At 70.8% G+C, this 55,151-nt stretch carries 52 protein-coding genes and 1 tRNA gene (1 of these 53 running past the window's edge); 29 read left to right on the top strand and 24 right to left on the bottom strand.

The window, feature by feature from the left end:
- Positions 1-3,193, bottom strand: the 5' portion of a protein-coding gene (gene smc, locus JMV16_RS04700) for a chromosome segregation protein SMC (protein ID WP_201493026.1). The gene continues 332 nt to the left of window position 1, outside the view; only the first 3,193 of its 3,525 coding nucleotides appear in the window; it begins with the start codon at positions 3,191-3,193; its stop codon lies off the left edge, out of view.
- Between the two features lie 148 nt (positions 3,194-3,341).
- Here smc and queF point away from each other — a divergent pair, with 148 nt between their 5' ends.
- Together queF and JMV16_RS04690 are read left to right on the top strand one after the other, a co-directional pair.
- Positions 3,342-3,803 carry a preQ(1) synthase gene (gene queF, locus JMV16_RS04695; protein ID WP_201493025.1) on the top strand — a complete coding sequence of 154 codons (462 nt, stop codon included), beginning with the start codon at positions 3,342-3,344 and terminating at the stop codon, positions 3,801-3,803.
- An 11-nt stretch (positions 3,804-3,814) separates the two neighbouring features.
- Entirely contained in the window at positions 3,815-4,237 is a 423-nt protein-coding gene (locus tag JMV16_RS04690) for an SET domain-containing protein (protein ID WP_201493024.1), read from the top strand.
- 28 nt (positions 4,238-4,265) lie between these two features.
- Here JMV16_RS04690 and JMV16_RS04685 read toward each other — a convergent pair whose 3' ends face one another.
- Together JMV16_RS04685 and JMV16_RS04680 are read right to left on the bottom strand one after the other, a co-directional pair.
- Positions 4,266-5,396 carry a two-component system response regulator gene (locus tag JMV16_RS04685; RefSeq protein WP_201493023.1) on the bottom strand — a complete coding sequence of 377 codons (1,131 nt, stop codon included), beginning with the start codon at positions 5,394-5,396 and terminating at the stop codon, positions 4,266-4,268.
- Between the two features lie 144 nt (positions 5,397-5,540).
- Positions 5,541-6,221 (bottom strand): PEP-CTERM sorting domain-containing protein, encoded by a 681-nt coding sequence (locus tag JMV16_RS04680; RefSeq protein ID WP_201493022.1) that lies wholly within the window; start codon positions 6,219-6,221, stop codon positions 5,541-5,543.
- A 172-nt stretch (positions 6,222-6,393) separates the two neighbouring features.
- Between JMV16_RS04680 and dapC the strand changes: the two genes are divergently transcribed.
- From dapC to JMV16_RS04640, 8 genes are all read left to right on the top strand, one after another.
- On the top strand, positions 6,394-7,605 hold the full coding sequence (dapC, locus tag JMV16_RS04675) for a succinyldiaminopimelate transaminase (RefSeq protein ID WP_201493021.1): 1,212 nt from the start codon (positions 6,394-6,396) through the stop codon (positions 7,603-7,605).
- Positions 7,602-8,423, top strand: a complete 822-nt coding sequence (gene dapD / locus JMV16_RS04670) for a 2,3,4,5-tetrahydropyridine-2,6-dicarboxylate N-succinyltransferase (protein WP_201493020.1) — start codon at positions 7,602-7,604, stop codon at positions 8,421-8,423. Before dapC ends, dapD begins: the two co-directional genes overlap by 4 nt.
- 21 nt (positions 8,424-8,444) lie before the next feature.
- Positions 8,445-9,641, top strand: coding sequence for a PilT/PilU family type 4a pilus ATPase (locus JMV16_RS04665; RefSeq protein WP_201493019.1), 1,197 nt, complete (start codon positions 8,445-8,447; stop codon positions 9,639-9,641).
- Positions 9,638-10,783 (top strand): succinyl-diaminopimelate desuccinylase, encoded by a 1,146-nt coding sequence (dapE, locus tag JMV16_RS04660; RefSeq protein ID WP_201493018.1) that lies wholly within the window; start codon positions 9,638-9,640, stop codon positions 10,781-10,783. The genes JMV16_RS04665 and dapE overlap by 4 nt, the downstream gene beginning before the upstream one ends.
- Positions 10,780-11,640: a 50S ribosomal protein L3 N(5)-glutamine methyltransferase gene (gene prmB / locus JMV16_RS04655; RefSeq protein WP_201493017.1), complete on the top strand. Its 861-nt coding sequence runs from the start codon at positions 10,780-10,782 to the stop codon at positions 11,638-11,640. The genes dapE and prmB overlap by 4 nt, the downstream gene beginning before the upstream one ends.
- Positions 11,637-13,616, top strand: coding sequence for an ABC-F family ATP-binding cassette domain-containing protein (locus JMV16_RS04650; protein ID WP_201493016.1), 1,980 nt, complete (start codon positions 11,637-11,639; stop codon positions 13,614-13,616). The genes prmB and JMV16_RS04650 overlap by 4 nt, the downstream gene beginning before the upstream one ends.
- Before the next feature lie 49 nt (positions 13,617-13,665).
- Positions 13,666-14,100, top strand: a complete 435-nt coding sequence (locus JMV16_RS04645) for an organic hydroperoxide resistance protein (RefSeq protein ID WP_201493015.1) — start codon at positions 13,666-13,668, stop codon at positions 14,098-14,100.
- 149 nt (positions 14,101-14,249) lie between these two features.
- Positions 14,250-15,767 (top strand): choice-of-anchor I family protein, encoded by a 1,518-nt coding sequence (locus JMV16_RS04640; protein WP_201493014.1) that lies wholly within the window; start codon positions 14,250-14,252, stop codon positions 15,765-15,767.
- 10 nt (positions 15,768-15,777) lie between these two features.
- On the opposite strand, the gene JMV16_RS04635 is transcribed toward JMV16_RS04640, so the two are convergent.
- Positions 15,778-16,728, bottom strand: coding sequence for an asparaginase (locus JMV16_RS04635; protein ID WP_201493013.1), 951 nt, complete (start codon positions 16,726-16,728; stop codon positions 15,778-15,780).
- 88 nt (positions 16,729-16,816) lie between these two features.
- Here JMV16_RS04635 and lexA point away from each other — a divergent pair, with 88 nt between their 5' ends.
- The 3 genes from lexA to JMV16_RS04620 all read left to right on the top strand — a co-directional run bounded on the left by lexA (position 16,817) and on the right by JMV16_RS04620 (position 18,410).
- Positions 16,817-17,506 carry a transcriptional repressor LexA gene (gene lexA, locus JMV16_RS04630; RefSeq protein WP_201493012.1) on the top strand — a complete coding sequence of 230 codons (690 nt, stop codon included), beginning with the start codon at positions 16,817-16,819 and terminating at the stop codon, positions 17,504-17,506.
- A 5-nt stretch (positions 17,507-17,511) separates the two neighbouring features.
- Positions 17,512-17,853 carry a helix-hairpin-helix domain-containing protein gene (locus tag JMV16_RS04625; RefSeq protein ID WP_201493011.1) on the top strand — a complete coding sequence of 114 codons (342 nt, stop codon included), beginning with the start codon at positions 17,512-17,514 and terminating at the stop codon, positions 17,851-17,853.
- Positions 17,854-17,999: 146 nt separating this feature from the next.
- On the top strand, positions 18,000-18,410 hold the full coding sequence (locus tag JMV16_RS04620) for a hypothetical protein (RefSeq protein WP_201493010.1): 411 nt from the start codon (positions 18,000-18,002) through the stop codon (positions 18,408-18,410).
- A gap of 23 nt (positions 18,411-18,433) precedes the next feature.
- Here JMV16_RS04620 and JMV16_RS04615 read toward each other — a convergent pair whose 3' ends face one another.
- A complete protein-coding gene (locus tag JMV16_RS04615; RefSeq protein ID WP_201493009.1) occupies positions 18,434-19,414 on the bottom strand; it encodes a helix-turn-helix transcriptional regulator in 981 nt (326 codons plus the stop codon).
- Between the two features lie 76 nt (positions 19,415-19,490).
- On the opposite strand from JMV16_RS04615, the gene JMV16_RS04610 reads away from it, so the two are divergent.
- From JMV16_RS04610 to JMV16_RS04600, 3 genes are read left to right on the top strand one after another with little or no spacing between them, the layout of a single operon-like run.
- Positions 19,491-20,345: a hypothetical protein gene (locus tag JMV16_RS04610; RefSeq protein ID WP_201493008.1), complete on the top strand. Its 855-nt coding sequence runs from the start codon at positions 19,491-19,493 to the stop codon at positions 20,343-20,345.
- Positions 20,346-20,371: 26 nt separating this feature from the next.
- On the top strand, positions 20,372-22,204 hold the full coding sequence (locus JMV16_RS04605; RefSeq protein WP_201493007.1) for a sensor histidine kinase: 1,833 nt from the start codon (positions 20,372-20,374) through the stop codon (positions 22,202-22,204).
- 13 nt (positions 22,205-22,217) lie between these two features.
- A complete protein-coding gene (locus tag JMV16_RS04600; protein ID WP_201493006.1) occupies positions 22,218-23,357 on the top strand; it encodes a response regulator in 1,140 nt (379 codons plus the stop codon).
- A gap of 46 nt (positions 23,358-23,403) precedes the next feature.
- On the opposite strand, the gene JMV16_RS04595 is transcribed toward JMV16_RS04600, so the two are convergent.
- From JMV16_RS04595 to JMV16_RS04575, 5 genes are read right to left on the bottom strand one after another with little or no spacing between them, the layout of a single operon-like run.
- Positions 23,404-25,050 carry a MutS-related protein gene (locus JMV16_RS04595; protein ID WP_201493005.1) on the bottom strand — a complete coding sequence of 549 codons (1,647 nt, stop codon included), beginning with the start codon at positions 25,048-25,050 and terminating at the stop codon, positions 23,404-23,406.
- 9 nt (positions 25,051-25,059) lie between these two features.
- Entirely contained in the window at positions 25,060-26,922 is a 1,863-nt protein-coding gene (locus JMV16_RS04590; protein WP_236580363.1) for a TRAP transporter large permease subunit, read from the bottom strand.
- A gap of 2 nt (positions 26,923-26,924) precedes the next feature.
- Complete coding sequence (locus tag JMV16_RS04585; protein WP_201493003.1) at positions 26,925-27,938, bottom strand: TRAP transporter substrate-binding protein; 1,014 nt, start codon at positions 27,936-27,938, stop codon at positions 26,925-26,927.
- Between the two features lie 53 nt (positions 27,939-27,991).
- A complete protein-coding gene (locus JMV16_RS04580) occupies positions 27,992-29,584 on the bottom strand; it encodes an acyl-CoA synthetase (protein ID WP_201493002.1) in 1,593 nt (530 codons plus the stop codon).
- Positions 29,581-30,753 carry an acetyl-CoA acetyltransferase gene (locus JMV16_RS04575; RefSeq protein ID WP_201493001.1) on the bottom strand — a complete coding sequence of 391 codons (1,173 nt, stop codon included), beginning with the start codon at positions 30,751-30,753 and terminating at the stop codon, positions 29,581-29,583. The genes JMV16_RS04580 and JMV16_RS04575 overlap by 4 nt, the downstream gene beginning before the upstream one ends.
- A gap of 176 nt (positions 30,754-30,929) precedes the next feature.
- On the opposite strand from JMV16_RS04575, the gene JMV16_RS04570 reads away from it, so the two are divergent.
- Positions 30,930-31,736: an IclR family transcriptional regulator gene (locus JMV16_RS04570; protein WP_201493000.1), complete on the top strand. Its 807-nt coding sequence runs from the start codon at positions 30,930-30,932 to the stop codon at positions 31,734-31,736.
- An 87-nt stretch (positions 31,737-31,823) separates the two neighbouring features.
- Entirely contained in the window at positions 31,824-32,618 is a 795-nt protein-coding gene (locus JMV16_RS04565) for an SDR family NAD(P)-dependent oxidoreductase (protein ID WP_201492999.1), read from the top strand.
- 90 nt (positions 32,619-32,708) lie between these two features.
- On the opposite strand, the gene JMV16_RS04560 is transcribed toward JMV16_RS04565, so the two are convergent.
- Positions 32,709-33,590, bottom strand: coding sequence for an SDR family oxidoreductase (locus tag JMV16_RS04560; protein ID WP_201492998.1), 882 nt, complete (start codon positions 33,588-33,590; stop codon positions 32,709-32,711).
- Between the two features lie 81 nt (positions 33,591-33,671).
- On the opposite strand from JMV16_RS04560, the gene JMV16_RS04555 reads away from it, so the two are divergent.
- The 3 genes from JMV16_RS04555 to JMV16_RS04545 all read left to right on the top strand — a co-directional run bounded on the left by JMV16_RS04555 (position 33,672) and on the right by JMV16_RS04545 (position 36,056).
- On the top strand, positions 33,672-34,085 hold the full coding sequence (locus tag JMV16_RS04555) for a winged helix-turn-helix transcriptional regulator (protein WP_201492997.1): 414 nt from the start codon (positions 33,672-33,674) through the stop codon (positions 34,083-34,085).
- 74 nt (positions 34,086-34,159) lie between these two features.
- A complete protein-coding gene (locus JMV16_RS04550; protein ID WP_201492996.1) occupies positions 34,160-35,350 on the top strand; it encodes an NnrS family protein in 1,191 nt (396 codons plus the stop codon).
- An 88-nt stretch (positions 35,351-35,438) separates the two neighbouring features.
- Positions 35,439-36,056 (top strand): YdeI/OmpD-associated family protein, encoded by a 618-nt coding sequence (locus JMV16_RS04545; RefSeq protein WP_201492995.1) that lies wholly within the window; start codon positions 35,439-35,441, stop codon positions 36,054-36,056.
- On the opposite strand, the gene JMV16_RS04540 is transcribed toward JMV16_RS04545, so the two are convergent.
- From JMV16_RS04540 to JMV16_RS04505, 8 genes are all read right to left on the bottom strand, one after another.
- The gene (locus JMV16_RS04540) at positions 36,026-37,417 is read right to left on the bottom strand and encodes a leucyl aminopeptidase family protein (RefSeq protein WP_201492994.1); all 1,392 of its coding nucleotides are present in this window, start codon (positions 37,415-37,417) and stop codon (positions 36,026-36,028) included. The genes JMV16_RS04545 and JMV16_RS04540 overlap by 31 nt on opposite strands.
- A gap of 90 nt (positions 37,418-37,507) precedes the next feature.
- Positions 37,508-38,221 (bottom strand): ABC transporter ATP-binding protein, encoded by a 714-nt coding sequence (locus JMV16_RS04535; RefSeq protein ID WP_201492993.1) that lies wholly within the window; start codon positions 38,219-38,221, stop codon positions 37,508-37,510.
- Complete coding sequence (locus JMV16_RS04530; RefSeq protein WP_201492992.1) at positions 38,214-38,978, bottom strand: ABC transporter ATP-binding protein; 765 nt, start codon at positions 38,976-38,978, stop codon at positions 38,214-38,216. Before JMV16_RS04530 ends, JMV16_RS04535 begins: the two co-directional genes overlap by 8 nt.
- Positions 38,975-39,961 (bottom strand): branched-chain amino acid ABC transporter permease, encoded by a 987-nt coding sequence (locus JMV16_RS04525; protein WP_201492991.1) that lies wholly within the window; start codon positions 39,959-39,961, stop codon positions 38,975-38,977. The genes JMV16_RS04530 and JMV16_RS04525 overlap by 4 nt, the downstream gene beginning before the upstream one ends.
- Positions 39,958-40,830: a branched-chain amino acid ABC transporter permease gene (locus JMV16_RS04520; RefSeq protein WP_201492990.1), complete on the bottom strand. Its 873-nt coding sequence runs from the start codon at positions 40,828-40,830 to the stop codon at positions 39,958-39,960. The genes JMV16_RS04525 and JMV16_RS04520 overlap by 4 nt, the downstream gene beginning before the upstream one ends.
- A 100-nt stretch (positions 40,831-40,930) precedes the next feature.
- Positions 40,931-42,103, bottom strand: coding sequence for an ABC transporter substrate-binding protein (locus tag JMV16_RS04515; RefSeq protein ID WP_201492989.1), 1,173 nt, complete (start codon positions 42,101-42,103; stop codon positions 40,931-40,933).
- Between the two features lie 92 nt (positions 42,104-42,195).
- Positions 42,196-42,963, bottom strand: a complete 768-nt coding sequence (locus tag JMV16_RS04510; RefSeq protein WP_201492988.1) for a SapC family protein — start codon at positions 42,961-42,963, stop codon at positions 42,196-42,198.
- Positions 42,960-44,261: a hemolysin family protein gene (locus tag JMV16_RS04505; protein WP_201492987.1), complete on the bottom strand. Its 1,302-nt coding sequence runs from the start codon at positions 44,259-44,261 to the stop codon at positions 42,960-42,962. Before JMV16_RS04505 ends, JMV16_RS04510 begins: the two co-directional genes overlap by 4 nt.
- A gap of 63 nt (positions 44,262-44,324) precedes the next feature.
- Between JMV16_RS04505 and JMV16_RS04500 the strand changes: the two genes are divergently transcribed.
- The 3 genes from JMV16_RS04500 (at position 44,325) to JMV16_RS04490 (ending at position 47,013) form a co-directional block, all read left to right on the top strand.
- The gene (locus JMV16_RS04500; protein ID WP_201492986.1) at positions 44,325-45,149 is read left to right on the top strand and encodes a symmetrical bis(5'-nucleosyl)-tetraphosphatase; all 825 of its coding nucleotides are present in this window, start codon (positions 44,325-44,327) and stop codon (positions 45,147-45,149) included.
- Between the two features lie 61 nt (positions 45,150-45,210).
- A tRNA-Ser gene (locus JMV16_RS04495) sits at positions 45,211-45,298 on the top strand.
- Between the two features lie 104 nt (positions 45,299-45,402).
- On the top strand, positions 45,403-47,013 hold the full coding sequence (locus JMV16_RS04490) for a methyl-accepting chemotaxis protein (RefSeq protein ID WP_201492985.1): 1,611 nt from the start codon (positions 45,403-45,405) through the stop codon (positions 47,011-47,013).
- A 50-nt stretch (positions 47,014-47,063) separates the two neighbouring features.
- On the opposite strand, the gene ygiD is transcribed toward JMV16_RS04490, so the two are convergent.
- The 3 genes from ygiD to JMV16_RS04475 all read right to left on the bottom strand — a co-directional run bounded on the left by ygiD (position 47,064) and on the right by JMV16_RS04475 (position 49,225).
- On the bottom strand, positions 47,064-47,957 hold the full coding sequence (gene ygiD / locus JMV16_RS04485) for a 4,5-DOPA dioxygenase extradiol (RefSeq protein ID WP_201492984.1): 894 nt from the start codon (positions 47,955-47,957) through the stop codon (positions 47,064-47,066).
- A 5-nt stretch (positions 47,958-47,962) separates the two neighbouring features.
- Positions 47,963-48,436, bottom strand: coding sequence for a GNAT family N-acetyltransferase (locus JMV16_RS04480; RefSeq protein ID WP_201492983.1), 474 nt, complete (start codon positions 48,434-48,436; stop codon positions 47,963-47,965).
- 246 nt (positions 48,437-48,682) lie between these two features.
- The gene (locus JMV16_RS04475) at positions 48,683-49,225 is read right to left on the bottom strand and encodes a phasin family protein (protein ID WP_201492982.1); all 543 of its coding nucleotides are present in this window, start codon (positions 49,223-49,225) and stop codon (positions 48,683-48,685) included.
- 227 nt (positions 49,226-49,452) lie between these two features.
- Between JMV16_RS04475 and JMV16_RS04470 the strand changes: the two genes are divergently transcribed.
- From JMV16_RS04470 to JMV16_RS04455, 4 genes are all read left to right on the top strand, one after another.
- Positions 49,453-50,055 carry a TetR/AcrR family transcriptional regulator gene (locus JMV16_RS04470; RefSeq protein WP_201492981.1) on the top strand — a complete coding sequence of 201 codons (603 nt, stop codon included), beginning with the start codon at positions 49,453-49,455 and terminating at the stop codon, positions 50,053-50,055.
- Positions 50,055-50,747 carry a DUF2306 domain-containing protein gene (locus JMV16_RS04465; RefSeq protein ID WP_201492980.1) on the top strand — a complete coding sequence of 231 codons (693 nt, stop codon included), beginning with the start codon at positions 50,055-50,057 and terminating at the stop codon, positions 50,745-50,747. Before JMV16_RS04470 ends, JMV16_RS04465 begins: the two co-directional genes overlap by 1 nt.
- A gap of 65 nt (positions 50,748-50,812) precedes the next feature.
- On the top strand, positions 50,813-51,403 hold the full coding sequence (locus JMV16_RS04460) for a DUF5655 domain-containing protein (RefSeq protein ID WP_201492979.1): 591 nt from the start codon (positions 50,813-50,815) through the stop codon (positions 51,401-51,403).
- Positions 51,403-52,287, top strand: a complete 885-nt coding sequence (locus tag JMV16_RS04455; protein ID WP_201492978.1) for a spermidine synthase — start codon at positions 51,403-51,405, stop codon at positions 52,285-52,287. The genes JMV16_RS04460 and JMV16_RS04455 overlap by 1 nt, the downstream gene beginning before the upstream one ends.
- A 39-nt stretch (positions 52,288-52,326) precedes the next feature.
- Here the strand turns inward: JMV16_RS04455 and JMV16_RS04450 are convergent, their stop codons facing one another.
- Complete coding sequence (locus JMV16_RS04450; protein WP_201492977.1) at positions 52,327-53,355, bottom strand: hypothetical protein; 1,029 nt, start codon at positions 53,353-53,355, stop codon at positions 52,327-52,329.
- Positions 53,356-53,379: 24 nt separating this feature from the next.
- Positions 53,380-54,396: a hypothetical protein gene (locus JMV16_RS04445; RefSeq protein ID WP_201492976.1), complete on the bottom strand. Its 1,017-nt coding sequence runs from the start codon at positions 54,394-54,396 to the stop codon at positions 53,380-53,382.
- 208 nt (positions 54,397-54,604) lie between these two features.
- Here JMV16_RS04445 and JMV16_RS04440 point away from each other — a divergent pair.
- On the top strand, positions 54,605-55,151 hold a 547-nt coding region (locus tag JMV16_RS04440; protein WP_310737070.1), incomplete at its 3' end, for a BTAD domain-containing putative transcriptional regulator.

Genomic DNA, 55,151 nt, shown 5'->3' with positions numbered 1-55,151 from the left:
GTGGCTGGGCCAGCACCTGCACGCCGGCATCCAGGATCTCGGCGCCGGTCATCACCAGGCGCGCATTGCCGCCGCCGAAGAGGCTGGGGAACATGCGGCCGAAGTGCTCGTTGACCTGGTTGAAGGTGGAGGCCAGCAGGTCGCGCGTCTCGAGGTCGATCTTGTGGATCGCGTCCTCCAGCGTCTTGATGGCCTCGTCGAGGTCGGCGTTCTGAGCATCGAGAAAGGTCTTGCGCTCGCGCGATGCAGCCAGCTCGTCCAAGGCCGCCAGGTTGACGGCGCCGAGTGCGGCAATCTCTTTCTGGATGCGGTCGATCTCGGTCTGCAGGCCCCAGAGCTTGACGCCGCCTTCCGTGATGGCGCGGCCCAGCGCGTCGAGGTTGACCTCGGCCGCCGTGAGCTGCTCCAGGTACTGCGCGCCACCCAGCTGCGCCGCCTGCAGCTCGAGCTGGAGCTTGCCGATCTGCTCGCGCAGCGGCTCCAGGCTGCGCTCGAAACCCAGGCGCTGCTCGTCGGCGCGCTTGAGCTGGGCACTGAGGTCGTCATAACGGCTGCGCGCCAGGCCCAGGGCCTGCTCGCGCTCGAGCTTGAGCGCCAGCGCCGCCTGCAGGCCCGAGCCGGCCGCGGCATCGTCGAAGCTGCCCAGCTCCAGTTCCAGCTGCTGGCCGGCCTGCACATTGGCAGACACCTGGGCCGCCGCGGTTTCGATGCTGCGCTGCAGCTCGTCGCGCCGCGCCGCCAGCGCACGCGCCTGGAAGCGCGCCTCCTGGGCCTGACGCTCCAGCCCGCGCTGCTGCTCGCGCGCATCGGCCAGCGCGCGCTCGGCGGCAATCACCGCATCGTCAAGCTCGGCGTGGCGCTCTTGCGCGGTGCCGAGCTCGATGTCGAGCTCCTCGAAGCGGCCCTCGCCGGTGGCGCGGCGCTCGGCCAGCGTCTCGAGCTGGGCGTCGATCTCGGCCAGCTCGCCGGCCAGCTGCTCGCGCCGCGAGCTGGCAGCCTCGGCCTGCTGGCTCAGGCGCAGGAACTCGACATGCAGGCCATGGGCGCGGTTCTGCGCCTCGCCGGCCTCGCGCCGCGCCTGCTGCAGGCGCCCGCTGGCCTCGGTGTAGGCCGCCTCCAGGCGCACCGAGGCGCTGCGCGCCTCGTCGGCGATGAGGGCCAGGGCGCGCTGCTGGCGCGCCAGGCTTTCGATCTCCTGGGCCCGCGCCAGCATGCCGGCCTGCTCGGAATCGGGGGCGTAGAAGGCCACCGCGTGCTGGCTCACGGCATGGCCTTCGCGGGTCATGATGACCTCGCCCTGGGTCAGGCGGGCACGCTGGGCCAGGGCCTCGTCGATGGAGGCGGCTGTATAGACGCCTTCCAGCCAGTCGCCCAGCAAGGCCTGCAGGCCGGCATCGCCCAGTTGCAGCCGATCGGCCAGGCGCGGCAGGGTCTGGTGGGTGTGGGGGATGGCGCCTACTGCCAATGTCTGCAGGGCGTAGAAGGCCAGGCGGGCCGGCGGCGCATCAGCCGCGAAGGCGCGCACGGTGTCCAGCCGCCCCACGGCCAGCGCATTGAGGCGTTCGCGCAGCGCGGCTTCCAGCGCCGTCTCCCAGCCCGCTTCGATGTGGACCTGCTTCCACAGCCCGGCCAGGCCGGCGAGGCCGTGGCGTTCGAGCCAGGGCTTGAGCTTGCCCTCGGTCTGCACCTTGTCCTGCAGGGCACGCAGGGCATCGAGCCGCGCCGCGGTGTCGGCCAGGCGGCCCGACTCAAGGTTGACGGCCTCCTGCGCGGCACGGCGCTGCTCGTCCAGCGCCGGCACCTGCTCGCCCAGCTCGTGCAGGCGGGCATCGGCCATCTCGCGCGCCTCGGCAGCCTCGGCCTCCTGGGCGCGCATCTGCTCCAGGCGGTCGAGGTCGGGCGCCTGCAGGCCCTGGCGTTCACCGGCCAGGCGGCCGCGGCGGGCATCGAGCTGGCGCGCCTGCTCGTCAACGCTGCGGCTCTCGGCCGCCAGCACCTGGATCTGCTGCTGCACCTGGGCCACGGCGCCGCGCTGCTGGTTGGCCGTGGCCTGGGCCGCGCGCACCGCGTCTTCCTGGGCCGGCAGCTCGAGCGACTGTTCCTCGGCCTGGGCCGCCAGCAGCTCGGCCTGCTCGTCGGCGGCGACGATCTGCGCCGCCGTGTCTTCCAGCTCGGCCCCCGCTGACTCCTGGCGCTCGGCCCATTGCGTGTTCTGCGCCTGCAGCTCGGCCAGCCGGGCCTGGGCGCGCTTGCGGCCTTCAACGACGTAGCGGATGCGCTCCTCGAGCCGGCTCACCTCCAGCGCCGCCTCGCCCAAGGCGCCCTGCCTGGCATGCAGCTCGTCGTTGGCGGCGTAATGGGCCTGGCGCACGGTTTCCAGCTCGGCCTCGACATGGCGCAGCTCGGCCAGGCGCGCTTCCAGCGCGTTGGTGGCGGCGGCGGCGGCGGCCGCCACGCGCTGCTCTTCGCTGGCGGCGTCGCGGTGCTTCAAGAACCACAGCTGGTGCAGCTTGAGCGTGCCCTGCTCCTGCAGGCCGCGGTAGTGCTGGGCCACCTCGGCTTGCTTCTCGAGCTTGTCGAGGTTGGCATTCAGCTCGCGCAGGATGTCGTCGACGCGGGTCAGGTTCTCGCGCGTGTCCTTGAGCCGGTTCTCGGTCTCGCGGCGGCGCTCCTTGTACTTGCTGACGCCGGCGGCTTCTTCGAGGAACAGGCGCAGTTCCTCGGGGCGGCTTTCGATGATGCGGCTGATCGTGCCCTGGCCGATGATGGCGTAGGCGCGCGGCCCCAGGCCGGTGCCGAGGAAGACGTCCTGCACGTCGCGGCGGCGCACCGGCTGGTTGTTGATGAAGTAGCTGCTCGTGCCGTCGCGCGTGAGCACGCGCTTGACGGCGATCTCGGCAAAGCTGTTCCACTGCCCGCCGGCGCGCGCCAGCGTGTTGTCGAAGACGAGTTCCACGCTGGCGCGGCTGGCCGGCTTGCGCTGGCCGCTGCCATTGAAGATCACGTCCTGCATGCTCTCGCCGCGCAGCTCGCTGGCCTTGCTTTCACCCAGCACCCAGCGCACCGCATCCATGATGTTGCTCTTGCCGCAACCATTGGGCCCGACCACACCGACGCGCTGGCCTGGCATCTGGAAGGTGGTGGGCTCGGCGAAGGACTTGAAGCCCGAGAGCTTGATCTGGGTGAGGCGCATGGCCCTGTGCTGCGGCACCGCCGGTGCCCGCGCACTGCCGCGGACAGCCGATTCAAGTGCTTGATTTGAATGAAAAAATGCGCTCTTGTCGGGAGCGCACGGCGGCCTGGATGATAGCATCGCGACCCCCTCGAAACCTGCACCCGCCATGGCCCGCGCCCCGTCCACGAAACCGCCCGCAGCCGCCCCTCGGCAACGCCAGGCTCCCGCCACCCCGCCGAGCACACCCAGCCGCGAACTGCAGGTCTTCGACAACCCGGCACCCGAGCGCGACTACGTCATCCGCTTCGACGTGCCCGAGTTCACCTGCCTGTGCCCGCTCACCGGCCAGCCCGATTTCGCGCACTTCACGATCGAGATCGTGGCCGACCGCCTCTGCGTCGAGCTCAAGAGCCTGAAGATGTACTTCTGGAGCTACCGCAACGAGGGCGCCTTCCACGAGAAAGTGACCAACACCATCCTGAGCGACCTGGTCCAGGCCATCAAGCCGCGCTTCCTGCGCATCCACGCCGACTGGTATGTGCGCGGCGGCATCCGCACCTATGTCACGGCCGAGCACCGCAAGCGCGGCTGGAAGCCGGCCTTCAAGGTCGAGCTGCCGAGCGCCTGAGCAGCCGGGTGATGGAGACCGCGCGCCCCGCCTACCAGAAGTTCGCGGTTGCCGTGCGCGCCAGCGCCATCGACGGCCAGGGCGCCTTCGCGGCCGAGGCCATACCGCAGCGGCTGAAGATCGGCGAGATCCGCGGCGAGAGCATCAGCGTGGCCGAGGCGCGCATCCGCGCCACGCGCAGCGAACGCATCATGATCGTCGAGCTGTCCGACCGCCGCGCCATCGACTTCAGCAAGAGCGCCGACCCCATGCGCTACACCAACCACAGTTGCCGCCCCAATGCGCGGCTGTGCATACGCCAGGGCCGGGTCGAGTTCTACGCGCTGCGCGCTATTCCCGAGGGCGAGGAGATCACGGTCGACTACGGCGAGACCCACCACGAGGGCCGCCTGGCCTGCCGCTGCGGCGCGCCGGGCTGTCGCGGGGCGCTGTAGTGACCGCGGGCTGGCGGCTCCGGCCTGTTCAGACCTGGGCCAGCTTCGCGTAGAGCGACTTGCGATGCAGGTCGGCGCCGCTGTCGGCAAAGGCCATGGCGATGGACTTGATGTTGTCCTGCGCACCCAGGAAGGCATCGACGACGTCGGGGTCGAAGTGCCGGCCGCGGCTGGCCTGGATGATGAGCACCGCCTGCTCGTGGCTCATGGCTTCCTTGTGCACGCGCCGGCTGATGAGCGCGTCGTAGACGTCGGCCACGGCCATGATGCGGCCCGAAATCGGAATGGCATCGCCGGCCACCCCCAGCGGGTAGCCCGTGCCGTCCCACTTCTCCTGGTGCGAGTAGGCGATCTCCTTGGCCAGGCTGAGGAAGTCCACGTGCACGCCCAGCGCGTTCTCGGCATTGGCGATGGCGTCGCGCCCCAGCGTGGTGTGGGTCTTCATGATCTCGAACTCCTCGCCGCTGAGCTTGCCGGGCTTGAGCAGGATGCGGTCCGGGATGCCGGCCTTGCCGATGTCGTGCAGCGCCGCGGCGCGGTACAAGAGCTCGATGTGCCTGGGCGTCAGCGTGGCGGAGAAGCGGGGGTGGGTACACAGCTTCCAGGCCAGCATCTTGACGTAGCGCTGGGTGCGGAGGATGTGGTTGCTGGTTTCGGCGTCACGCGTTTCGGCCAGCGAGGCCATGACCAGCGTGGTCACATCCTGCACCGCCAGCACCTGGGCCGTGCGGCGGGCCACCTCCTGCTCCAGAAAGGCGGCCTTGTCACGCAGGAAGTCGGCCCCCTGCTTGAGCCGCAGCTGGGCCTGCACGCGGGCGCGCAGGATGGGCGCGCTGATGGGCTTGGTGATGTAGTCCACCGCCCCCAGCGAGAACCCCAGTTCCTCGTCGGCGGTATCGGACTTTCCGGTGAGAAAGATGACCGGGATGCCGCAGGTGGCCGGATCGGCCTTGAGCCTGCGGCAGACCTCATGGCCGTCCAGGCCGGGCATCATCACGTCCAGCAGGATCAGGTCGGGCCGCGGCGTGGCGCCGGCGATCTCCAGCCCCTGCTTGCCATTGCTGGCCGTGCGCAACAGGCATTGATCGTGCAGCAGCTCCTGCACCACGTCGAGATTGATGGGCGTGTCGTCCACCACCAGCACCGTGGGCCTGTCCATGACCGGCCCGTCGTTCGGGCCCGTCGCTTTGTCGCTGTCCAATCCCGTCGCCTCCGCCGCCTTGCGTCCCTCTGCGATAAGAACTTATCGGCCGGGAAGGCCCTGACTTGACGGGCGGCCACGCTGGCCAGCGTGGCCGCAAGCTCAGCGTCGGCCGCGCGTGCGTGCCACCAGCGCCGCTACGCCCAGGCCGGCCAGCACCAGGGAGCTGGGCTCGGGCACCGGGCTGGCCACGGCCGCCGTCACCACCACGTTGTCCACGTAGTTGAAGAGGCTGGCGTGGGTGCGGAATCCGCGCGTGACCTGGATGCGCAGTACATGGCTGCCGGCGGCAAGGCTGGTGACGGCGCCGAGCGTGTCACGCCGCACTTCGCCGCTGGCGATGTTGCCCGCCGCCGCGGCGTCGAAGCTGTCGAGCACCACGCCGTCGACCAGCAATTCGAACAGTGCCGCGCTGTTGCTGAAACTGCCTGTGTATTGCGTGGCCACGTCGGCCGAGATCTGCAGATTGCCGCCGCTGGCCGTGAAGCTCTGCGACAGGCCGCCACCGCCGAAGGGGCCGAAGAAGTCGGCAACCGTCTGCCCGCCCACCAGGGTGGCGGCGTTGCTGGTACCGCTGCCGGCCGTGTCGAACGGCGACACCGAAGCGATGAGATCGCCGTTGACCGTCGTGTAGGTGCTCCAGCCCGACAGCGTGCCATCGGCGAAGTCGCCGTTGTTCACCAGGTTCGGATCGGCCTGCGCGGCCAGGCTGCAAGAGGCAGCGACGAGCGCGACGGCGGCGCGCATGCACCTGGCGCCAGGGCGCCGAATGGACTTGTTCATGACTTCTCCCTTCTTATAAGTCGATGACGGGCCCGCGACCCGGCCGCGACACTGTATGCGAGGCCTGTGGCATCCAGGCCACGGGGGCGGGTCCATTCGGCACGGCCCGTCGGCGACAGGGCAGGCACCGCAGGCGAAGCCTGCAGCGGGCGCTCCCGGATAATCCCCCGCCATGAACCCGCGCCTCGCCCTGCTCCATCCCTACCCCTTCGAGCGCTGGCGCGAGCTGACGCGCGGCATCACGCCCAACCCGGCGCTGGCCCCTATCAGCCTGGGCATCGGCGAGCCGCGGCACGCCACGCCGCGGCTGATCGAAGAAGCGCTGATGCAGGCGCTGCCGGCGCTGGCCAGCTACCCGGCGACGCTGGGCGAGCCGGCGCTGCGCGAGGCCATGGCCGGCTGGGTGCAGCGCCGCTATGGCGTGGCGCTGGATGCGGCGACGCAGTTGCTGCCGGTGAACGGCTCGCGCGAGGCGCTGTTCGCACTGGCGCAGACGGTGCTGGACCCGGCCGAGGCCGAGGCCCTGGTGGTCTGCCCCAACCCGTTCTACCAAATCTACGAAGGCGCGGCCCTGCTGGGCGGCGCGCGCACGCACTTCGTGGCCAGCGACCCGGCGCGCAACTTCGCCGCCGATTGGACTTCCGTGCCCGAGGCCGTGTGGGCGCGCACGCGGCTTCTCTACGTGTGCTCGCCGGGCAATCCCACCGGCGCGGTGATGCCGCTGGCCGAATGGCAGACGCTGTTCGCGCTGAGCGACCGCCACGGCTTCGTGATCGCCAGCGACGAGTGCTACTCCGAGATCTACTTCCGCGACGAGGCACCGCTGGGCAGCCTCCAGGCCGCCAAGGCTCTGGGTCGCGACGATTTCAAGAATTTGATCGCGCTCACCAGCCTGTCCAAGCGCAGCAGCGTGCCTGGGCTGCGCTCGGGCTTCGCCGCCGGCGACCGCGCGCTGATCAAGGCCTTTCTGCTCTACCGCACCTACCATGGCAGCGCGATGAGCGGCCTGGTGCAGCGCGCCAGCATCGCGGCCTGGAACGACGAGGCCCATGTGGTGGCCAACCGCGCGCTCTACCGCGCCAAGTTCGCGGCGGTGATGCCGGTGCTCGAAAGCGTGCTCGATGTGAAGCTGCCCGACGCCGCCTTCTACCTCTGGGCCGGCATCCCTGGCGGCGACGAGATCGCTTACGCCCGCGGCCTGCTCGCTCAATACAATGTGGCGGTTCTGCCGGGCAGCCTGCTGGCGCGAGCGGTTTCCGACGCAGCGCCGGGCCGGCCCGCCAACCCGGGCCAGGGCCGCATCCGCATGGCCCTGGTGGCCCCCGTGGCCGACTGCCTCGAAGCGGCCCGCCGCATCGCCTCCTACACCGAAAGCCTCCGATGAGCAGCCAACTCCAATCCGTCATCGACCTCGCCTGGGAAAGCCGCGCCGAGATCTCGGCCCTCAATGCGCCCGAGGTGCGCGAAGCGGTCGAGCACGTCATCAAGGATCTCAACGCCGGCCGTCTGCGCGTGGCCGAACGCCGCGGCGTGGGCGACTGGGTCGTCAACCAGTGGCTCAAGAAGGCGGTGCTGCTGAGCTTCCGCCTCAACGACAACAAGGTCATGCGCGCCGGCGAGCTGGGCTTCTACGACAAGGTGCCGACCAAGTTCGCCCACCTCGACGAAGAGCAGATGCGGGCCTCTGGCGTGCGCGTGGTGCCGCCGGCCGTGGCACGCCGCGGCAGCTTTCTGTCCAGGAACGTGGTGCTGATGCCCAGCTACGTCAACATCGGCGCCTACGTCGACGAGGGCACGATGGTCGACACTTGGGCCACCGTGGGCTCTTGCGCGCAGATCGGCAAGAACGTCCACCTCTCGGGCGGCGTCGGCATCGGCGGCGTGCTCGAGCCGCTGCAGGCCAACCCGACCATCATCGAGGACAACTGCTTCATCGGCGCGCGCAGCGAGGTCGTCGAAGGCGTCATCGTCGAGGAGAACTCGGTCATCAGCATGGGCGTCTACATCGGCCAGAGCACCAAGATCTACGACCGCGCCACCGACACCGTGAGCTATGGCCGCATCCCCGCCGGCAGCGTGGTGGTGAGCGGCAATCTGCCCAGCGCCGACGGCAAGTACAGCCTCTACTGCGCGGTGATCGTCAAGAAGGTCGACGCGCAGACGCGCGCCAAGACCTCGATCAACGATCTCTTGCGCGCCTGATCTAACAGCCTGGGAGCGGGAATGGCGAACAACCTCGAGCGCGTGCTGCGCCTGATGGCGGAGAAGAACGCGTCCGACGTCTACATGTCGGCCAACACGCCCATCCTCATCAAGATCAACGGGCAGATCCTGCAGCTCTCCGACCAGTTGCTCACCGTCAACCAGACGCGCCAGCTGCTGTCGGAGATGCTGGTGCCCCAGCAGCTGGAAGAGCTCGACGACACCGGCGAGCTGAACGTTGGCATCAGCATCCCGCGTGTCGGCAGCTTCCGGCTCTCGGCCTTCAAGCAGCGCGGCTCCATCGCGGCCGTATTCCGCTGCATCCCCTTCACCATCCCCTCGCTCGAAGCCCTGGGCGTGCCCGCCATGCTGGCGCAGCTGGTGACCGAGAAGCGCGGCCTGATCCTGATGGTGGGCGCCACCGGCACCGGCAAGACCACCACGCTGGCCTCGATGCTGGAGTGGCGCAACCAGCAGATGACGGGCCACATCCTCACCATCGAGGATCCGATCGAGTTCCTCTTCAACAACAAGAAGAGCATCGTCAACCAGCGCGAGGTCGGCCGCGACACGCAGAGCCTGCAAACGGCGCTGAAGAACGCGCTGCGCCAGGCGCCCGACTGCATCATGATCGGCGAGATCCGCGACCGCGAGACCATGAGCGCGGCCATCTCCTACTCGCTGTCGGGCCACGTCGTGCTGGCCACGATGCACGCCAACAACAGCTACCACGCGCTGGGCCGCATCCTCTCGTTCTACGCGCCCGAGGCGCGGCCGACGCTGCTGTCCGACCTCTCCAGCGGCCTGCGCGCCATCGTCTCGCAACGCCTGCTGCGCTCCAATGCCGGCGGCCGGGTGCCGGCCGTCGAGGTGCTGCTCAACACCAAGCTGGTGTCGGAGCTGATCGAGAAGGGCGACCTCGGCGCCGTCAAGGAGGCGGTCGAGAAATCGCTGGCCGAGGGCTCGCAGACCTTCGAGCACGACATCGCCCGCCTCATCAACGAAGGCGTGGTCTCGCGCGATGAAGGCATGGCCTATGCCGACTCGCCCACCAACCTGCTGTGGCGCCTGCAGAACGAGCAGGCCGCGGTCTCGCGCGTCACGCCCAAGAAGGACGAGCCCGAGGCCGCCACCTTCACCGAATTCAGCTTCGACGTGCGGCCCGAAGAATCGCTGCGTGGCAGCTCCGAGCCCGCGCCCTGGGGCGTGCGCCGATGAACGAGGCGCTGCGCCTGGCCGAGGCGCTGATCGCCTGCCGCTCGGTGACGCCGGCCGACGACGGCTGCTGCGAGCTGCTGGCGGCGCAACTGCTGCCAGCCGGCTTTGTCTGCGAGCGGCTGGACGCCGGGCCCGCGGGCGGCATCGTCAGCAACCTCTGGGCCGTACACGACAGCGGCCGCCCCGGCCCCACCCTGCTGCTGGCCGGCCACACCGACGTCGTGCCCAGCGGCCCGGCCGCGCAATGGGCCAGCGAGCCTTTCGTGCCCAGCCACCGCGAAGGCCGCCTCTACGGCCGCGGCGCGGTCGACATGAAGACCGCGGTGGCGGCGATGACGGTGGCCGCAGCGCGCTTTGTGCGCGAGCGCCCGCAGCACGGCGGCCGCGTCGCCCTGCTCTTCACCAGCGACGAGGAAGGCCCATCGCTGCACGGCACGCTGCACGCGGTGCAGGTGCTGAAGGCGCGCGGCGAGCGGCTGGATCTGTGCATCGTGGGCGAGCCGACCTCGGTGGAGCGCGTCGGCGACATGGTCAAGAACGGCAGGCGCGGCTCGCTGTCGGCCCGCCTCACGGTCAAGGGCGTGCAGGGCCACATCGCCTACCCGCAGCTGGCGCGCAACCCCATCCACGGCTTCGCGCCGGCGCTGGCCGAACTGGCGGCCACGCGCTGGGACGAGGGCAATGCCTATTTCCCGCCCACCAGCTGGCAGGTCAGCAACCTGCACGCCGGCACCGGCGCCGGCAACATGATCCCGGGCGAGCTGGTGGCCGATTTCAACTTCCGCTTCAGTACCGAATCGACGCCGGCCGCGCTGCAGGCGCGCGTGCTGGAGGTGCTGAACCGCCACGGCCTCGAGTTCGAGATCGCCTGGACGCTGGGCGGCGAACCCTTTCTCACGCCACCGGGCACGCTGCACGCGGCGCTGGCGGCGGCCATCCAGGCCGAGTTCGGCATCGAGCCGGTGCTCAGCACCACCGGCGGCACGTCTGATGGCCGCTTCATCGCCCGCATCTGCCCCCAGGTGATGGAGTTCGGCGTGCTCAATGCCAGCGCGCACAAGATTGACGAATGGGTGGAGGTCGCCAGCATCGCGCCGCTCGCCAACGTCTACCGCCGCACGCTGGAAGCGCTGCTGCCGTGACGCTGATCGAGCTGATAGCGCACAGCAGCGAACGCCTCGAGAGCGCCGGCGTCTGCTGCGCCCAGGGCACGACCCATGCCTTTGACGAGGCCGCCTGGCTGGTGCTGTGGCGCCTGGGCCTGCCGCTGGACAGCCTGGACGAGCACGCCGAACGTGCCGTGGCGCCGGCCGATCTGCAGGCCGCGCACGATCTCGTCACCCAGCGCATCGCATCGCGGCGCCCGGCGGCCTACCTCACCGGCGAGGCCTGGCTGCAGGGCGTGCCTTTCTTCGTGGACGAGCGCGTCATCATCCCGCGTTCGCTGATCGCCGAGCCGCTGGCCGAGGGCGTGCTCGACGCCTGGCTGCCGGACGAACCCAAGACCGTGCTCGACCTCTGCACCGGCGGCGCCAGCCTGGCCGTGCTGGCGGCGCTGGCCTGGCCCGAGGCCCGGGTGCTGGCCACCGACCTCTCGGCCGACGCGCTGGCGGTGGCGCGCCTCAATGTCGAGCGCCACGGCCTGGCCGAGCGCATCACACTGGCCCAGGGCGACGGCCTGACCGCGGCACCGGGCCGTTTTGACCTCATCCTGTGCAACCCACCCTACGTCAACGCGGCCTCGATGGCGGCGCTGCCGCCCGAGTTCCGCGCCGAGCCAGCGCTGGCCCTTGATGGCGGCGCCGATGGCATGGTCTTCGTGCGCGGACTGCTGGCCGAGGCCGGCCACCATCTCAACGCCGGCGGCGTGCTGGTGCTCGAGATCGGCCACGAGCGCAAACATTTCGACGCCGCCTTTCCCGGCCTGCCCGTGGTCGGGCTGCCCACCAGCGCCGGCGACGAACAGGTGCTGCTCCTAGAAGCAGCCCAACTCAAATGATCACCATTCGAAACATCACGCTGCGACGCGGCGTCAAAGTCGTGCTGCAGGACGCCGGCGTCGTGCTGCAGCCCGGCGAAAAGGTCGGCCTCATCGGCCGCAATGGCGCCGGCAAGTCCAGCCTCTTCTCGCTGCTGGCAGGGCGGCTGCACGCCGACGCCGGCGATGTCGAGATCCCGCCGCGCTGGCGCCTGGGCGAGGTCGCGCAGGACATGCCCGACAGCGAGGACGGCGCCACCGACTTCGTGCTGCAGGGCGACATCCCGCTGCAGGCGGCGCAGGCCGAGCTGGCCGCGGCCGAAGCCGCCGACGACGGCGACGCGATCGCCCACGCCCACCTGGCGCTGGACGAGGCCGGCGCCTTCGACGCCCGCTCGCGTGCCGAGGCCCTGCTGCTGGGCCTGGGCTTTCGCAGCGAGCAGCTGCACGCCGCGGTCAACAGCTTCTCGGGCGGCTGGCGCATGCGGCTGCAGCTGGCGCGGGCGCTGATGTGCCCGGCCGAGCTGCTGCTGCTGGACGAGCCTACCAACCACCTCGACCTCGACGCCCTGGTCTGGCTCGAGGCCTGGCTCAAGCGCTACGACGGCCTGATGATCGTCATCAGCCATGACCGCGAATTCCTCGACGCGGTGACGCGCGTCATCGTCCACCTGGACGAAGGCCAGCTGGTGCGCTACACCGGCAACTACACGGCCTTCGAGGAGATGCGCGCCGAACGCCTGATGCAGGCCCAGGCGGCATTTTCCAAGCAGCAGGACCGCATCGCCCACCTGCAGCGCTTCATCGACCGCTTCAAGGCCAAGGCCAGCAAGGCCAAGCAGGCGCAGAGCCGCGTCAAGGCGCTGGCGCGCATGGAGCGCCTGGCACCGGCCATGACGGCCAGCGACTTCAGCTTCGAGTTCCGCGAACCGGCCAGCCTGCCCAACCCCATGCTGAGCTTCGACACGCTGGCCTGCGGCTATGGCAAGCGCGCCATCGTCAGCAACTTCAGCCGCTCGGTGCTGGCCGGCCAGCGCATCGGCATCCTGGGCGCCAACGGCCAGGGCAAGTCGACCCTGGTCAAGACCATCGCCGGCGACCTGCCCTTGATCTCGGGCACGACGACCCAGGGCAAGGGCCTGGTGATCGGCTATTTCGCCCAGCAGGAACTGGACGTGCTGCAACTCGACGACGGCGCGCTGATGCACATGGTGCGGCTGGCGCGCGATGTCGGCCCGGCCGCACGCGAGCAGCAGCTGCGCGATTTTCTGGGCCAGTTCCGCTTCACCGGCGACATGGTCACGCAGGCCGTGGGCAGCCTCTCGGGCGGCGAGAAGGCGCGCCTGGTGCTGGCCATGCTGGTGTGGCAGCGGCCCAACCTGCTGCTGCTGGACGAGCCGACCAACCACCTCGACCTCACCACGCGCGAGGCGCTGTCCATCGCGCTCAACGAGTTCGAGGGCACGGTGATGCTGGTCAGCCACGACCGCGCCCTGCTGCGCGAGACCTGCGACGAGTTCTGGCTGGTGGCGCGGGGCCGCGTCGAGCCCTTCGACGGCGACCTCGACGACTACCAGAAGTGGCTGCTCGAGGTTTCGCGCGCCGCCGCCCGCGGCCAGCCCATGCCCGAGCCGCCGCGTGCGCCGGTGGTGGACAGCGTGAAGGACAAGCCTGCGGCCGCCGCCGTGCCGCGCCCGAGCGCGCCGCCGCCGGCCGCCACGCGCGACGAACGCAAGAACGCCAAGCAGGCGCGCGCCAAGCAATCGGAGGCGACGCGCCCGCTGCGCACCGAGCTGCAGCGCATCGACGAGCGCCTGGGCCGTCTGGCCAACGAAAAGCAGGTGCTGGAGCAGCAGCTGGCGCAACCCAACACCAGCAGCGAGGCCTACGCCGAGCTGGGCCGCAACCTGGCGCATGCGGCGGCCGAGACGGCCATGCTCGAGGAACGCTGGCTGGAACTGCAGTCGGAACTGGAAGCCCTGCAAGCCGGCGGGTGAGGGGCCGCGCCCAATAATTGCGGCCCCTCCACCCCGCAGAAAGCGCGCCATGGCCATAGACAAAGCCCTTTACACAGCCCAAGCCAAGTCCACCGGCGGCCGCGCCGGCAGCACCGAATCGTCGGACGGCCGCCTCAAGCTGCAGCTGTCGACGCCCAAGGAACTGGGTGGCGACAGCGGCCCCGGCACCAACCCCGAGCAGCTGTTCGCGGCCGGCTATTCGGCCTGCTTCATCGGGGCGATCAAGGCGGTGGCCGGGCGCCAGGGGCTCAAGCTGCCGGGCGAGGTGTCGATCCAGGCCAGCGTCGCCATCGGTCCGATGACGGCCAAGGAAGGCGCCTTCAACATCGCCGCCACGCTGCAGGTCAGCGTGCCCGGCATGGAGCGCGCCGCCCTCGAGGCCCTGGTGGCCGCCGCCCACGAGGTCTGCCCCTACAGCAATGCCACGCGTGGCAATGTCGACGTGGTGCTGAGCGTGGCCTGAGGGCGGCGCAGGCCCGGCGGCCGTCGAGCCCCCCGCGTTCGCGGGGTGGACTGGCACTCGTTGACGGCCGCAGGTCACGGAAGGGTCACGCAGGCCGCCTAGGCTGCGCGGGCCTTTCACCCACACCTCGCGCGCCGCGCCTGCATCCCATGAAAACTCGCATCACGGCGGTCTGCGCCGCCGTCATAGGCGCCTGCGCCGCCCCGCTCACGGCCGCCGCGGCGCCGCTGGACAACATCGCATTCCAGTGGACCCACAGCCACGCTGGCGTGGCGACGGGCTTCCTGTCCGAGATCGTCAGCTTCGACAGCCTGAGCCAGACGCTGTGGGTGGCCGGCGTCAAGGGCGTCGACGTGCTCGATGCCCGCAGCGGCGCCTCGCTGGGCTTCATCGACACCACGGCCCTGGGCTCGATCAACAGCGTGGCCATCCACGGCGGCATCGCGGCCTTTGCCATCGAGTCGACCGTCCGCACCCAGCCGGGCGTGGTCACGCTCTACGACACGCGCACGCGCACGCTGCTGGCAGGCACCCACACCATCAGCGTCGGCGCCCTGCCCGACATGCTGACCTTCACCCCCGACGGTTCCAAGCTGCTGGTGGCCAACGAGGCCACGCCCTCGGTCTACGGCACGCTCACCTCGCAGGCCGGCAGCTTTCCGCGCAGCTACGGCGCGGCCGCCGTCGACCCGGCGGGCAGCATGAGCATCATCGACATGGGCACGCGCAGCGTCAGCGCCACCGCCACCTTTGCCGGCGCGCCCGAGTCCGGCAGCCACATCCGCAAAAACACCGGCATGGACTACGAGCCGGAATACATCGCCGTCAATGCCGCGGGCACCAAGGCCTTCGTGACGCTGCAGGAAGCCAATGCCGTGGGCATCGTCAACCTGCAGACCGGCACCACCGAGGCGGTGGTCGGCCTGGGCGTGAAGGACTTCAGCGCCCCTGGCAACCGCATCGACCCGCTCAACAACGCCACCAACAGCCTGCAGTCGGTGAACGTCAAGGGCCTCTACATGCCCGACGGCATCGCCGCTTTCCAGGCCGGCGGCCAGACCTTCATCGCGATGGCCAACGAGGGCGACTTCCGCGAGGACGACGGCGAGCGCGTGGCCGCCGGCAGCGCCGGTCTCGGCGCTACCGCCCCGCTGCAGAACCTGCGCGTCTCGGCCACCGATTCCTCGGCCGGCAACCTCTATGCCGCCGGCGCGCGGTCATTCTCGATCCGCGACGAGAACGGCAACCTGGTCTACGACAGCGGCGAGATCCTCGACCGCGAGGCCATGGCGCTGGGCATCTACGACGATGCGCGCAGCCGCGACAAGGGCGTCGAGCCCGAGGGCATCGAGGTGGTGCAGCTTGGCGGCCGAACCTTTGCCTTCGTCGGCCTGGAGCGCACGACCTCGTCCGCGGTGGCGATCTTCGACGTCAGCGACCCGGCCAATACCAGCTTCGTGCGCATGCTGAGGACCACGGGCGACATCTCGCCCGAGGGCCTGAAGGCCTACACGCTGGACGGCGGCGTTTACCTGGCCTACAGCAACGAGGTCTCCAACACCACCACCGTCTACCAGCTGTCGCCGGTACCGGAACCCGGCAGCTGGGCGCTGATGATGGGCGGCCTGCTGGGCCTGGGCGCACTGGCGCGGCGCCAGCGCCGCTGAGGCAGGCGGATCAGGCCGGCGGGGCCGCGGCGAGCAGATCCAGCATCAGCTCCACCCGCGCCTGCGCCGGCGTGAGCGGCCCGTAGCTCGGCAGCGCGCCGGCCGGCGTGCCGACCACGCCGCCCTGCAGGCAGCGCGAGGCGCGCACCACGCGCACCCCGGCACCCTGTGCGCGCGCCGCAGCCGCCAGCAGCGTGTGGTGAACACTGCCATTGCCGGTGCCGGCGATCACGAGGCCGGCGGCGCCGGCCGCCACCAGGGCATCCAGCGTGGCGGCGCGGGCACCGGCATGGCTGGTGACGATCTCCACCACCGGCCAGGCCGATACCGGCCCCGCCGACGGGTCGGCGGCGTGCAGCGGTGCCGCGGGCCAGGGGCGGAAGCTGCGCAGCACGCCGTCCTCCATCAAGGCCAGGGGCCCGGCGTCACCGGCACTGAAGGCCTCGACGCGGTAGCCGTGGAGCTTGCGCAGATCGACTGCGCCCAGCACCTGCCCGCCCAGCATGGCCACCACGCCGCGGGCGCCCGGGTAGCGGGCCAGCGCCACCGCATCGAGCAGGTTCTGCGGCCCGTCGGCCGAGGGCGCGCTGGCCGGGCGCATGGCCGCCGTCAGCACCACCGGCTTGGGCGCGGCCAGCGTGCGGTGCAGGAAATAGGCCGTCTCCTCCAGCGTGTCGGTGCCGTGGGTCACCACCACGCCGGCCACCTCGGGCCGCGCCAGCTGCCGCGCTACCGCCTCGCGCAGCGCCTGCCAGGTGGCGTGGTCCATGTCGCAGCTGTCCAGCCGCGCCAGCGTCTGCGCCTCCAGCGCCTGGCCCTGCAGGGCCGGCACGGCAGCGACGAGCTGATCGACGCCCAGCACGCCGGCCTGGTAGCCGACATGGCGCTCGGGCTGGGCCGAGGTGCCGGCGATGGTGCCGCCGGTGCCGACGATGACGACGAGCGCAGGCCTGCTTTGCATTTGCACGCTTTCTGGATGAAAATACAGTTACTGGATAAACCGCCAGATCGGATCGCCGATCATTCGGTCGACACCCACCGGAATCGCCATGGACGAAAGCCCCAAGCTCACCGCGCGCCAGCAGCAGATCCTCGACCTGGTGCAAAGCGCCATCGAGCGCACCGGCGCCCCGCCCACGCGGGCCGAGATCGCCGCCGAACTGGGCTTCAAGTCGCCCAACGCGGCCGAAGAGCATCTGCAGGCGCTGGCACGCAAGGGCGTCATCGAGCTGGTGGGCGGCACCTCACGCGGCATCCGGCTCAAGTCTGACACACTGCGCGCGCTCAACGAGGCGCGGCTGGCACCCTGGGGCCAGCAGTACATGCTGCCCCTGCCCCACATCGCGCAGCTCACCCTGCCCCTGGTCGGGCGCGTTGCCGCCGGCAGCCCCATCCTGGCGCAGGAGCACGTCGACCAGACCTACCTGATGGAAGCCGCGATGTTCGCGCGCCGGCCCGACTACCTGCTCAAGGTGCGCGGCATGAGCATGCGCGACGCCGGCATCCTCGACGGCGACCTGCTCGCCGTGCAAAAGGCCAAGGACGCCAAGAACGGCCAGATCGTCGTTGCGCGGCTGGGCGACGACGTCACCGTCAAGCGCCTGCGCCGCACCAGCCGGGCCATCGAGCTGATTCCCGAGAACCCCGATTTCGAGACCATCGTCGTGCCCTTCGATGCCGCCGACTTCGAACTTGAAGGCATCGCCGTGGGCCTGATCCGCAACACCATGCTGATGTAACCGCCATGCCCATCCTGCCCCCCGTCCGTGGCGGCGTCCACCCGCCCAAGGCGCTGCCGCCGCGCAAGGCGCGCAGCGCCGATGAGTGCCTGCAGCTCGAGCAGCTGCCCAACATCGGCCCCTCCATCGCCGCCGACCTGCGCCTGATCGGCGTGCAGCACCCGCAGCAGCTGGCCGACAGCGACGCGCTGCAGCTCTACCACGCGCTGTGCCGCCACACCGGCAAACGACAAGACCCCTGCGTGCTCGACACCTTCATGGCCGCTACCGATTTCATGCGCGGCGCCGAGCCCCGCCCCTGGTGGGCCTACACCGCGCAGCGCAAGCAGCAGTACGGCACGGTCTAGCGCGGCCCGGGGCCCGGAGCCCTTGCCGCAGCGGTGGTGTCGGGTTTTCGATTTGGCGGCCTGCGGCACCGCTGATCAGCCGACCAGGGCCGCTCGCGGCGCGTGAGCATGGGTCTTCCAAACCCCGGTCACGCCTGGCAGCCATCATGGGCCTCTTCCTGCACCACGCCTCCTTCTGGGGGCGCACGGCTGTACTCAACATCACCACCCGCATCGACACCCTGCAACTGCTGGACCCGCCCGGCTCGCGCTGGCAGCGCCTGCGCCACTGGCTGCATACACCGGCCAGCGCTGACGCCGCCCCGGCGCCCGCCGGCGTGGCTGCGGTGCGCGAGGAATTCATCGCCGCGCTGGCCGATATCGCCGGCGACGAGGTTGACGCGCTGCGCGAGCGCCTGCAGCAGGCGCGTTCGCTGCGCGAGCTGTGGCATGTGCGCGCCGATCTCTTCCGCGCCGTCGGCGTGGCCCACAGCCAGTCCGAGGCCGAGCGCCGTCTGTCGCTGATCAACCGCCATTTCCCGACCCGCTCGCCGCGGTCCAACTGGGTGCCGCTCTAGGCCTCTTCGCCCAGGCGTCTGCCTCAGGCCTCCCCAGCCTGGGCCGCCAGCGCCTCGCGCAGGCGCTGCACATAAAGCTGCTGCAGCGAGGCCGGTGCCAGCACCTTCACCTGGCCGCCGTGACGCAGGATGTCCATCACCAGCTCGGTCTCGTCGGTGTAGGGCACCTGCAGCTCCCAGCGGCCATCCTCGGTCCAGCGCCCCTTCTGCTCGCGATGCCACTCTTCCTGGCTGATCCAGCGCGCGGCGTGGGCGTCGAAGCTGAGCGTGGCCCACAGACGCTTCGCGCCGGCGTAGATGCCGTAGCCGGCGTCCATCTCGGCCTGCAAAGTCTTGCGCCCCACCTCCTTGGCCCGCGCATCCACCAGTTCGGCATGGGCGATGGCATCCAGGGCAAAGCGGCGCAGGCCGGCGCTGCGGTGGCACCAGGCGTCCAGGTACCAGGTGTTGCGGTGATGCACCATGCGCTGGGGTGAAACCTCGCGCTCGGAGATCTCGTCGCGGCTGCGCGTCAGGTAGCGCATGCGGATGCGGCGGCGCTGCAGCAGGCCTTCCACCACCAGCTCGAAGAATTTGCCCGGCACCGGCCGCCGCGCCGAGTTGATGATGCGCACGCGCTCCAGCAACGAGGCCGCGTTCGCCTCGTCGGGGCCCAGCAACTGGTGGATGCGGTCCAGCAGGGGCTGCAGGTGGCGGCTGATGATGCCGTCGGCGTCCAACTCGCTCAGCAACTGGTTGGCCATCAAGAGCGAATACAGCTCGTGCTCGCTGAACCACAGGCCCGGCAGCTCATGGGTCTCGCCGCGGAAGGGCTGGCCGAAGCGGTAGCCGTTGAGATCGCGGTCGTACTCGATGGGTGCGCCGAGCTGGTCCTTCAGGTAGGCGAGGTCGCGCTTGAGCGTGGCCGGCGAGACCTCGAGCTCTTCGATCAGCGCCTGGAAGCTGATATGGCCGCGGTTGCGGATGATGCGTTCGATCTTGTAGACGCGCGCAGTCTTGGTCATGGCCTTCCCTTGCTACTGCCCCGACCGGGGGCCACCCCCGCATCATCGCGCCCCCGCCATCGGCTAAGGTGTGGCCATGCGCCACATCCAGCACCCGGGGCCCGCCCAGGGCCCGCGCCTCCTGGCCCAGCCCTGCTCGGTAGAGCACGCCGATATCCGCCTGCCCGCCGGGCCCAGCCTGCTGGCCGCGCTGGCCGAGGCCTTGCAGGACGCCGGCGCCGACAGCGCCGTGCTGGCCCTCGCGGGTGGCAGCTTCGCGCCGCTGGCCTGGGTGCTGCCGCACACGGCGCCCACGCCGGAACACGCGGTCTACTTCAGCCCGCGCCACGACAGCGCCGGGCCGGCGTTCCTGCTGCAGGCGCGCGTGACCCTGGGCCGGCGCGAAGGCGCGCCCTGGCTGCACTGCCACGCCGAATGGGAAGCGGCCGACGGCAGCCGCCACATCGGCCACCTGCTGCCCGAGGCCTGCAGCGTCGCCACGCCCATCGCGGCCCGAGCCACCTGGCTGCGAGGCGCGGCCTTTGCAGTGGTACCGGACGAAGAGTCTCGCTTCTCGCTCTTCCAGCCCCGGGTCACGGCGGCCCTTGAAACACCGGCAGAACCGGCCTGGGCCCTGCGCCTGGCGCCGAATGCCGACGTCTGCACCACATTGGCCGGCTTCTGCGATGAGCGCGGCATCCGGCAGGCCCGCCTGCTGGGCGGCGTCGGCAGCACGGTCGGCGCCTGCTTCGACGATGGCCGCGTGGTCGGGCCCCACATCACCGAATGCTTCATCGAGCAGGGCCGCATCGAACCTGACGCCGCCGGCCGGGCACAGGCGCTGGTGGACATCGCGATGGTCGACCACCATGGCGGGCAACACCGCGGCCGCCTTGCAGCGGGCGCCAACCCGGTGCTGGTGACCTTCGAGCTGGTGCTGCAGCCGGCTTGAACAGCCGCAAGCGGGATACTTGCACCATGTTCGACTTCCGCGCACCCAAGCCCGCCCCCGCCCGGCGCTTTGCGCTGGTGCGCTATTTCTCGCTCACCGGGCTGACGGCTTTCGTGCTGGTGGCCCTGGTGTTGACGCACTTCACGCGCCAGCAAGGCCAGGTCTACCGCGACATCCAGTCCGAGGAAGCCGAGCACTTCCGCGCCGTGCAGCACGAATTCGCCCAGCAGCAGGAGGCCGCCGCGCTGCGCGACCTGCTGGCGGTACACGAGTCGGGCCACGTCAACCTGGCGCGCCTGTTCGCCAATGCGCTGTGGCAGAGCGACATCGCCCCCTTTGCCGAGCGCGCCGCCGGCGTGCCGCTCGAGCGCTGCCGCACCCTGCCCGAAGCCGCCGATGCGGCCAAGGCGCAGGCAGCCGTCGAGCGCGCCACCTGCTTCGCCGAGGTCGGCCGCCGCATCCTGGCCCTGCCAGGCTACGACGCACTCAATGCCAAGGTCTTTGCCGCGATGAGCAAGAGCACGGTGTTCAAGGTCAAGGTCTTCGACCTGCGCGGCGTCACGGTCTACTCGTCGGAACGCCAGCAGGTCGGCGAGGACAAGAGCGCCAACGCCGGCTGGGTCGCCGCCGCCGCCGGCCAACCGCGCAGCGAACTCACCCACCGCGACAAGTTCAGCGCCTTCGAGGGCGTGGTCGAGAAGCGCGACCTGATCTCAAGCTACCTGCCAGTGTGGGCGCCCGGCAGCCAGCACATCGTCGGCGTGTTCGAGGTCTATTCCGACGTGACGCCGCTGCTCGACCAGATCCGGCTGACCTCGGCCAAGATCGAGAAGGCCGCCACCGCCAACCAGGACAAGGTGGCGCAGATGTCGGCGCGCAATGAAGGCCGCGTCGCGCAGACCAGCCAGGAAGCGGCCTTCATCATCGCCGGCTCTCTGCTGCTGCTGTTCGGCGTGCTCTACCTCATCGTGAAACACGCCGATGGCATCCTCGCGGTACAGGCGCAGGAACGCGAGCGCACCCACCAGGACCTGGCCCAGGCCGAGAAGATGGCCTCGCTGGGCCAGATGGTGGCCGGGGTCGCCCACCAGCTGAACACGCCCATCGCCTATTCGCACAACAATGTCGGCATGGCCATCGAAGCGCTCAAGGAGATCGAGCCCCCGCTGTCCGCGGTGCGCGAGCTGATCAGCCAGATCCGCGAGGCGCCGGGCGACTACATCACGCTCGACATCGAGCGCGAGCGCGCTCAGCTGGCCGGCATGGAGGCTGCAGAGCTGAGCGCCGCCCTGCCGCTGGAGATGCTGGGCGACACGCTGGGCGGCCTGGAACAGATGCGCGAGCTGGTCGACCACCTGCGCGACTTCACCCGCCTGGACCGCAGCCGCACCGCGCAGGCCGATCTCGCCAAGGTTCTGCACAACGTGGCCTACATCGCGCGCAGCGTCCTCCCCGGCCACATCCGCATCGTCGAGAAGCACGAACCGCTGGCCGAGATCGACTGCAACGTGTCCCAGCTCAACCAGGTCTTCATGAACCTGATCAACAACGCGGCCCAGGCCATAGGCCAGGAGGCCGGCACGATCTCGGTGCGCAGCCGCATGGACCACGGCAAGATCCGCATCTCGGTGGCCGACACCGGCCCCGGCATCGCACCCGATGTGCTGCCCCATATCTGGGACACCTACTTCACCACCAAGCCCGAGGGCGAGGGCACGGGCCTGGGCCTGCCCATTGCCCGCACCATCGTCGAGCAGCACGGCGGCAAGATCACGGTGGTGAGCAAGCCGGGCCGGGGCACGACCTTCACCGTGCGCCTGCCCGTGGCTGCCGAGCCGCCAGCGCCGGAGCTGGCCTGAGAGCGGACGCGACATGACGCCGTCCGTCCATCCCGGCCCCGCCGACAGGCGCCATGCGCCGCTGCCGGCCGCTGCCGTGGACGGGGCGCTGCGGCCGCCGCGGCGCCATGCCGCCAGCATGCGCATGGGTTCGGGCCAGGCGCGCGCACAGCCGGTGCGCGCCACCGGCAAGCCGCCGGGCACGTCCAAAAGCCGCGTGCTCTGCGTGGACGACGAGCCCAGCATCCTGCGGTCGCTGACCTGGCTGCTGCAGAAGCAGTTCGATGTCGACACCGCGTCCAGCGGCGCCGAGGCCATGGCCCTGGTGCAGGCGGCGAGCTACGACGTCGTCATCTCCGACCAGCGCATGCCCGGCATGATGGGCTCGGAGCTGCTGCGCGAGGTGCGGCGGGTCTCGCCGCGCTCGATGCGCATCCTGCTCACCGGCTACTCCGACCTGCAGGCCCTGCTGCGCTCGGTGAACGAAGGCGAGGTCTTCCGCTTCGTCAACAAGCCCTGGAAGTTTCCCGAGCTGCTGCAGGTGGTCGAGGAGGCCGCGCGCATCGCACGCGAGGCGCCGGCGCTCATCGCGCTGGCCGACCCCTCGGACGCGACGGTCGACCTCAAGGGCGAGCGCATCCTGGTGGTCGATGACCAGCCCGAGATGGCGCGGCTGGTGCGAGAGGCAGTCGGCGCCGCCGTGGGCCTGGTGCGCGCCACCACGCTGGCCGCGGCCGAGGCCGCCTTCGACAATCCGGGCATAGGCATCATCGTCTCGAACATGCGGGTCGGCGGCGTCGATGCCTCGCGCCTGCTCAAGCAGCTCAAGGCCAGGCACCCGGCCGTGGTCGCCGTGGTCTACACCGACGCCACCGACGCCATCGACGTGATCGGCCTCATCAACCAGGCGCAGATCCTGCGCTTCCTGCCCAAGCCGGTGAAGCCGACCACGCTCAAGCTGGCGCTCGCGGCAGCGGCTGCCAAGCGCCAGCAGTGGCGCGACAACCCCGCCCTGCTGCAACGCCATGCCGTGCAGCAGCCGGGTCAGGCACCGCGCGAGGCTTTCGCCGGCGACACCCGGCCGGCAGCGCTGCAACCCCCCAGGCCGGCCACCCTGGCCGGCCTGGGGCGGCGCCTGGCCAACGGCTGGCTGCGCTTGTTCGGCCGCGGCTGAAGGCGAATCCGCATGCGCCGGCCGCCCGTCCGCGGCCGGCGCCGGATCACCGGGGTGGCGCCGGTTCCGCCCCGAGCGGGCCCAGCACCCTTTGCGCAAGTTCCTGGTGCAGGCCCAGCGCGGTCGCGTGAAGCTCGGCGTCGAAGCCGTGGCGCAGCAACAGGTCGATGCCATTCGTCTCCGCCAGAAGGCCGGGCAGCAGCCTGAGCCCGGCCGGCGTTTCGTCGAGCACCAGCGGGTGCGCCGACGCTTCCACCAGCCGCGCCAGGTCGACGTGGTGGGACGACACCACCACCGTGGCCTGCGCGGCCAGGCGCCGGATGACCGCGGCGGCAGCACTCACCGACTCCAGGTGGTTGGTGCCGCGGAAGATCTCGTCGAAGATGACCAGACAGGCCTTGGCGCGGCCGGCCCGGGCCATCATCTCGGCGGCGCGCAGCAGTTCGGCAACGTAGAGGCTGCGGCCCAGCGCCAGCGAATCCTCGATGCGGATGCTGGTCTGCACCAGGGCCCGGGGCAGCGACGCCGCCTCGGCCATGCACACGCCCAGGGCGCGCGCCAGCACCAGGTTCAGGCCCAGCGAGCGCAGCAGCGTGCTCTTGCCGCTGCCGTTCTTGCCGGTGAGGAAGAGCCCGCGGTCGCCCAGGGTCAGCGTGACGGGCTTGCTGCGGGCCAGCAAGGGATTGCGCATGCCGGTCAGCCAGGCGCCCGCGAGGCCATCCCTGGCCTGGTTCCAGCAGAAGCACTCGCTCGCGCGCAGATGGCAGGCCAGCCAGGCGTTGGCCTCGCGCTGGCCCAGGGCGAGGAAGACCTGCTGCAGCGCCTGGCGGTGGCGGCCGAGGCGTTCGATGTCGGCAGCGAGCCGCCGGTACTGCGACAGCAGGATCAGGTCGGCGTACTCGGCCAGGCCCGCCATGCGCTCCAGCCAGGTGGGCCTGAACGCCGCCCACAGCGGCCCCAGGTCGGGCAAGGGCGGCGCAGGCCAAGGGTCTTCGGCGCCCGGGTCTGCGGGCTGGCCGCGCTGCGGCTGCCCATCCAGCTCGGCCATGCGCATGGCGCTGGCCAGGAGCTGGCGGATCGCCCGCTTTTGCTTCTGCCACGTCGCCGACGGCCCATAGAGGCGAATCTGCACGGCCGCCGATACGCCCAGTGCCGCAACGATCAGGAGCCCTCCGGGCCCGTACAGGCCGGCCACGCTGAGGGCCAGTGCCAGGCCGAAGCCCATGGGCACCAGCCAGAGCAGGCCCACCCAATGCGGCAGCGCGATGGGCTCTGGCGCGAACAGCGTGCCCGCCACCTCGGTCTCGGCGCAGCGCAGGCCTGAGGTGGCCGCCCTCCAGGCAGCGGACCGGCCAGGATCGTCCACCAAGCCCCTGAGCTGCGTCACCTGGGCCAGGTCCGAGGAGTCGGTCAGGTCGCAGCCCCGCAGGCGCGCGCAAAGCCATTGGCGGCCGAACACGCTGCAATCGCCGGCCGCCTGGTCGATGCAGGCGTCGAGGTCGAGATCGCGCCAGCTTGGCTCATCCAGGCCTTCGGCAGAGGCCTTGCCCGCCGCATGCAACCGGGCAATCTCATGCTGCGTGAACCAGCCCCGCGGCATGGGCTGCTCCTGCCGCGTGGGCAGGAGCGACCACAGATGGCGCAGCTTGCGCGCCAGGGTGCCCTTCAGGGTGTTGACCGGCAATGGTCCCATGCAGGCCGCTCAGAGAAAGCCGATGGAGATCCAGGGCACGAAGGCCACCACCACCGTGCCCAGCAGCAGGGCCAGCAGGTAGCCGACGATGGGGCCCATGCCCTCGTCGGGGTTGACGCGGCCGATGGCGCAGGCGGCGTAATAGCCCACGCCCAGCGGCGGCGCAAAGAGGCCCAGGCCCATCGAAAGAATCACCACCATCGCGTAATGCACGTCGTGGATGCCGAGCTGGCGCGCAATGGGGAACAGCAGCGGCCCGAACAGCACGATGGCCGGTATGCCCTCGAGCACCGAGCCCAGCACCACGAAGGCGACGATGGAGATGGCCAGGAAGCCGCTGGCGCCGCCCGGCATGGCGGCCATGAACTGGGCCAGCTGGCGCGAGAAGCCCGATTGCGTGAGGCCCCATGCCATGGCGGTGGCGGTGCCGATGATGAGCAGGATGGCGCCCGAGAGCGAGGCCGTCTCCACCAGCATGGGCGCCAGGCGCCGCCACGGGAACTGGCGGTAGACCAGCAGGCCCGCCAGCACCGAGTAGGCGATGCCCAGGGTCGAGACCTCGGTGGCGGTGGCCACGCCCTGCACCACCGCAGCGCGGATCACGAAGGGCAGGGCCAGCGCCGGCAGCGCGATCAGGAAGAGCCGCGCCACCTGGGCCTTGGGCGTGCGCTGCACGCGGCTGAGGTCTTCGTGGCGGTAGCGCCGCCAGACCACGGCACACAGCATGGCGCCCAGTACCACGGCCGGCAGCAGGCCGCCGGTGAAGAGTGCGGCAATCGAGATACCCGTGACCGAGCCTATGGTGATGAGCACCAGGCTGGGCGGCACGGTCTCGGTCTGGGCGCCGGTGGCGGCCAGCAGGGCCACCAGGTCACCCGGCTTGGCGCCGCGCGCCTTCATCTCGGGGAATAGCGCCGGCGCGATGGCCGCCATGTCGGCCGCCTTGGAGCCCGAGATGCCCGAGACCAGGTACATCGCACCCACCAGCACATAGGACAGGCCGCCCTTCACATGGCCCAGCAGCGCCGCCAGGAAGGCGATCATCGCGCGTGCCATGCCGGTCATCTCGATCAGCAGGCCGAGGAAGACGAACAGCGGCACGGCGAGCAGGATCAGGTGCGACATGCCCTCGTCCATGCGGCCCACGATCACCGGCAGCGGCGTCGTCGTCGACAGCGCCAGATAGCCGAAGGTGGCCAGGCCGAAGCCGAAGCCGATGGGGATGCCGGCAAAGACGCAGGCACCGGCCACGCCAACGAAGAAGACCAGCAGATTGAGCCGCCCCAGTCCCTTGAACAGCGGGCCGAGCAGCCAGAACACGGCCACGATGGCGGCCACGATGAGCAGGGCCTGCAGCGCCGTGCGCGCGCCGGCCAGGCGCCACAGCCTGAGCTTGGCGAACACGCCCATCAGCATGATGCCGGTGGGCAGGGCGGCGGCACGCCAGAGGTTGGATATTTCGAGCGCCGGCGTGGTGATGGCGGCCTCGTCGGACGCGTACTCCCAGGCCGGCCACACCACCAGCACCAGGAAGGCCAGGCAGGCCGCGGTGGCCACGGCCTCGAGCAGGGCGCGGCGCGAGGGGCTGGCCTTGGCCACCAGCGCCGTCATGCGCATGTGCTCGCCGCGCCGCAGCGCCACCACCGAGCCCAGCATGGCCAGCCAGAGAAAGAGGATGGAGGCCAGTTCGTCCGACCACAGCAGCGGCGCGTGCAGCACATAGCGCGAGACCACGCCCGCGAACAGCACCACGATGTCGGCCAGCACCAGCAGGGCCGCCGGCACCTCGACCAGCCAGCCCAGGCCGCGGTCGAGCCGGGCCAGCCAGCCGCTATCGACTGCGGCGCTTGCGGTCGGAGAGACGGCCCCCACACTCACACCAGCTTGCCGGTGTACTTCTCGAGCACGCCCCAGGCCTCGTTACCGAACTTCTTGTGCCAGTCGGCATAGAAGCTGGCCGCGCGCAGCTTGGCGCGGAAGGCCTCGGCATCGGTGGTGTTGAAGGCCATGCCCTTGGTCTTGAGTTCACCCATCAGGCCGTCGTTGAGCTTCTTCACGTCGTCGCGCTGCTTCAGGCCGGCGGCATTGATGTGCCGGGTGACCAGATCCTTCAGGTCTTGCGGCAGGCGGTCGAAGGAGCGCTTGTTGCCCAGGAACCAGAAGCCGTCCCACATGTGGTTGGTGATGGAGCAGAACTTCTGCACCTCGTTGAGCTTGGCGGTGGCGATGATGGCCAGCGGGTTCTCCTGCGCGTCGGCGACCTTGGTCTGCAGCGCCGAATAGACCTCGGCGAAGTTGATGGTCAGCGGCGACGACTCGAAGGCCTTGAACATCGAGACCCAGAAGGGGCTGGGCGGGATGCGGATCTTCAGGCCCTTCAGGTCGTCGGGGGTGGCGATGGGCTTGGTGCTGGTGGTGATCTGGCGGTAGCCGTTGTCCCAGATCTTCTCGAAGGCGAACAGCGTGCTGCCGGCGGCGATCTGCTTGCGCACATGGGCGCCGAGATCGCCGTCCATCGCGGCCCAGACCTGGCCGTAGTCCTTGAACGCGAAGCCCACGCCCGAGATCTGCGCCGCCGGCACCAGGGTGCCCAGGATCAGCGGCGAGAGGGTGAAGAAGTCCAGCGCGCCCGAGCGCACCTGCGACAGCATGTCGGTGTCGTTGCCGAGCTGGTTGTTGGGGTAGACCTGGAAATCGATGCGGCCCTTGGACTCGGCATTGATGGCGGCGGCCATCTCGGCGGCGCGCTGGTTCATCGGGTGAGCCAGCGGCAGGTTGTTGCCGTACTTGAAGGTGAATTCGGCCGCCGCGTGGGCGCTCTTCAGGCCGGCCGCCGGCAGGGCGATGGCGCCGGCCGTGGCGATGATCTGGCGTCGGGTGAGCTTCATGGTCTGTCTCCTGGAGGGAAGGGGTTCGGGAAAGGGAATCGAGCTTCTTCGAATCAATCGGCCTGCACGGCCTGCACCTCGCCGCGCGCCAGCAGCAGCGCGCGGATGTCCTTCTTGCTGAGCTTGCCGTAGCCGGTCTTGGGCAGGGCGTCCCAGAAGAAGAACTGGCGCGGCCAGCGGTAGCGGGCCAGCTTGCCGTCAAGGTAGGCGAGCAGTTCGTCGGCGCCAGCGGCGGTGCCGGGGCGGCGCACGACCACGGCCACGCCCACCTCGCCCCAGTGGCGGTCGGCCACGCCCAGCACCGCAACCTCGGCCACGCCGGGGTGTTCGAGCAGCAGGTCTTCGCACTCGCGCGGGTAGACGTTGGAGCCGCCCGAGATGTACATGTCGGATTCGCGGCCGGTGATGCTGAGCAGGCCGCGACCATCCAGCCGGCCGAGGTCGCCGGTGTGGAACCAGCCGCCGCGCAGCGCCCGGGCGCTGGCCTCCGTGTTGCCGTGGTAGCCGTTGAAGACCGCGGGGCCGCGCACGCAGATCTCGCCCACCTCGCCCACCGGCAGCGGCTGCATACCGGGGTCGAGGATCGCGATCTCCATGCCGGTGCGCGGGCGGCCGCAGCTGCCGATGTTCGCGTCGGGGCTGGCGTCGTCGGCCGAGTGCATGTGCGCCGGCAGCACGGTGATGCAGCCGGTCACTTCGCCGAGCCCGAAGTACTGCACCAGCACCGGCCCCAGCTTGCGCAGCGCCAGGCGCTGGTCGGCGCGGTACATGGGCGCGCCGGCATAGATCACGAAGCGCAGCGATGAATGGTCATGGCGGTCCACCGCCGGGTGCTCGACCAGGGCCTTGACGATGGTGGGCACGGTGAAGAGGTTGCTGACGCGGTGACGCTCTATCAGCTGCCACACCTCTTCAGGATCGAGCTTCTCGCCGGCCAGCAGCACCGTGGCCGCACCGCGTGCCACATTGAGCAGGGCATGGATGCCGGCGCCGTGCGACAGCGGCGCCACGGCGATGGAGACATCGGCCTCGGTGGTGCCGGGGATGAGGTCGGCCAGGTGGTTGGCCACGACGAAGGCCATCTGGCCGTGGGTCAGGATGCCGGCCTTGGGATGGCCGGTCGTGCCCGAGGTGTAGAAGAACCACAGCGGGTCGTCCTGCGCCACCACGGCCTCATCCGGCGCGGCGCCCAGGTGCTGCTGCACCAGGGCTTCATAGGCCGTCTCGCCGGCCGGCGCATCGCCTATCCACAGCACCTGGCGCAGGCTGTCGGAAGCCGCCCGCGCGGCCTCCACATGGGGCGCGAAATCCGGCTCGGCGATCATCGCCACGGCGCCGCTGGAGCGCGCCATATAGGCCACCTCGGCCGGCGCCAGCCGGTAGTTGGTGGGCACCCAGACGCAGCCCATGCGAAAGGCGGCCCAGCCGCTCTCGAACAGCGCCAGGTTGTTGCGCGACTGCAGCAGGATGCGATCACCCTGGCGCAGGCCCAGGGCCTTGAGCCCCGCCACCAGCGCATCGACGCGGGCGTCGATCTGCGACCAGGTCCATTGCCTTTCGCCCTGGATCAGCCCGACGCGCTGCGGAAACAGCTGCGCCGTGTGGCGCAGCAGCCGCGCCAGGTTGCTGACCTGGGCCGGGTTCAAGCCACCGCCTCGAGGATGCTGACGTAGTTGGCCACCGCCGCGCCGCCCATGTTGAAGACGGCGCCCAGGCCGGCCCCGGCCAGCTGCATCTCGCCGGCCGTGCCGCTGAGCTGCATGGCCGCCATCACATGCTGGGAGACGCCGGTGGCGCCTATCGGATGGCCGCGCGACTTGAGGCCGCCGCTCAGGTTGACGGGCAGGCGGCCGTCGGCGCGGCTGATGCCGTCGAGGATGACGCGCCCGCCCTGGCCCTGCGGCGCCAGGCCCATGGCCTCGTACTCCAGCAACTCGGCGATGGTGAAGCAGTCATGGGTCTCGACGAAGTGCAGCGCCTCCAGCCCGCAGCCGGCCGCCGCCAGGCCCTGCTGCCAGGCCAGGGCCGCGCCCTCGAAGCGCGTGGGGTCGCGGCGCGACAGTGGCAGGAATTCATTGACCTGGGTGCGCGAGCGCCAGCGCACGGCCGGCACCTGCGCGCCGGGCAGCGGCTCGGCACTGATCACCAGCGCGGCAGCGCCATCCGACACCAACGAGCAGTCCGAGCGCTTCAGCGGCCCGGCGACAAACGGGTTCTTCTCCGAGGGCTGGCGGCAGAAATCGAAGCCCAGGTCGCGCCGCATATGGGCGTAGGGGTTGCGCACGCCATTGGCGTGGTTCTTGGCCGCGATCGCCGCCAGCGCGTCGCTCTGGTCGCCGTAGCGCCCGAAATAGGCGCTGGCGATCTGGCCGAAGACGCCGGCAAAGCCGCCCGGCGTGTCGCCCTCTTCGCGCACATAGCTGCAGCGCAGCAGCACCTCGCCGATCTGGGCATTGGGCAGCGTGTTCATCTTCTCCAGCCCCACCACCAGCGCGCGCTTGAGGCGCCCGCTCTGCACCGCGTCCAGCGCGCCCCAGATCGCCGCCGAGCCGGTGGCGCAGGCGTTCTCCAGGCGCACGGCCGGCACCCGGTGCAGCTCTGGCAGGGCCAGGGCGGCCAGGGCGCCGCTGAAGTCCTGGCGCAGGAAGCCGCCGTTGAAATGACCGACGAAGACGCCGTCGATGTCGCTCGCCTCCAGCCCGGCGCTGGCGATGGCCGCGCGGGCGGCCTCGGCGAACAGCTGTTCAAGATCGACGGCATCGTGCTTGCCGAAGGCCGTGTGGCCCCAGCCGACGATGTGGGAGTTGGTGCTCATGCGTGGCCCCGGCAGGTGCCAACGCAAGCGCCGGCACGGTCTACGATGTGAACCCGAACCGCGGCCTTGCCACCGTCCGGGCGCCGATGGTACGGGGCCAGCCTGTGGACAAGCCCGGGCTGCGCATGCGCCGTCGCAATCAACGGTTCAGCATATGGACCATCTCCTCATGGTTTATGCCTAGCGACCCCCTGCCATCCAGTACACCCGAGACCGCCGGCGCCCAGACCCTGCGCCGCGGCCTGGCGGTGCTGCGCCTGCTCACCCGCGTCGGCCCGGGCGGCCTGCGCATCACCGAGATCGGCCGCCGCCTGGCGCTCAACAAGAGCACCGCGATACGCCTCACGCGCACCCTGGTCGACGAGGGCTTCGTGATGCACGACCGCGCCAGCGGCGCCTACCGCCTGGGCCCCGAGGCCTTTGCCGTGGGCCTGGCGGCCGAACCCAGCTACGAGCTGCAGCGCCTGGCCGCGCCGCTGATGCGCACGCTGGCGCTGGAATCGGGCGACACCGTGTTCTTCACCGTGCTGCACGGCATCGAGAGCATCTGCCTGTCGCGCACCGAGGGCGATTTCCCCATCCGCAACCAGCTCGTCAAGGCCGGCGACCGCTGGCCGCTGGGCGTGGGCGCGGGCAGCTGCGCCATCCTGGCCGCGCTCTCCGACGCCGACATCGCCGACATCCTGCAGCGCAATGCCGCCACCCGGCTGGCGCGCTACCTGCGCTGCACCGATGCCGCCATCGGCCGCCTGATCCGCGAGACGCGCGCCCAGGGCTATTGCCTCAACCCCGGCCTGGTGCTGGAAAGCAGCTGGGCCCTGGGCGTGCCGGTCTACGACAGCCAGCAGCGGCCGGTGGCCTCGATCAGCCTGGCCGCCATCGAAAGCCGCCTCGGCCCGGCGCGCGCCGCGGCCCTGGGCAACCGCCTGATGCAGGCCAGCCGCGAGCTGCAGGGCCTGCTGGCAGTGGCCGCGGCCACCTGAAGAAAGCGTGGCGCGCAGCCGACACCCCGGCCCCTTGCCGGGATTGGCTCTTGCCTATGCTGGGCGCCCCTGACTGGAGATCCTGTGATGAGCAACACCCTTCCCGCCCCCCTGCCCGTGGCCGTCGTCACCGGGGGCGCCCGTGGCATAGGCCTGGCGGTGGCGCAATGGTTCCTGGCCCACGGCCACCGTGTCGCGCTGTGGGACATCGACGGCGAGACCTTGCGCAAGACCGAGGCCGCGCTGGCCGACCCCGAGCGCGTGCTGGCCCTGCGCTGCGATGTCTCGCAGCCCGAACAGGTGGCGCTGGCCACCGAGCAGACGGCGGCCACCTTCGGCCGCATCGACGCCCTCGTCAACAACGCCGGCGTGGCGGTGTTCAAGCCGGTGGGCCAGACCACGTTCGAAGACTGGCAGCATGTGCTGGGCACCAATCTCAACGGCCCCTTCCTCTGCACCCAGGCCTGCGCGCCGGTGATGCGCAAGACCGGCGGCGGCGCGGTGGTCAACATCGCATCGATCTCCGGCCTGCGCGCCAGCACGCTGCGCGTGGCCTATGGCACGAGCAAGGCGGCGCTGATCCACCTGACCAAGCAGCACGCCACCGAGCTGGGCACCGTGGGCATACGCGTCAACGCCATCGCCCCGGGGCCGGTGGAGACCGAGATGGCCAAGCTGGTGCACAGCGTGGCCATACGCTCGGACTACCACGACGTGATCCCGCTCGAGCGCTACGGCACGACCGAGGAAATTGCCAATGCCGTGGGCTTCTTGTGCAGCGCCAACGCCAGCTACATCAACGGCCAGGTGCTGGCCGTGGACGGCGGCTTCGACGCCGCCGGCGTGGGCCTGCCAACGCTGCGCAAGAACGCCGAGCGCTGAGCCGGGACGCGGTGCAGCGCCTGCGGACAGCGCCGCGCCAGGCGGAGGACCGCGCAGGCTCCGCATGCGCGGGCTGATTCCGGCCGGCCCTCAGCCCAGGGCCTGGGCCACCGCCGCTGCCAGAGGCGTGGTCGGCCGGCCTATCAGGCGCGACAGCGTGCGGCCGTCGGCCAAGAGCGCGTCGCGCGAGGCATCCACATCCCAGGCGGCCAGCGCGCCGGCCAGCCAGTCGGGCAGGCCCAGGCCCTGCAGCGCCGCAGCGTAGTCGGCCAGGCCGAGGTTGCGGTAGGGCACGGCCTTGCCGCCTTGGCCTGCGATCTCGGCCGCCAGATCGGCCAGGGTGTAGGGCGTGTCGCCGGCCAGTTCATAGACCTGGCCTGCATGGCCGCTGCCGGTGAGCGCCACCACCGCGGCCTCGGCATAGTCTTCGCGCGGCGCGCCGCTGATGCGGCCCGCGCCAGCCGCACCGATCAGCGCTCCGGCCGCCAGCGCGCCACGCGCCGAGGCCGTGTGGTTCTCCATGTACCAGCCGTTGCGAAGCATCGTCCACTCCAGGCCGCTGGCACGGATCATCGACTCGGTCTCCTGGTGCTCGGGCGCCAGACTCAGCGGCGAGCGGTCGGCGTGCAGCAGGCTGGTGTAGACGATGCGCCGCACGCCGGCCCTTTGCGCCGCTTCGATGACGTTGCGGTGCTGGGCGACGCGCTGTCCGACTTCGCTGGAGGAAATCAGCAACAGGGTCTGCACGCCGGCCAGCGCAGCGGTCAGGGTCTCGGGGCGGCCGTAGTCGGCAGCGCGCGCCGCCACGCCCAGGTCGGCGGCCTTGGCGGGGTCGCGCACCAGGGCGACGATGCCGGCGGCAGGCACCCGGGCGAGCAGCTTGCGCACGACGATGCGGCCGAGCTGGCCGGTGGCGCCGGTGATGGCGATGGTGGAGGCGACGGTGGAGGCGACGGTGGTGGCGCTGGCCATGGTGAATCCCTGCTTGAATCGAAGAGGAATGCACTTTAGGATTTAAACGTACTTTTCGGAAGTACGTACATGAAGGTAAGTATGAAGATCCAGCCTCCACCCGGCCCGGCGCCGGGGCAGCCGCGCCCCCGTTCTGCCCTGCTGCGCAAGGGCAATCTGCTGGCGCCGGCCTGCCCGTCGCGCACCGTGCTCGAGCACATGACCAGCCGCTGGGGCGTGCTGGTCTTGCTGGTGCTCGAGACCGGCACCCACCGCTTCAGCGAGCTGCGCCGCGCCATCGGCGGCGTCAGCGAGCGCATGCTGGCGCAGACGCTGCAGCGGCTGGAGGCCGACGGCCTGGTCGACCGCCTGGCCTTCGAGGTGGTGCCGCCCCATGTGGAGTACAGCCTGAGCACGCTGGGCCTGGAGGCGGCGCCCCGCGTGCGCGCGCTGGCCGACTGGATTGAAGACAGCCTGCCGCGCGTATTGAAGGCACGGGCGCGACGCGCGGCCTGAAACCCCGGACGGTGCTCGCCGATTAGATGTAAACTGCATGCATCTTAAATCGCCGCCAGGTCTGCCGAGCTCCCATGGAAACACTGCTTCGCATCGAGGAACCTGGCGCACGGCCCCTGCGGCGCTTCGCGCTCTGGGACCTGGGCTTTCGACCCTTCTACCTGCTGGCCAGCACCTTTGCCGCGCTCTCGATCCCGCTGTGGGCGCTGCAGGTCTCGGGCCTGCTGGGCCAGGCCTACCTGGCCGGGCCGCTGTGGCATGCGCACGAGATGCTGTTCGGCTTCACGCTGGCCGTCATCGTCGGCTTTCTCTTCACCGCAGGCCGCAACTGGAGCAACCAGCCCACGCCCACCGGGCCGGCGCTGGCCGCGCTGGCCGCGCTCTGGCTGGCCGCCCGCGTGCTGGTGCTGACGCCCTGGGCGCTGGCCGCGGCGCTGGCCAACATCGCCTTTCCGCTGGCCGCCGCAGCGGCACTGGCCGTGCCCTTCGTGCGCGCCGGCAACCGGCGCAACTACTTCTTCGTCGCCCTGCTGGTGCTGCTGGGGTTGGCCTCCGGCGCCGTCCACCTCTCGCAACTGGGCCTTGCCAGCCTGCCCGCCTGGGCCGGCATCCAGCTGGCGCTGGACATCGTGCTCTTCGTCATGTCGGTGATGGGCGGGCGGGTGATTCCGATGTTCACCAACAACGGCGTGCCCGGCGCCGGCGCAACACGCCATCCGCTGGTGGAAAAGGCCGCGCTGGGCGGAGTGCTGGCGCTGCTGCTGGCCGATCTCGCCGGCCTGCGCGGTCCGGCACTGGGCGCGCTGGCCCTGGCCGTGGCCGCCGCCCATGCGGCGCGCTGGGCCCTGTGGCGGCCCTGGCGCACGCTGCAGGCGCCGCTGGTGTGGGTGCTGCACCTGGCCTACCTGTGGATTGCCCTGCACCTGCTGCTGCGCGGCGCGGCCGGATTTGGCATCCTGGCCGAGTCGGCCGCCAGCCACGCGCTGACGGTGGGCGCCGCCGGCGGACTCATCATCGGCATGATGACGCGCACGGCCCGCGGCCACACGGCCCGGCCGCTGCGCGCCGACCGCTGGGAGATTGCCGCCTTCGTGCTGGTGGCACTGGCGGCCGTGGTGCGCGTGGCCTTGCCGCTGCTGGCGCCGTTGACGACGCTGCTGGCCGTGCAGGCCTCGGCCGCACTGTGGTCGGCCGGCTTCGGCGTCTATGCGCTGCGCTACTGGAGCGTGCTCACGCGCCCGCGCCTGGACGGCAAGCCGGGCTGAAGCCGGGGGCAGACGGCCCACGGCAAGAGCCCTTGGGGAATACTGGGCGCCCTCGTTCAGGCCTGATGCGGCCGGGAAGGAACGCCCCATGCCTCCCAAGGCCGATCTGCCCATCCTCGCCTTCGAGACCGCCGCCGCCTGGGAGGCCTGGCTCGCGGCCCAGCCTGCCGGCGCGCCCGGCCTGTGGCTCAGACTGGCGAAGAAGGGCGCGGGCAGGCCCAGCGTCTCGCGCCGCGAGGCCATAGACGGCGCGCTGTGCCACGGCTGGATAGACGGGCAGCTGGCGCCGCATGACGATCAATGGTGGCTGGTGTACTTCACACCTCGCTCGGCGCGCAGCAAGTGGTCGCAGATCAACCGCGAGGCGGCGCAGGCCCTGATCGAAGCCGGCCGCATGGCACCGGCCGGCCTGGCCCAGGTCCACGCGGCCCGGGCCGACGGGCGCTGGGACGCCGCCTATGCGCCGCAGCGCACGGCCACCGTGCCCGACGACCTGCGCGCCGCGCTCGCAGCCTCGCCGCAGGCGCTGCGCTTCTTCGAAGGCCTCAAGGGCGCCAACCGCTACGCCATCCTGCACCGAGTGGCCGACGCCAAGCTGCCGGCCACGCGGGCCCGCCGCATCGCGAACTTCGTCACCATGCTCGAAAAGGGCGAGGTGGTCTATCCGCCGGAACCTCAAGCACTGCCGAAGCGCGCTTCCAGGTAGCCCAGCAGCGTCCTCAGCGTCTGCGCCTCGCCGCCCACGGGCCGGCCGGGCCTGGCGCCGTCGTTCCAGGCGAAGAGGTCGATGTGCAGCCAGTCCAGCCCGGCGGGCACGAAGTCCTCGAGGAAGAGCGCGGCATTGATGGCGCCGCCAAGCGCTCCCTTGCCGGTGTTGACGATGTCCGCGATCTCGCTCTCGATGCCGCCGTGGTAGTCGCGCCACAGCGGCAGATGCCACAGCGGATCGCGCGCCGCGAGGCCCCGGTCAACCAGCTCGCGCGCCAGCTCCATGCGGCGGCAGAACAGCGCCGGCAGCTGCGAACCCAGGGCGACGCGGGCGGCGCCGGTGAGGGTGGCGAGGTCGATCATCAGCTCGGGCCTGGACTCGGCGCCATAGGCCAGCGCGTCGCACAGGATCACGCGGCCCTCGGCATCGGTGTTGCCGATCTCGATGTGCAGGCCCTGGCGCGTCTTGAAGACATCGCCCGGCCGGTAGGCATTGCCCGCGATGGCGTTCTCCACAGCCGGGATCAGCAGCTGCAGCCGCAGCGGCAGCTTCAGCGCCATGATCATCTGTGCCAGGCCCAGGGCATTGGCGGCACCGCCCATGTCCTTCTTCATCAGCCGCATGCCGTCGGCACCCTTGATGTCCAGGCCGCCGGTGTCGAAGCACACGCCCTTGCCCACCAGCGTGAGCCGCGGGTGCTTGGCCTTGCCCCAGTTCAGCTCGATCAGGCGCGGCGCGCGTGCCGCATCGGCGGCGCGGCCCACGGCGTGGATGGCGGGGAAGCCGGCCGCGAGCAGCTTGTCGCCCACCGTCTCCTTGAACTTGGCGCCGTGTTGCTCAGCCACCAGCCGCACCGCCTGGGCCAGCGAGGCCGGGCCCATGTGCTCGGCCGGGGTGTTGACGAGGTCGCGCGTCGACGCGATGGCGGCGGCGACGATCAGCGCCTTGTGGATCTCGGGGCTCGGCGCCAGCGCCAGTCGCCCCGGTTCACGCCGGGCCGGCTTGTAGGCGTCGAAGGTGTAGGCACCCAGCTCCCACGACAGCGCCGCGGCCGCGGCGTCCAGCGCCAGCGGCGCCTCGGCCGCCAGGTGGTAGCGGCCCGGCGGCAGCGCCTTGGGCAGGGCCGCCAGGGCCCAGGGGTCGCCCGCGTCGCGCACACCGGCCCACACCGCGCGCAGGCTGCCATCGGGCGCCGGCAGCAGGGCATGGCTGTCGGGCGCGCCGGCAAAGCCCACGGTCTGCAGCCAGCGAGCACTGGCCGCGTCAAGGCCCGGCGCCCGTTCGGCAAAGCCGGCGCGGTCGACGGTGTACAGGGCCACGCTGTCGCGGCCCGGCGTGTGGGTCAGTTCTACGGTCATGCATTTCCCCAAGACTTCAACGGCCGTGGTGACCGCCGGCCGCAGTTTGGCATGCCCGCCGCAGCGGCCTGGCCGGCAGCCCGTCGGGCTTCAGGCGCGGGCGCCCAGGCCCAGCCAGGTGGCCAGCGGCGCCGGGTCGTCCAGCAGTTCGGCGCTGGTCGCGCGCCAGGCGATGCCGCCGCGGTCCAGCACCAGGGCGTCGTCGGTGACGCCCAGCACCAGGCGCGGATGCTGATCGACGACGATGGAAGACAGGCCTTCGTCGCGCGCCACGCGCCGTATCGCGCGCAGCAGCTCGGCCACGAGGATGGGTGCCAGGCCTTCCAGCGGCTCGTCCAGCAGCAGCAGGCGCGGGTTGAGCACCAGGGCGCGGCCGAAGGCCAGCATCTGCTGCTCGCCGCCGCTGAGCTGGTGGCCCAGATGGCGTTGGCGCTCGGCCAGGCGCGGAAAGAGCTCGAAGACACGGGCCTGCGTCCATGGCCCCGGGCGGGCCACGGCCTGCAGGTTCTCGGCCACCGTGAGCGAGCTGAACACATTGCGCTCCTGCGGCACCCAGCCCAGGCCGGCGGCGGCGCGTCGGTGCGGCGGCAGCGTGTGCAGGGCCAGGCCATCCAGGGTGATGCGGCCGGCATGGCGCTGCGCCGCGCCGATGAGGGTGTCGATCAGCGTCGTCTTGCCGCTGCCGTTGCGGCCCAGCAGCGCCAGCGAGCGGCCGGCCTCGATCTCGAAGCCGATGTCGGCCAGCACCACGGCCTGGCCGTGGCCGCAGCTCAGGCCCTCCACGCGCAGCAAGGGCTCAGCCATGGGCCAGCCCGACATCGCCCAGGTAGACCGCCTGCACCCGCGCGTCGGCGGCAATGGCCTCGGGCTCGCCCTCGGTGAGCACGGCGCCGTCGACCAGCACAGTGATGCGGCGCGCGAAGGCGAAGACGAGGTCCATGTCGTGCTCGATCAGCAGCACCGCCACCTCGGCCGGCAGCGCCGCCACGGTGGCCAGGATGTCGGCGCGCTCGGCCGCGGGCACCCCGGCCGCCGGCTCGTCCAGCAGCAGCACGCGCGGCCGCAACGCCAGCGCCAGCGCCATCTCGAGCAGGCGCCGCTTGCCGTAAGGCAGCTCGCCCGTGGGGCGCAGCGCATGTTCCTGCAGGCGAAACTGCTCGACCAGCGCTTCGGCCTCGGCGGCGATGGCGGCGTCGGCGCCCAGCGGCTGCCACCAGCGCCAGGCCGCGCTGCGGCGCCCGGCCACCGCCAGCGCCAGGCTTTGCAGCGGCGTCAGCGTGGCGAAGAGCTGGCTGATCTGGAAGGTGCGCACCAGACCCAGCGCGGCGCGGCGGTGCGGCGCCAGGCCGGCGATGTCGCGCCCCATCAGCTCGACCCGGCCGGCACTGGGCGCGAGCACGCCGGTCAGCAGGTTGATCAGCGTCGTCTTGCCGGCGCCATTGGGGCCGATGAGGGCGTGGCGCGCGCCGCGCGGCAGGGTCAGCGAGACCTGGTCGGTGGCAGTGATGCCGCCGAAGCGCTTGCACAAGCCCTGGGTGCGCAGCACGATCTCATCGCTCATGGCCAGGGCCTTCGCCGCCACCAGGTCCACGGCCGCAGCAGGCGCTCGCGGCCCACCACCATCAGCAGCACCAGGATGAGGCCGAGCCAGAAGCTCCAGTACTGGGCGGTAAGGGCCGACAGCCCGTCGTGCAGCAGCTTGAAGGCAATGGCGCCGACGAGGCCGCCCCAGAGCCAGCCGGCGCCGCCGATGATCAGCGCCAGCAGCACCTCGGCGCTGCGGTGGAACTCGAAGACATCGAGCGAGACGAAGGCGGTGGTCTGGGCCAGCAGCGCGCCGGCGGCGCCGGCCAGCGCCGCGGCCAGCGTGTAGACGGCCGCCAGCCGCGCCGGCACCGACAGGCCCAGGGCCTCCAGCCGCAGCGGGTTGTCACGCAGCGCCTGCAGCGACAGGCCCAGCGGCGTGTGTACGAGGCGGCGCAGCAGCACGAAGGCCGCGAACAGCACGGCCATCGAATAGAACGAGGCCACGCGGGCGCCGAGGTCGAACTCGAAGCGGCCGATCAGTGGCAGGTTGAGCGGCCCCATCACCACGCCCTGCAGGCCGTCGGCGCCGCCGGTGAGCGTGTCGAAGCGGTTGGCCAGTTCCAGCAGCACCCCGGCCACGCCCAGGGTCAGCATCAGGCGTGTGAGATCGCTGCCGCGCACGATCAAGGGGCTGGTGATTGCGCCCAAAGCGCCGCCCAGCGCCGTGCCCACGGCCAAGCCCAGCAGGGGGTCGTCCAGCCCCTGCTTGGCGAACAGCGCCGCGCCATAGGCACCGACGCCGAAGAAGGCCGCTTGGCCCAGCGAGACGATGCCGGCGAAGCCGAGGATGAGGTCCAGCGACAGTGCAAACAGCGCCAGGATGGCGATTTCATTGATCAGCGCGGCATGAGAGCCTGCCACGAAGGGCACGGCCCAGATCGCGACCCAGGCCGCCAGCTCCCAGGCACGCCAGCGCGAAGGCGCGCGCAGCGCCGAGGCTGCTGGCGACGCCTTCACCGCCCTGCCCCGCGCGTGAACAAGCCCTGGGGACGCCACAGCAGCAGGGCGATCATCAGCACGTAGACGACGAAGGCACCCAGCTTGGGCGCGTGGTATTTGCCCATCACGTCGGCCACGCCCAGCAGCAGGGCCGCCAGCAGCGGGCCGGTGATGCTGCGCGTGCCGCCGACGGCGCAGACGATGAGGACATAGGCCATGACCTTGAACGGAAAGCCGGGCTCGAGCCCGAGGATCTCGACCCCGAGCGCGCCGCCCAGCCCGGCCAGGCCGGAGCCACAGGCAAAGGTGAAGAGAAAGATGCGGTCCACCGGAATGCCCAGGCCGGCGGCGACGCGCCTATCGTCCACCGCGGCGCGCAGCCGGGCGCCGAAGCGGGTGTGCGTGAGCAGCACCTGCAGCCCCAGCGCCAGGGCCAGGCACAGGGCGATGACGAAGAGCCGGTAATGGCCCATGCCCAGGGTGAAGGCACCGCTGCCGAACTCACTGCGCCCGGCCAGCCAGGCCGGCGTGCGCAGGCTCACCGGCGACGCGCCCATGGCCCAGTCGGCCGCCGCCACCGCCATGAAGGTCAGGCCGATGGAGAACAGCACCTGGTCGAGATGGGGCCGGCCGTACATAGGGCGGTAGAGGCTGCGCTCCAGCATCGCGCCGGCCAGCGCCATGGCCGCGAAGGCCGCCGGCAGGCAGGCCAGGAAGGGCCAGCCGGCGCGCTGCATCAGCAGCACCAGCACATAGCCGCCGCCCATGGCGAAGGCGCCATGGGCGAGGTTGACGAAGTTCATCAGCCCCATCGTCACCGCCAGGCCCAGCGACAGCACGAAGAGCAGCATGCCGTAGGCCACGCCGTCGAACAGCAGGGTCAGCATGGCCCCCCCCTGAAGCGGCCTGCGGCCGCCTCCCCCCCAGGGGGGCGCCGCCAGCGGCCCGGCAGAGCCGGTTCCGCGGCGGCCGCTCGAAGTCGGCGGCTCATCGGAGCTTGCCGGGGTCTTTCATGGCTTTGATGGCATCGAACTCGATGTTCCAGAGCTGGCCGTCGCGGCGCTCGACCCGGCGGATGTGCATGTCGTGGACGACATCGCGCGTCTGCGCGTCGATCAGCACCTGGCCGCGCGGGCTCTCGAAGAGCTGGCCCTTCATCGCCGCCAGCAGCGCGTCGCCACCGGCGCCCTTGCTGGCCTCCAGTGCCTTGTAGAGCACGCGCATGCCGTCCCAGCCGCCCACGGCCATGAAGTTGGGGCGGAACTTGTTCAGCGCCATGTAGTCGGCGACGAACTTCCGGTTCATCGCGCTGGTGTGGGCGGCCGAATAGTGGTGCGAGCTGACCACGCCCAGCGCGACATCGCCCATGTCGGCGAGCTGGTCGTCGTCGGTCACGTCGCCGGTGGCGATCAGGCGTATGCCCGATTTATCCAGGCCGCGCTCGGCAAACTGCTTCATGAAGGCCGCGCCCTGGCCCGCCGGCAGGAAGACGAAGAGCGCGTCGGGCTTGATGTCGCGCACCTTCTGCAGCGCCGGTGCGAAATCGGGCCCGCGCAGCGGCGTGCGCAGCTTCTCGACCACCTGGCCGCCGTTGAGCAGCATGCGCTCGGCGAAGTACTTCTCGGCGTCGAAGCCGGGGCCGTAGTCGGCCACCAGGGTCACGGTCTTCCTGATGCCGTTCTTGGCGGCCCATTCGGCGATGCCCACCGCCGCCTGCGGCAGCGTGAAGCTGGTGCGCACGATGTAGGGGCTGGCCTCGGTGATGGCCGAGGTGGCCGCCGCCATCACCACCATCGGCGTCTTGCTCTGCGTCGCGATGGGCGCGCTGGCCAGCGCCGACGGCGTGATGCCGAAGCCGGCCAGCGCCACGACCTTGTCGTTGACCACCATCTCCTGGGCCAGGCGGCGCGTGGTGTCGGGCAGGGTGCCGTCGTCCCGCACGATGAGCTGCACCGTGCGGCCGGCCACCTTGTTGCCGTGCTGCGCCAGCCAGAGCTTGATGGCTCCTTCGATCTGGCGCCCCGACGAGGCCAGTGTGCCGGTGAGCGGCAGGATGACGCCGATCTTCAACACCTCGCCCTGTGCCTGCGCCGGGCTGGCCACCAGGGCGGCAAAAGCAGCCGGGGCCAGCACGGCCAGAAAGGTTCTGCGGTTGCGCATGTCGCTGTTGTCTCTTGCGTGCGGCGGCAGCGCCGGCACGGGGCCGGCGCCTGACTGTCGGGCGGGCGTCGGCCGCGGGCGCGGCCGTGGGATCAGGCCGCGGCGGCGGGCGCGGCGGGCGCAGCGGCCGCGCGCTCGATGTGCCAGTCGAGCAGGCGGCGCATATTGCCCAGCGAGGCCCAGTGCAGGTGTACCAGGCCCAGGAGGCCGCTGCGGTGCAGCTCGCCCACCACGTTGTCGGGCAGGGCCGTGAGCTTGGCGTCGTCGACGGTGAGGAATCCGTCCACCGTGTGCTTGGTGCCGTCGGGCAGGGTGGAGTCGAAACGCATCTCGCGCAGCAGGTCCAGCTCGAGCAGGCGCTTGCCCACCAGGCGGGTGCGCTGGATCTCGGTCTCGAGCGTCTCAAGCTGCTTTTGCATGTCGGCCAGCAATTCGCTGGGCTTGCCATCGGCCGCGAACAGCGGCTGGCCTTCTTCGGTGTTGACGCCGTTGAAGGCGCTGTCGATGCAGATCGCGAAGCGCTGCTCGTCGATGCGGGCGATGCAGAAGGGGTAGAAGCGCAGGATGGCCGGCATGTACAGCGCGCGCCAGCGTTCGCCACTGACGTAGAGATTCTGGTCCTTCGCCATGCCGAACACCGCCAGCGGCGCGATGGCATCGCTGCCGTCGGGCTCCTTGCCCGCCTTGACGAAGACGATGGGAAACTCGCGGCAGACATCGATGAACTCGGCCGCCGCCACGAAGCTGGCGTTCAGGTTCTTGGCCACCGACCAGTCGGTGATGGGCACCTTGAGCTTGAGCTGGCGGTGCTGGGCACTGTCCAGCGCGATGGGCTGGCGGTGCAGGTTCTGATTGATCAAGAGTCTTCTCCAGGGTTTCCGGTGCGGCTCACGAGCACCTTGTCGACACGTTTGCCATCGAGGTCGACGACCTCGAAGCGCCAGCCTTCCCACTCCACCGCGTCGCCGGTATCGGGCAGGCGGCCGAGCAGCAGCATGATCATGCCCGCCAGCGTGTTGTAGCGGCCACGGTCTTCCTCCGGCAGTTCCTTCAGGTCCAGCCGGTCCTTGAATTCTGGCACCGGGATCAGGCCGTCGAGCAGCCAGCTGCCGTCGTCGCGCTGCACCGCCCAGGCGTCTTCGTCGCTTTCGGTGCCGAACTCGCCGGTGATGGCCTCGAGCAGGTCGCGCTCGGTGATCACGCCCTGCACCGCGCCGTACTCGTCGACGACGAAGACCAGGTCGGTGCCCGAGGCGCGGAAATGCTCGAGCAGCTCCATCCCCGACAGCGTCTCGGGCACAAAGACCGGCGGCTCCGTGTGCTCGGCCAGCGCCGGTGGCTCGCCGCGTGCCAGCGGCGCGAGCAGGCTGGCCACGTTGAGCACGCCGCGCACGTCGTCCAGCGAGCCGCGGCAGACCGGAAAGCGCGTGTGGCCGCTCTCAGCGATGCGCTCCAGCAGCACGCCCACGGCGTCGGCTTCGTCGAGCCAGACGATTTCGGCGCGCGGAATCATCATCGATCCGATCTGTCGATCATCCAGCCGGAAGACATTGCGCACCATCTGGTGCTCCTGGGCCTCGATGACGCCGGCGTCGACGCCCTCTTCCAGGCTGGCGGCGATCTCCTCTTCGGTGACCGCACGCGACGGGCCTTCGCGCAAGCCCATCAGGTGCAGCACGGCGTCGGTGCAGATGCTCAGCAGCGCCACCAGCGGCCGGGTGGCGGTGGACAGCCAGTTCATCGGCCGTGCCACCAGGCGCGCCACGGTCTCGGGATACATCTGGCCCAGGCGCTTGGGCACCAGCTCGCCGAAGATGATGGTCAGCACCGTGATCATCGCCACCACCAGCGCGGTGGCCCCAATGGCCGCGGCGCGCTCGGCGATGCCGAAGTGCTGCGCCAGCCATTGACCCAGGGGCTCGGCGAAGGCGTTCTCGCCGACGATGCCGTTGAGCACGCCGATGGAGGTGATGCCGATCTGCACCGTCGAGAGCCAGCGCGTGGGGTGCTCGTGCAGGTCCATCGCGGCCTGGGCGCCGGGCTCGCCGCCCTCCACCATCACCTGCAGCCGCGCCTTGCGGCTGGCGGTGAGCGCCATCTCCGACATCGCGAAGAGACCGTTGAGCAGGATCAGGAAGACGAGGAGTGTGAAGTCCATGCGCGCCGCCAACGCGCGGGGCGGGGGCCGGAAGAAACGGCGCGAGCGTAGCAGAATCGGCCCATGATCCACCTCATCGGCGACGTTCAGGGCTGCGACGAGGCCCTGGCCCGCCTGCTGTCCGAGATCGGCTTTTCACCGTCGCGCGACCGCATCGTGCTGCTGGGCGACCTCGTCAACCGCGGTCCGGCCTCGCTGGCCGTGCTGCGCCGGCTGGCCGGCTTTGGTGACGCCGCCACCTGCCTGCTGGGCAACCACGACCTGCACCTGCTGGCCGTGGCCCATGGCGCGCGCAGCCTCAAGCGCGGCGACACCTTCGCCGACGTGCTGGAGGCCGGCGACCGCGAACACTGGATCACCTGGCTGCGCCACCAGCCGCTGGCCCACCTGGAAGCCGGCTGGCTGTGCGTACACGCCGGCCTGGTGCCGCAATGGGACGCGGCACGCACGCTGGCGCTGGCCGCCGAGGTGCAGGCGCTGCTCGCCGGCCCCGGGCTGGCGGGCTTTCTGCAGGCCATGTACAGCGACGAGCCGCGGCGCTGGAACGAGGCGCTGGAAGGCCACGCCCGCGCCCGCTTCATCGTCAACGCGCTCACGCGGCTGCGCTTCTGCACCACCGAGGGCAAGCTCGACCTCGACGCCAAGGAAGGTGCCGAGCGCGCGCCGGCCGGCTACCACCCCTGGTTCGAGGTGCCCGGCCGCAAGAGCGCCGGCCAACCCATCGCCTTCGGCCACTGGAGCATGCTGGGCCTGGTCGACCGCCCTGACCTGCTGGCGCTGGACACCGGCTGCGTGTGGGGCGGCGCCCTGAGCGCGATGCGCGTGGACGGCGGGCGGCGCGAGCTGGTGCAGGTGGCCTGCAAGCAGCAGCAGAAGCCGGGGCGCTGAGCGGGACCGGCACCGACGCTGAACGCGCGGGCGCCGCGGCCGGGGCACAATCGACGCCGCAGGAAGCGTGGCAGAGTGGTCGATTGCACCGGTCTTGAAAACCGGCGACCCGCAAGGGTCCGTGAGTTCGAATCTCACCGCTTCCGCCAACTTGGCCCCGCCCGCAATCTGCCGGCCGGCTCAAGCTTCCCCGGGGCTTTCCGATAACGCGGCGTATGGCGCTATCGATGCATCCCTGAGAGGACCACCTCCCATGCGAGTCAATCTACCGGTCACGGCGCGGGAGTACGTGCCGCCGCCCGAGCTGCAGAGCCTGGTTTCGGTCACCGACACCAAGGGCCGCATCACCTATTGCAACGAGGCCTTCGTGACCGTCAGCGGCTACACGGCCAGCGAACTCCTCGGGCAGGCCCACAACATCGTGCGCCATCCCGACATGCCGGAAGAAGCCTTCCGCGACCTGTGGGAGACCATCCAGAAGGGCCTGCCGTGGACCGGCCTGGTCAAGAACCGCCGCAAGGACGGCGACCACTACTGGGTTGTCGCCAACGCCACGCCCACCAAGGACGGCAACGAGATCACGGGCTACCTGTCGGTCCGCACGACGCCCGAGCGCGCCGACATCGAGGCCGCCGAGCACCTGTATGCGCAGCTGCGCGAGCAGGCCAAGACCGGGCAGCGCAAATTGGGGCTGCGCCAGGGCCGCGTCATCCACTTCTCGCCGTGGGCCAAGTTCTGGCAGATGCTCGGCAGGCTGCTCGGGCTGCGCCTGATCTGGTTTCAGCTTGCCGTCGCGGCAGCGGCCGTGTTCTCCGCCCTCTGGCTGCCCTTCTGGGCCACCGTGCTGATCACCGCGGCCACCCTGACCGTCACCGCCTACCTCACGCTCAAGCAGGTGCTGTGGCCCCTGCGCCAGCTGCTGGACGATTCGCGCCGGCTGGGCGCGGTCGACCTGGCCCATGCCATCACGCTCAACACCAACGGCCTCACGGGTGACCTGCAGAAGGCGCTGCGGCAGCTGCAGGTCAACATCCGGGCGGTGATCCTCAACACCCAGACCGACGTCGACAGGCTCAAGCCCTTCATCGCCGCCATCGCGCAGGGCAACCAGGATTTGTCGGCGCGCACCGAATCGCAGGCCGGCAGCCTGGAGCGCACGGCCGCATCGATCGAGCAGATCCACGGCACGGTGAGCCAGAGCGCCGAATCGGCCCAGCGGGGGGCCGACATCGCGGCCTCCACGTCGACGGTGGCCAGCCGGAGCAACGATGCCGTCCACGCCGTGGCGCAGACCATGGGCTCGATCAGCGAATCGTCCAAGCGCATCGGCGAGATCATCCAGGTGGTCGAAGGCGTGGCCTTCCAGACCAACATCCTGGCGCTCAATGCGGCGGTGGAAGCCGCCCGCGCCGGCGAATCCGGCCGCGGCTTCGCCGTCGTGGCCACCGAGGTGAGGTCGCTCGCCCACCGCACGAGCGAGGCCGCCAAGGAGATCAAGAAACTGATCCAGGAATCGGCCGACCGCGTCAGCCGCGGCGAGGTCGAGGTGGTGGACGCCACGAAAAGCGTGGCCTCGGCGCTGGCCTCGGTGGGCGAGGTGAGCCAGGTGCTGGCCGACATCAGCCGTTCCGCCGTCGAGCAGGAGGCCGGCATCTCGCAGATCAACGACGCGGTGAGCCAGCTCGACCAGATCACCCAGCAGAACACGGCCATGGTGGAGGAACTGGCGGCCGCGGCCCAGTCCCTGCGCAGCCAGGTGGACACGGTGTCGATCGCGACGCGCATCTTCCGGCTCAAGCCCGGCGAGAAGACGGTGTCGCAGTTGGATGCGGTGGCACTGAGGAAGCTCAACCGCACCGTCTGACGGCGGCGGGCCGCCCCGCGCCCAGGCCCGCGCGGCCGGTGGCCGCGCCCTCAGGCGCCGAACTGCACGCAGCGCATGCTGATCGTGCCGGCCTGGAAGCCCTCGAAGACGCTGGCCGCGGGCTCGCTCATCGAATCCGAGGCGCCCAGTGCATAGAGCAGCGGCAGGTAGTGGTCGGGCGTGGGCACGGCCGTGGCCGCGGCCTCGCCGGCGAGCCGCGTGTAGTTGACCAGGGCCATGTCGTCGCGCCCCGCCAGCGCGCGCCGCACGCCGTCGTCGAAGGCCTGGGCCCAGGGCCGGCTGGCGCTGGCCGCCAGGCCCTCGGCGTGGTCGAGCACGCGCAGGTTGTGGACCACATTGCCGCTGCCGACGATGAGCACGCCGCGCTCGCGCAGCGGCGCCAGCTCGCGGCCCAGGGCGTGGTGATAGGCCGCGGGCTTGTCGAAATCGATGGACAGCTGGAACACCGGCACATCGGCAGCGGGATACAGGTGGTGCAGCACGGTCCAGCTGCCGTGGTCCAGGCCCCAGTCCTCGCGCGGCGCCACGCGCGTCCGGAGCACCAGGGCCGCCGCCTCGCGGGCGAACCCGGGCGCGCCCGGCGCCGGGTACTCCATGTCGAAGAGCGCCTTGGGGAAGCCGCCGAAATCATGAATGGTGCGCGGACGCGCCTGCACGCCCACCGCCGTGGTGCCGGGCGTGAGCCAATGCGCCGAGACCATCAGGATGGCCCTGGGCCGGGGCAGGCGCCCGCCCCAGCTGCGCAGGAAGCGGCTGAAACCGTTGTCCTGGATGGCGTTCATCGGGCTGCCGTGGCCGATGAAGAGTGTCGGCATGCGCGCGGGTGTCGGCGCGGCCATGGCCGCGCCGGCCAGCCGGGCCAGCGCGCCGAGGGCGGCCAGCGGCCCCGCGGCCTGCCTCAGGAACTGGCGCCGGCTGGACATGGGGCTCAGGCCGCCGCAGCCGGCGCCAGCACCAGGGTCATGTAGACGCTGAACGGGTCTTCGACATAGTCGGCAAAAGGACCGCAGTAGCCGAAGCCGAAGCTCTCATAGAGCTTGCAGGCGGGCTCGAACTCGATGGTGGAGCCGGTCTCCAGGCTCAGCCGCTCGTAGCCGCGCGCACGCGCGGCGGCGACGATGTGGGCCAGGAGGGCGCGGCCCGCGCCCTGGCGGCGCAGCGCAGCCGGCGTGCGCATCGATTTCACCTCGCCGTGCGTGGGGCTCAACTCCTTGAGCGCGCCGCAGCCCAGCAGCAGCGGCCCTTCCCAGGCCGACCAGAAGGTGATGGCGGGCTGGCGCAGCCGGTCCAGGTCGAGCGCATGCACGCTCTCGGGCGGCGAAAGCTCGTGCATGCTGCGCAGATGCTCGTCGAGCAAGGCGTGGATGGCGGGCCGGGTGAGATCGTCGATTTCGATGTGCATGGCTGAAAGGACGGCTGGTGCGGATCGGTGCGAGAGCGGTGCTGCACGGGGGGCAGCCAACCATTGTTGCCTGAGCGGCGCCCCATCCGCGCCCAGGCCTGCCCCCTGCCGGCCGGCGGCGGGGCGCGGCCGGCGCCGGTCGGGCAGGGGCCGCTACCCTTGCCCCCAGAAGCGGCAAAGCCCCGCATGCGGGGCTTTTGGTGGCGCTGGCCTGGCCGGCCCGCAACAGGGCCGGCCGGGGTCAGATCATCGGGCCTTGCCGGCCGTCTTGGTGGCCTTGACCGCCGCGTCGGTGGCGGCCGCAAAGTTCTTGCCCGCCGCCTCGACCGCCTGCTTGGCTTGCGCCTGCGCGGTTTCCATCGCGGCCTGGCCGGTGCTCATCGCCTGCTTGAAGGCGGCCACGGCTTGTTCGCTGCCCGCGGGGGCGTGCTTCAGGGCGGCTTCGATGCCGGCCACGGCCTGGGCCTGGACGTCGGCAAACTTGCCTTCGGCGGCCTTGGTCAGGGCAGTGCCGGTTTCGGTGACGATGCCGGCCACGGCACGGCCGTAGGCGGCGGCCTTCTCGGCCATCGGCTGGGCCAGCGCGGCGGCGGCGCCCAGATCCTGCGGCGCCTTGGCGGACAGGCCGGCTTGCAGCTGCCCGGCGCTGTCGGCCAGGGCCGACTTCGCGGTGGACATGTTCAGTTCGACGAGCTTCTCGAAGCCGGCCATCGCGGTGGCGGCCATCTCGTTCAGATCAGACATCGCGGTCTTGGCCGAGGCCAGGAATTGTTCAGCGGGTTGGTTCATGCATCGCTCCAGGGGGTTGATCTGCAAACCGTTGAACAAGAAATGTTGCGGTGCAGCATGATGCCAATGGTACGGACAAAATCGGCTTGCACAAGCGAAATTGCTGCACCGCAACATCTTTAGAGTGCGCAGCCCAGGCAGGCTGCGCGCCTGCCCTCCTCAAACACTTGCCATGGCGATCCTAACGCTGTTAGGATGCCATCCTAACGACGTTAGGATGGTCTGCCATGACCCGCGATGCCCTCATCCAAGCCTGTGCCGAACTGATTGCCGAGCAGGGCCTGGCCGCCTTGTCCCTGCGCAAGGTGGCCGAGCGGGTCGGCATCCAGGCGCCGTCGATCTACACGCACTTCGCCAACAAGGAGGCGCTGCTCTCCGAAGCCAGCCGCCGCGCCAGCGCCGCGCTCGGTGACTGCCTGCGCCAGGCTTGCCAAGGCGACGACGCGCGGGAGCGACTGCTGTCGACGGCGATGGGCTACCTGCACTTTGCCGACACCCAGGCCTCGCTCTTCGCCCTGTTCTTCAAGGAACTGCCCAGCGTGCGGCGCAGCCTGGAAGACCTGCCGGACGCGGGCTCGCCCTACGGCTTCCTGATCGACAGGGTCGGCGACTTCCTGGGCGGCCCGCGCGAGCCGGTCGAAGTGCTGGCCTTCGGGATCTGGTCCCTGGTACACGGCGCGGCGGTGCTGCGCCAGACGCACCTGCGCGGCTTCTCCGGCCCCATCGTCGAGGGCACGCGCCAGAACCTGGCGCGGCTGCTGGACGGCTGGCACCCCCTGCCCCCACCGGAGCCCGCCACAAACCGCCCGCCAAGGAAAGGAAATCGCTGATGAAAAAATCGCTGCAGACACTGCTCGCGTGGCTGTCCCTGGCGGTGGCGGCCTATGCCATCGCCGCCTACGCCGTGCTGCCGCTGGGCGCGGTGCTGCACCCTGACATCCGCCTCTCGTTTGCGGCCCATGTCCCGGCCCTGGTCTACCTGCATGTCTTTGCCGCCGCGGCGGCACTGCTGCTGGGGCCGCTGCAGTTCCGCGCCGACTTGCGGGCTCGCTGGCCCACCCTGCACCGCGGGCTGGGCCGCGTCTACCTGGCGCTGGGTGTGGGCCTGGGCGGGCTGAGCGGGCTCGCGCTGGCCGCCAATGCCTACGGTGGGGCCTGGTCGCGTGCGGGCTTCGCCACGCTGGCCCTGCTCTGGCTGGCCACGGGCGTGCTGGCCCTGCAGCGCATCCTGCGCGGCGACGTGGCCGGCCACCGGCGCTGGATGGCACGCAACTTCGCACTCACGCTCGCGGCGGTCACGCTGCGGCTGTATCTGCCCGCTGCCATCGTGGGCGGCCTGAGCCTGGCGCTGGCCTACCCGGTGGTCGCCTGGCTGTGCTGGCTGCCCAACCTGGCGCTGGCCGAGTGGCTGCTGTCTCGCGCCGCGCCCGCTGCGCTGGCGACGCGGCGTGCGGGCGGCGCGGGCCGCCGCGCCGGCTGGCGTCGGGCATTCGGCGCAGGCCCGGCGGAATCCGCGCATTGACGCACGCGGCGGCTCATGCAAACCTCGTCCGCCGCAACTCGAACCCTTGGCGCGAAGGACATCCCATGGCAGATCCCCAGGCGGCCACGCTGACCCAGTTGCGCAACATCCAGGCCCGCAGCGGCAAGACCATCGCCGAGCTGCACGCGGTGCTGGCGGCCAGCGGCCTGGCCAAGACCGGCGAGCGCCGCAGCCTGCTGATGGCGCAGTTCCAGCTGGGCTATGGCGACGCCAATGTCGTGGCCCTGTTCTACGGCAAGCCGGTGCCGGCGCTGGATGGCAGCGCGGCCCCCGCCGCGCCCGTGCCTGACGCGGCGGGCGACCCGCTGGACGCCATCTACACCGGCGCCAAGGCGCCGCTGCGCGCGCTGCACGCGGCCGTGCTGCAGCAGGTGCTGGGCTTCGGCAGTTTCGAGCAGGCGCCCAAGAAGGCCTACGTGAGCCTGCGCCGCAAGAAGCAGTTCGCGATGATCGGCCCGGCCACCAAGGACGCCATCGAGATCGGCCTGAACGCCCGCAACCTGGCCCCCGGCCCGCGCCTGAAGACCATGCCCGCGGGCGGCATGTGCCCCTACACCCTGCGCATCAGCGGCGCGGCCGAGATCGACGCCGAACTCGTGGCCTGGCTGCGTGCGGCCTACGACGCCGCCGCCTGATGCCCGCCCCCCGCAACGGGCCGCCCGCCCCCCAGCCCAGCCGGCGCCGCGTGCTGCGCCTGGGCGGCGCCGGCCTGCTGGCCGGCGCCGGCCTGGCCGGCTGCGAGCGCCTGCAGCAGGCGCTGCAGCCGGCGCCGCAGCTGAAGGTGATCGAAGAGCGCCAGACGCAGTTCGGCCGCCTCGCCGTGGTCGAGCTGCAGCGCAAGCGCTACCTGGCCTACGGACCGGGCAGCGAGATCGTCTACCAGTCGGTGCTCGACCTCGACCGCCCGCTGGAGCTGGCCGCTGCCTACACGCGGCTGATGATGCTGGGCGTGGTCTACGCCGAGCCCTATGCGCGCATGCTGCAGATCGGCGTGGGCGCCGGCAACATGACCGGCTACACGCTGCGCAACTTTCCGGCCGCCGAGGTCGACGCCATCGACATCGACCGCCACGCGGTAGAGCTGGGCGCGCGCCACTTCGGCCTGGCGCCGCACCCGCGGCTGCGAGTCCACATCCAGGACGGCCGCGCCTGGCTGGAGGCCTCGCGCACGCAGTTCGACGTCATCATGCTCGACGCCTACGACGACCAGTCCATCCCCCCGGCGCTGATGGACGAGGCCTTCTTCGCCATCGTCGCCGCGCACCTGGCGCCCGGCGGCGTGGTGATGCAGAACGTCTACCTGCCCGGCGTGGACACGCGCCGCCTGCTGCCGGCGCTGCGCGCCGCCCTGCCCCAGGTCGACGTGTACCGCATCGGCGACAGCGCCGTGCTGGCCGCCTACCGCGGCCCGGCGTACACGCGCCAGGCGCTGCAGCTGCGCGCGCAGGCGCTGGACGCGGCGCTGCGGCCCCTGCACCCGCTGGCCGGGCTGCTGGCGTTCAGCGCCGCACCGCTGTAGCGCCGGGCAAGCGCCGCCGGGCTCGAGGGCCGGCACGGCTCAGGGCAGGCGGTAGATGCGGGGCGATTCGGTGGCAGCGCCCAGCACCGCCACCGAGCCGCGCGAGCAGAAGTAGCGCAGCTGGCCGGTGGCGGCGTCGGGGCCCTGCGTACAGGCCCGCGGCAGCGTCTTGCCAGCGAAGGTGGGCACGGTCAGGGCGTGCGCGCGCAGCACCAGCGACAGGTCCAGCACCGTTCCGGGCGCAAAGCGGCCCAGGCTCAGGTTGACCGTGCGCTTGCTGCTCGGGCCGTCGACGCTGCCGGCGTCGCTGTCGTTGCTGATCTGATTGCCGGTGGCTGGCGGATCTTCGTCGTTGCTCGGGAAGCCCAGCGGGTCGCCGAACTGCTGCAGCACGATCTTGCTGCCTGTGGATTCGAAGTCCAGGGTCGGGTCGGCCGTGAAGCGCAAGGCCTCGGTCGACCAGGCCGGATGGCCGTTGACCAGGAGGTCGGCATGCAGCCGGGCCCGCCAGAAGGCCGGGCCGTCGGCTTCGGAGTTGCCGCTCACCATCACTGGCGGCATCACGAAGCTCACCACCACTTCGCGCAGGCCGCCATTGGCCGCCAGCGTGACGGTGGTGCTCCAGGACACGGTGGCCTCGGCGTCGAACGCCCCAAAGCCGCGCAGCGCGATATGTGGCACGCCCACCGCCGTCATCGTGGCCCAGGTCTGGGCGTGGTTGCCCACCTGTTGAAAGTCATACAGGTGGCCATCCACCGGGCTGGGCAGCAAGGGGGGCGAGCCCGTGGCCGCAGGCAGGGCCTGATGCACGGCTGCGGGCGCCTGCAGGCTGCGCTTGACGGACTGCCTGGGCAGGCCCATGCCGTCCACCGCCACCTTCACCGCGGCGGCCATGTGGAAGGCGTGGTTGGTGGGGGTCAGGAACTGCTGGCCCGACAGCACCGCCAGTTCGTCACCGGCGAGCACTTTCACGGGCCAGGGCACGCCGTCGGCCTGGGCCGCCGTGGACAGGCCCGCCAGAACCAGCGCCCAGGTGAGCAGGCGCGCGTCGAATCGAATGGAGATCATGGTGTGGCTCCTGTGCAGGTGGGCTCAGCGCGAGAAGATGCGGATGTCGGGCACATGGAAACTGACGATGGGGCCGGCCACCTGCACGGAGGGCAGCGTCAGGCCCTCGATGCGGCTGTGGCAGCGCAGGTAGGAGACGCCGAACTCGCTGTCGGCATGGCAGGTCTGGGCGTCCACGCGCAGCTCGCTGCGCACCACCACGGCCACGACGTGCCGGCTGCCTGCGGGCAGGCTGCCCAGGTACAGGGTGACCTTGTCGCTGCCCAGGGGCATGTCCCAGTGCAGCTCGAAGGCTTGCTTGTCGACCGTGCGAATGCGCTGCGGCAGCAGCACATGCGATGCCGACGACCACACCGGCAGCCCGTCCACCATCACATCCACCGCCGCCCGGCCCTGCAGCCGCGCAGCCGCGGTCTGGATCGTCTGGAACTGGCTGGGCCCGCCCACGTAGCTGGCGTTCTGGCCCTGGCGCACCAGGGTCGGCACGGTGAACTGGACGAAGGTCCGCATCGGCCCGCTGGCCGGCACGTTGAGCCGCACGGCCACGCTGGTGGTGCTGAAGCCGCTGCCGCTGCGCCAGCTCTGCACGCTGGTGCGCCGGGGCGCGGCACCGACGTAGTTGACGCCATCGAAGTCAACCGCCGCGCGCTGCCGGACGCCGACATTGCCGCCATCGAGCGTGGCGCCGCCGTAGCCGGCCCACGACACCAGTTCCTCGGCCACGGCGCCGATGGCGGGCATGGAGGTGGTGAAGGCCGTCGGCCAGGCCTTGGCGCGCGGCCCGCCGGGCGTCAGCGTGTAGCCGTCGTCCATGGCCACCGTGGAGGCGGTGGTGTAGCTGCAGGCACCGCCACAGGGCATTTCGGCAAGCAGTGCCGGCGGCATCAACTCGGACTGGCCCGTGACCGATGGCGCGACGTTGTAGGTGGCGGCCTGCACCGGCAGCGTGGCCAGCAGGCCGCAAAAGGCCGTGGCCAGCGCGGTGAGGTGCGGGCGTCCCTGGGGGCAGGGCCTTGAGGGCCCTGGTCGATCAGCAATCATGGCTTGAACCTCCTGCGTGGATGCCGCCCTGGCGCAGGGGCCGGGGCAGTGCAGGCATGCTCGGGGGCCGGCGTTGCAAGGCCGTTGCAAACTGCGGCGCCTGGTATCGACCCCGAAGGGGGATGGGCGCCGGTGCGGCAAGCGGCCAGGCCGCGCGCCCTCTTCGCGCCGGGCAAGGAAAAGCCAACCATCGGATAGGAGCACGGCCTTGATCTTCAGTCTGCGGTTGCTGGGCCCCGTGGCGCTGCGGCGCGGCAGCAGCTTGTTGCCGCTGCCCACGCAGAAGGCGCAGGCGCTGCTGGTGCTGCTGGCACTGGGCGGCACCGCGCCACGCGCCCGCATTGCCGCCTGGCTGTGGCCCGAGCTGGACGACAGCAGCGCGCGGCGCAACCTGCGCCGCGAACTGGCGCGCCTGCGCGACGCGGGCGCCACCGAACTGCTGCTCGCCGAAGGCGAGACGCTGGCGCTGGCGGCCACGCTTCACTGCGACGCCTTGCAGTTCCAGCGGCAGGCCCCGCACGACCCCGAGGCGGCGCTGGCGCTGTGGCTGGGCCCGCCCGCCGACGGCCTGCAGCTCGAGGGCGCGGCCGCTTTCGCCGACTGGCTGCAGGCCGAACGCACTCTCCTCGTGGCCCTGCGCCACGGCGCGCTGCGCGGCGCGGCCGCGGCCCACCATGCCCCGGGCCGCCCCGCCGCCGCTCTGGCCCGCCTCCCAGTTCTTCTTGCCGCCTACCCCCTGCCTGAGCAGGCCCACC

The organism is Rubrivivax sp. A210 (genome assembly GCF_904426505.1).
Taxonomy (GTDB): Bacteria; Pseudomonadota; Gammaproteobacteria; order Burkholderiales; family Burkholderiaceae_C; genus Rubrivivax.
This window is presented reverse-complemented; position numbering and strand designations above follow the sequence as displayed.

Excerpts from the sequence above, each read along its gene's own strand:
- JMV16_RS04610 (WP_201493008.1), top strand. The coding sequence starts at position 19,491 with ATGCGCCACATCCAGCACCCGGGGCCCGCCCAGGGCCCGCGCCTCCTG.
- JMV16_RS04490 (WP_201492985.1), top strand. The coding sequence starts at position 45,403 with ATGCGAGTCAATCTACCGGTCACGGCGCGGGAGTACGTGCCGCCGCCC.
- dapE (WP_201493018.1), top strand. The coding sequence starts at position 9,638 with ATGAACGAGGCGCTGCGCCTGGCCGAGGCGCTGATCGCCTGCCGCTCG.
- JMV16_RS04530 (WP_201492992.1), bottom strand. The coding sequence starts at position 38,978 with ATGAGCGATGAGATCGTGCTGCGCACCCAGGGCTTGTGCAAGCGCTTC.
- JMV16_RS04565 (WP_201492999.1), top strand. The coding sequence starts at position 31,824 with ATGAGCAACACCCTTCCCGCCCCCCTGCCCGTGGCCGTCGTCACCGGG.
- JMV16_RS04455 (WP_201492978.1), top strand. The coding sequence starts at position 51,403 with ATGCCCGCCCCCCGCAACGGGCCGCCCGCCCCCCAGCCCAGCCGGCGC.
- JMV16_RS04635 (WP_201493013.1), bottom strand. The coding sequence starts at position 16,728 with ATGCAAAGCAGGCCTGCGCTCGTCGTCATCGTCGGCACCGGCGGCACC.
- JMV16_RS04575 (WP_201493001.1), bottom strand. The coding sequence starts at position 30,753 with ATGAGCACCAACTCCCACATCGTCGGCTGGGGCCACACGGCCTTCGGC.
- JMV16_RS04470 (WP_201492981.1), top strand. The coding sequence starts at position 49,453 with ATGACCCGCGATGCCCTCATCCAAGCCTGTGCCGAACTGATTGCCGAG.
- JMV16_RS04595 (WP_201493005.1), bottom strand. The coding sequence starts at position 25,050 with ATGGGACCATTGCCGGTCAACACCCTGAAGGGCACCCTGGCGCGCAAG.
- JMV16_RS04505 (WP_201492987.1), bottom strand. The coding sequence starts at position 44,261 with ATGGACTTCACACTCCTCGTCTTCCTGATCCTGCTCAACGGTCTCTTC.
- JMV16_RS04650 (WP_201493016.1), top strand. The coding sequence starts at position 11,637 with ATGATCACCATTCGAAACATCACGCTGCGACGCGGCGTCAAAGTCGTG.
- JMV16_RS04645 (WP_201493015.1), top strand. The coding sequence starts at position 13,666 with ATGGCCATAGACAAAGCCCTTTACACAGCCCAAGCCAAGTCCACCGGC.
- JMV16_RS04515 (WP_201492989.1), bottom strand. The coding sequence starts at position 42,103 with ATGCGCAACCGCAGAACCTTTCTGGCCGTGCTGGCCCCGGCTGCTTTT.
- JMV16_RS04480 (WP_201492983.1), bottom strand. The coding sequence starts at position 48,436 with ATGCACATCGAAATCGACGATCTCACCCGGCCCGCCATCCACGCCTTG.
- ygiD (WP_201492984.1), bottom strand. The coding sequence starts at position 47,957 with ATGTCCAGCCGGCGCCAGTTCCTGAGGCAGGCCGCGGGGCCGCTGGCC.
- dapD (WP_201493020.1), top strand. The coding sequence starts at position 7,602 with ATGAGCAGCCAACTCCAATCCGTCATCGACCTCGCCTGGGAAAGCCGC.
- JMV16_RS04665 (WP_201493019.1), top strand. The coding sequence starts at position 8,445 with ATGGCGAACAACCTCGAGCGCGTGCTGCGCCTGATGGCGGAGAAGAAC.
- JMV16_RS04585 (WP_201493003.1), bottom strand. The coding sequence starts at position 27,938 with ATGAAGCTCACCCGACGCCAGATCATCGCCACGGCCGGCGCCATCGCC.
- JMV16_RS04685 (WP_201493023.1), bottom strand. The coding sequence starts at position 5,396 with ATGGACAGGCCCACGGTGCTGGTGGTGGACGACACGCCCATCAATCTC.
- JMV16_RS04465 (WP_201492980.1), top strand. The coding sequence starts at position 50,055 with ATGAAAAAATCGCTGCAGACACTGCTCGCGTGGCTGTCCCTGGCGGTG.
- JMV16_RS04535 (WP_201492993.1), bottom strand. The coding sequence starts at position 38,221 with ATGGCTGAGCCCTTGCTGCGCGTGGAGGGCCTGAGCTGCGGCCACGGC.
- dapC (WP_201493021.1), top strand. The coding sequence starts at position 6,394 with ATGAACCCGCGCCTCGCCCTGCTCCATCCCTACCCCTTCGAGCGCTGG.
- JMV16_RS04560 (WP_201492998.1), bottom strand. The coding sequence starts at position 33,590 with ATGGCCAGCGCCACCACCGTCGCCTCCACCGTCGCCTCCACCATCGCC.
- lexA (WP_201493012.1), top strand. The coding sequence starts at position 16,817 with ATGGACGAAAGCCCCAAGCTCACCGCGCGCCAGCAGCAGATCCTCGAC.
- JMV16_RS04625 (WP_201493011.1), top strand. The coding sequence starts at position 17,512 with ATGCCCATCCTGCCCCCCGTCCGTGGCGGCGTCCACCCGCCCAAGGCG.
- JMV16_RS04620 (WP_201493010.1), top strand. The coding sequence starts at position 18,000 with ATGGGCCTCTTCCTGCACCACGCCTCCTTCTGGGGGCGCACGGCTGTA.
- JMV16_RS04545 (WP_201492995.1), top strand. The coding sequence starts at position 35,439 with ATGCCTCCCAAGGCCGATCTGCCCATCCTCGCCTTCGAGACCGCCGCC.
- JMV16_RS04450 (WP_201492977.1), bottom strand. The coding sequence starts at position 53,355 with ATGATCTCCATTCGATTCGACGCGCGCCTGCTCACCTGGGCGCTGGTT.
- JMV16_RS04600 (WP_201493006.1), top strand. The coding sequence starts at position 22,218 with ATGACGCCGTCCGTCCATCCCGGCCCCGCCGACAGGCGCCATGCGCCG.
- JMV16_RS04520 (WP_201492990.1), bottom strand. The coding sequence starts at position 40,830 with ATGCTGACCCTGCTGTTCGACGGCGTGGCCTACGGCATGCTGCTCTTC.
- JMV16_RS04540 (WP_201492994.1), bottom strand. The coding sequence starts at position 37,417 with ATGACCGTAGAACTGACCCACACGCCGGGCCGCGACAGCGTGGCCCTG.
- JMV16_RS04555 (WP_201492997.1), top strand. The coding sequence starts at position 33,672 with ATGAAGATCCAGCCTCCACCCGGCCCGGCGCCGGGGCAGCCGCGCCCC.
- JMV16_RS04460 (WP_201492979.1), top strand. The coding sequence starts at position 50,813 with ATGGCAGATCCCCAGGCGGCCACGCTGACCCAGTTGCGCAACATCCAG.
- JMV16_RS04500 (WP_201492986.1), top strand. The coding sequence starts at position 44,325 with ATGATCCACCTCATCGGCGACGTTCAGGGCTGCGACGAGGCCCTGGCC.
- JMV16_RS04445 (WP_201492976.1), bottom strand. The coding sequence starts at position 54,396 with ATGATTGCTGATCGACCAGGGCCCTCAAGGCCCTGCCCCCAGGGACGC.
- JMV16_RS04550 (WP_201492996.1), top strand. The coding sequence starts at position 34,160 with ATGGAAACACTGCTTCGCATCGAGGAACCTGGCGCACGGCCCCTGCGG.
- JMV16_RS04475 (WP_201492982.1), bottom strand. The coding sequence starts at position 49,225 with ATGAACCAACCCGCTGAACAATTCCTGGCCTCGGCCAAGACCGCGATG.
- queF (WP_201493025.1), top strand. The coding sequence starts at position 3,342 with ATGGCCCGCGCCCCGTCCACGAAACCGCCCGCAGCCGCCCCTCGGCAA.
- JMV16_RS04640 (WP_201493014.1), top strand. The coding sequence starts at position 14,250 with ATGAAAACTCGCATCACGGCGGTCTGCGCCGCCGTCATAGGCGCCTGC.
- JMV16_RS04605 (WP_201493007.1), top strand. The coding sequence starts at position 20,372 with ATGTTCGACTTCCGCGCACCCAAGCCCGCCCCCGCCCGGCGCTTTGCG.
- JMV16_RS04680 (WP_201493022.1), bottom strand. The coding sequence starts at position 6,221 with ATGAACAAGTCCATTCGGCGCCCTGGCGCCAGGTGCATGCGCGCCGCC.
- JMV16_RS04615 (WP_201493009.1), bottom strand. The coding sequence starts at position 19,414 with ATGACCAAGACTGCGCGCGTCTACAAGATCGAACGCATCATCCGCAAC.
- JMV16_RS04690 (WP_201493024.1), top strand. The coding sequence starts at position 3,815 with ATGGAGACCGCGCGCCCCGCCTACCAGAAGTTCGCGGTTGCCGTGCGC.
- JMV16_RS04570 (WP_201493000.1), top strand. The coding sequence starts at position 30,930 with ATGCCTAGCGACCCCCTGCCATCCAGTACACCCGAGACCGCCGGCGCC.